General features: G+C 66.0%; 46 protein-coding genes (1 of these 46 cut by a window edge). 7 read left to right on the top strand and 39 right to left on the bottom strand.

Going from position 1 to position 56,309, the window contains the following annotated elements:
- Positions 1–94: 94 nt before the first annotated feature.
- The 4 genes from NQV17_RS30565 to hemE form a co-directional block, all read right to left on the bottom strand.
- The gene (locus NQV17_RS30565; protein ID WP_257775127.1) at positions 95–1,234 is read right to left on the bottom strand and encodes a branched-chain amino acid ABC transporter substrate-binding protein; all 1,140 of its coding nucleotides are present in this window, start codon (positions 1,232–1,234) and stop codon (positions 95–97) included.
- Positions 1,235–1,318: 84 nt separating this feature from the next.
- Entirely contained in the window at positions 1,319–5,251 is a 3,933-nt protein-coding gene (gene putA, locus NQV17_RS30560) for a trifunctional transcriptional regulator/proline dehydrogenase/L-glutamate gamma-semialdehyde dehydrogenase (RefSeq protein WP_257775126.1), read from the bottom strand.
- A 488-nt stretch (positions 5,252–5,739) separates the two neighbouring features.
- On the bottom strand, positions 5,740–8,001 hold the full coding sequence (locus NQV17_RS30555; RefSeq protein ID WP_257775125.1) for a primosomal protein N': 2,262 nt from the start codon (positions 7,999–8,001) through the stop codon (positions 5,740–5,742).
- A gap of 445 nt (positions 8,002–8,446) precedes the next feature.
- Positions 8,447–9,541, bottom strand: coding sequence for a uroporphyrinogen decarboxylase (hemE, locus tag NQV17_RS30550; RefSeq protein WP_308237338.1), 1,095 nt, complete (start codon positions 9,539–9,541; stop codon positions 8,447–8,449).
- A gap of 148 nt (positions 9,542–9,689) precedes the next feature.
- Between hemE and NQV17_RS30545 the strand changes: the two genes are divergently transcribed.
- Positions 9,690–10,505, top strand: a complete 816-nt coding sequence (locus tag NQV17_RS30545) for a transporter substrate-binding domain-containing protein (RefSeq protein WP_257775123.1) — start codon at positions 9,690–9,692, stop codon at positions 10,503–10,505.
- Between the two features lie 731 nt (positions 10,506–11,236).
- Here the strand turns inward: NQV17_RS30545 and NQV17_RS30540 are convergent.
- The 26 genes from NQV17_RS30540 to NQV17_RS30415 form a co-directional block, all read right to left on the bottom strand.
- Positions 11,237–12,964: an AMP-binding protein gene (locus NQV17_RS30540; RefSeq protein ID WP_257775122.1), complete on the bottom strand. Its 1,728-nt coding sequence runs from the start codon at positions 12,962–12,964 to the stop codon at positions 11,237–11,239.
- Positions 12,965–13,224: 260 nt separating this feature from the next.
- Entirely contained in the window at positions 13,225–13,650 is a 426-nt protein-coding gene (locus NQV17_RS30535; protein ID WP_006477288.1) for a F0F1 ATP synthase subunit epsilon, read from the bottom strand.
- Between the two features lie 119 nt (positions 13,651–13,769).
- Positions 13,770–15,164 carry a F0F1 ATP synthase subunit beta gene (gene atpD, locus NQV17_RS30530; RefSeq protein ID WP_044845237.1) on the bottom strand — a complete coding sequence of 465 codons (1,395 nt, stop codon included), beginning with the start codon at positions 15,162–15,164 and terminating at the stop codon, positions 13,770–13,772.
- Positions 15,165–15,230: 66 nt separating this feature from the next.
- Positions 15,231–16,106, bottom strand: a complete 876-nt coding sequence (gene atpG, locus NQV17_RS30525; RefSeq protein ID WP_034209645.1) for a F0F1 ATP synthase subunit gamma — start codon at positions 16,104–16,106, stop codon at positions 15,231–15,233.
- A gap of 69 nt (positions 16,107–16,175) precedes the next feature.
- Positions 16,176–17,717: a F0F1 ATP synthase subunit alpha gene (gene atpA / locus NQV17_RS30520; RefSeq protein ID WP_014895499.1), complete on the bottom strand. Its 1,542-nt coding sequence runs from the start codon at positions 17,715–17,717 to the stop codon at positions 16,176–16,178.
- 44 nt (positions 17,718–17,761) lie between these two features.
- Positions 17,762–18,301, bottom strand: a complete 540-nt coding sequence (locus NQV17_RS30515) for a F0F1 ATP synthase subunit delta (RefSeq protein WP_014895498.1) — start codon at positions 18,299–18,301, stop codon at positions 17,762–17,764.
- Between the two features lie 2 nt (positions 18,302–18,303).
- Positions 18,304–18,774, bottom strand: coding sequence for a F0F1 ATP synthase subunit B (locus NQV17_RS30510; RefSeq protein WP_006477283.1), 471 nt, complete (start codon positions 18,772–18,774; stop codon positions 18,304–18,306).
- A gap of 129 nt (positions 18,775–18,903) precedes the next feature.
- The gene (atpE, locus tag NQV17_RS30505; protein ID WP_021160442.1) at positions 18,904–19,176 is read right to left on the bottom strand and encodes a F0F1 ATP synthase subunit C; all 273 of its coding nucleotides are present in this window, start codon (positions 19,174–19,176) and stop codon (positions 18,904–18,906) included.
- Between the two features lie 75 nt (positions 19,177–19,251).
- Entirely contained in the window at positions 19,252–20,103 is an 852-nt protein-coding gene (gene atpB / locus NQV17_RS30500) for a F0F1 ATP synthase subunit A (protein WP_257775121.1), read from the bottom strand.
- 119 nt (positions 20,104–20,222) lie between these two features.
- A complete protein-coding gene (locus tag NQV17_RS30495) occupies positions 20,223–20,747 on the bottom strand; it encodes an ATP synthase subunit I (protein ID WP_124571491.1) in 525 nt (174 codons plus the stop codon).
- Positions 20,748–21,071: 324 nt separating this feature from the next.
- Complete coding sequence (locus tag NQV17_RS30490) at positions 21,072–21,200, bottom strand: hypothetical protein (protein WP_257775120.1); 129 nt, start codon at positions 21,198–21,200, stop codon at positions 21,072–21,074.
- 119 nt (positions 21,201–21,319) lie between these two features.
- Entirely contained in the window at positions 21,320–22,402 is a 1,083-nt protein-coding gene (locus tag NQV17_RS30485) for an SLC13 family permease (protein ID WP_257775131.1), read from the bottom strand.
- A gap of 61 nt (positions 22,403–22,463) precedes the next feature.
- Positions 22,464–23,357: a ParB/RepB/Spo0J family partition protein gene (locus NQV17_RS30480; protein WP_006482728.1), complete on the bottom strand. Its 894-nt coding sequence runs from the start codon at positions 23,355–23,357 to the stop codon at positions 22,464–22,466.
- 31 nt (positions 23,358–23,388) lie between these two features.
- Positions 23,389–24,168, bottom strand: a complete 780-nt coding sequence (locus tag NQV17_RS30475) for a ParA family protein (RefSeq protein ID WP_044845234.1) — start codon at positions 24,166–24,168, stop codon at positions 23,389–23,391.
- A 51-nt stretch (positions 24,169–24,219) separates the two neighbouring features.
- Positions 24,220–24,906 (bottom strand): 16S rRNA (guanine(527)-N(7))-methyltransferase RsmG, encoded by a 687-nt coding sequence (gene rsmG / locus NQV17_RS30470; RefSeq protein ID WP_257775119.1) that lies wholly within the window; start codon positions 24,904–24,906, stop codon positions 24,220–24,222.
- Positions 24,903–26,873, bottom strand: coding sequence for a tRNA uridine-5-carboxymethylaminomethyl(34) synthesis enzyme MnmG (mnmG, locus tag NQV17_RS30465; protein WP_044845232.1), 1,971 nt, complete (start codon positions 26,871–26,873; stop codon positions 24,903–24,905). The genes rsmG and mnmG overlap by 4 nt, the downstream gene beginning before the upstream one ends.
- A gap of 513 nt (positions 26,874–27,386) precedes the next feature.
- Positions 27,387–28,142 (bottom strand): ABC transporter ATP-binding protein, encoded by a 756-nt coding sequence (locus NQV17_RS30460; RefSeq protein WP_257775118.1) that lies wholly within the window; start codon positions 28,140–28,142, stop codon positions 27,387–27,389.
- Positions 28,142–29,926 (bottom strand): ATP-binding cassette domain-containing protein, encoded by a 1,785-nt coding sequence (locus NQV17_RS30455; protein WP_257775117.1) that lies wholly within the window; start codon positions 29,924–29,926, stop codon positions 28,142–28,144. Before NQV17_RS30455 ends, NQV17_RS30460 begins: the two co-directional genes overlap by 1 nt.
- Before the next feature lie 4 nt (positions 29,927–29,930).
- Complete coding sequence (locus NQV17_RS30450) at positions 29,931–30,986, bottom strand: branched-chain amino acid ABC transporter permease (protein WP_124520445.1); 1,056 nt, start codon at positions 30,984–30,986, stop codon at positions 29,931–29,933.
- 189 nt (positions 30,987–31,175) lie between these two features.
- Positions 31,176–32,333: an ABC transporter substrate-binding protein gene (locus NQV17_RS30445; protein ID WP_044845229.1), complete on the bottom strand. Its 1,158-nt coding sequence runs from the start codon at positions 32,331–32,333 to the stop codon at positions 31,176–31,178.
- A gap of 1,144 nt (positions 32,334–33,477) precedes the next feature.
- A complete protein-coding gene (locus NQV17_RS30440; RefSeq protein WP_044845249.1) occupies positions 33,478–34,452 on the bottom strand; it encodes a branched-chain amino acid ABC transporter permease in 975 nt (324 codons plus the stop codon).
- A complete protein-coding gene (locus NQV17_RS30435) occupies positions 34,452–35,336 on the bottom strand; it encodes a branched-chain amino acid ABC transporter permease (protein WP_044845228.1) in 885 nt (294 codons plus the stop codon). The genes NQV17_RS30440 and NQV17_RS30435 overlap by 1 nt, the downstream gene beginning before the upstream one ends.
- 102 nt (positions 35,337–35,438) lie before the next feature.
- The gene (locus NQV17_RS30430) at positions 35,439–36,638 is read right to left on the bottom strand and encodes an ABC transporter substrate-binding protein (protein WP_044845227.1); all 1,200 of its coding nucleotides are present in this window, start codon (positions 36,636–36,638) and stop codon (positions 35,439–35,441) included.
- A gap of 77 nt (positions 36,639–36,715) precedes the next feature.
- Complete coding sequence (locus tag NQV17_RS30425) at positions 36,716–37,471, bottom strand: ABC transporter ATP-binding protein (RefSeq protein WP_044845226.1); 756 nt, start codon at positions 37,469–37,471, stop codon at positions 36,716–36,718.
- A complete protein-coding gene (locus NQV17_RS30420) occupies positions 37,468–38,247 on the bottom strand; it encodes an ABC transporter ATP-binding protein (protein WP_040142748.1) in 780 nt (259 codons plus the stop codon). The genes NQV17_RS30425 and NQV17_RS30420 overlap by 4 nt, the downstream gene beginning before the upstream one ends.
- Before the next feature lie 499 nt (positions 38,248–38,746).
- Complete coding sequence (locus NQV17_RS30415) at positions 38,747–40,432, bottom strand: GMC family oxidoreductase (RefSeq protein WP_257775116.1); 1,686 nt, start codon at positions 40,430–40,432, stop codon at positions 38,747–38,749.
- Positions 40,433–40,783: 351 nt separating this feature from the next.
- Between NQV17_RS30415 and NQV17_RS30410 the strand changes: the two genes are divergently transcribed.
- Both NQV17_RS30410 and NQV17_RS30405 read left to right on the top strand, forming a co-directional pair.
- The gene (locus NQV17_RS30410; protein ID WP_044845224.1) at positions 40,784–41,683 is read left to right on the top strand and encodes a LysR family transcriptional regulator; all 900 of its coding nucleotides are present in this window, start codon (positions 40,784–40,786) and stop codon (positions 41,681–41,683) included.
- Between the two features lie 292 nt (positions 41,684–41,975).
- On the top strand, positions 41,976–42,509 hold the full coding sequence (locus tag NQV17_RS30405; RefSeq protein WP_257775114.1) for a class IV adenylate cyclase: 534 nt from the start codon (positions 41,976–41,978) through the stop codon (positions 42,507–42,509).
- A 54-nt stretch (positions 42,510–42,563) separates the two neighbouring features.
- Here the strand turns inward: NQV17_RS30405 and NQV17_RS30400 are convergent, their stop codons facing one another.
- A complete protein-coding gene (locus NQV17_RS30400) occupies positions 42,564–43,049 on the bottom strand; it encodes an Lrp/AsnC family transcriptional regulator (protein ID WP_006408082.1) in 486 nt (161 codons plus the stop codon).
- 139 nt (positions 43,050–43,188) lie between these two features.
- On the opposite strand from NQV17_RS30400, the gene phhA reads away from it, so the two are divergent.
- Positions 43,189–44,082, top strand: a complete 894-nt coding sequence (phhA, locus tag NQV17_RS30395) for a phenylalanine 4-monooxygenase (protein WP_257775113.1) — start codon at positions 43,189–43,191, stop codon at positions 44,080–44,082.
- A 198-nt stretch (positions 44,083–44,280) separates the two neighbouring features.
- Positions 44,281–44,589, top strand: a complete 309-nt coding sequence (locus NQV17_RS30390) for a 4a-hydroxytetrahydrobiopterin dehydratase (RefSeq protein WP_044845221.1) — start codon at positions 44,281–44,283, stop codon at positions 44,587–44,589.
- Positions 44,590–44,681: 92 nt separating this feature from the next.
- On the opposite strand, the gene NQV17_RS30385 is transcribed toward NQV17_RS30390, so the two are convergent.
- Complete coding sequence (locus NQV17_RS30385) at positions 44,682–44,912, bottom strand: DUF3717 domain-containing protein (RefSeq protein WP_044845220.1); 231 nt, start codon at positions 44,910–44,912, stop codon at positions 44,682–44,684.
- A 122-nt stretch (positions 44,913–45,034) separates the two neighbouring features.
- On the opposite strand from NQV17_RS30385, the gene NQV17_RS30380 reads away from it, so the two are divergent.
- Both NQV17_RS30380 and NQV17_RS30375 read left to right on the top strand, forming a co-directional pair.
- Complete coding sequence (locus NQV17_RS30380; protein ID WP_006401494.1) at positions 45,035–45,727, top strand: response regulator transcription factor; 693 nt, start codon at positions 45,035–45,037, stop codon at positions 45,725–45,727.
- 116 nt (positions 45,728–45,843) lie between these two features.
- Positions 45,844–47,328, top strand: coding sequence for a sensor histidine kinase (locus tag NQV17_RS30375; RefSeq protein ID WP_257775111.1), 1,485 nt, complete (start codon positions 45,844–45,846; stop codon positions 47,326–47,328).
- Positions 47,329–47,422: 94 nt separating this feature from the next.
- Here NQV17_RS30375 and NQV17_RS30370 read toward each other — a convergent pair whose 3' ends face one another.
- The 7 genes from NQV17_RS30370 to mnmC form a co-directional block, all read right to left on the bottom strand.
- Complete coding sequence (locus NQV17_RS30370; protein WP_257775110.1) at positions 47,423–47,953, bottom strand: SET domain-containing protein; 531 nt, start codon at positions 47,951–47,953, stop codon at positions 47,423–47,425.
- Positions 47,954–48,140: 187 nt separating this feature from the next.
- Complete coding sequence (locus NQV17_RS30365) at positions 48,141–49,253, bottom strand: NADH:flavin oxidoreductase/NADH oxidase (protein ID WP_257775109.1); 1,113 nt, start codon at positions 49,251–49,253, stop codon at positions 48,141–48,143.
- A gap of 203 nt (positions 49,254–49,456) precedes the next feature.
- Positions 49,457–50,167 (bottom strand): glutamine amidotransferase, encoded by a 711-nt coding sequence (locus NQV17_RS30360; protein ID WP_257775130.1) that lies wholly within the window; start codon positions 50,165–50,167, stop codon positions 49,457–49,459.
- A gap of 28 nt (positions 50,168–50,195) precedes the next feature.
- Positions 50,196–50,834, bottom strand: a complete 639-nt coding sequence (locus NQV17_RS30355; RefSeq protein WP_257775108.1) for a MarR family winged helix-turn-helix transcriptional regulator — start codon at positions 50,832–50,834, stop codon at positions 50,196–50,198.
- Between the two features lie 505 nt (positions 50,835–51,339).
- Entirely contained in the window at positions 51,340–52,455 is a 1,116-nt protein-coding gene (locus NQV17_RS30350) for a YbdK family carboxylate-amine ligase (protein WP_021160413.1), read from the bottom strand.
- Between the two features lie 14 nt (positions 52,456–52,469).
- Positions 52,470–53,684 (bottom strand): cation:proton antiporter, encoded by a 1,215-nt coding sequence (locus NQV17_RS30345; protein ID WP_257775107.1) that lies wholly within the window; start codon positions 53,682–53,684, stop codon positions 52,470–52,472.
- Between the two features lie 674 nt (positions 53,685–54,358).
- A protein-coding gene (gene mnmC, locus NQV17_RS30340) for a bifunctional tRNA (5-methylaminomethyl-2-thiouridine)(34)-methyltransferase MnmD/FAD-dependent 5-carboxymethylaminomethyl-2-thiouridine(34) oxidoreductase MnmC (protein ID WP_257775106.1) crosses the window boundary here: on the bottom strand, positions 54,359–56,309 show its 3' portion. Its footprint extends 11 nt past the window's final position; the window shows 1,951 of its 1,962 coding nt (coding positions 12–1,962); its start codon lies off the right edge, out of view; its stop codon occupies positions 54,359–54,361.

The raw sequence follows: 56,309 nt of genomic DNA, 5'->3' as shown, positions 1-56,309 counted from the left end.
AAGAAAAAGCCACCGGACCCGACGGCCCGATGGCTTGTTCGCACGCGATGCGGGACGGGGCATTGCGACGCCCCCGACCGCGCTCACGCCATGCTTACTTGCCGCCGATGCTCTTCAGCGGCTTCCATTCGCCCTTCTCGACCTTGTACATCGTGATGCCGCCGTTCTTCAGGTCGCCCTTCGCGTCGTACGCGACGTGCGACGACGTGACGCCGGCCATGTCGGTCTTCGCGAGCACCGGCAGGTACTTCGCCGGATCGGTCGAATCGGCCTTCTTCATCGCGTTGAGCATCGCCATCGCGCCGTCGTACGCGTACGGCGAGTACGTCTGCACGTCTTCGCCGAAGCGCTTCTTGTACTTGTCGGCGTAGGTCTTGCCGCCCGGCATTTCTTCGAGCGGCAGGCCTGCCAGCGATGCGATCGTGCCGTCGGCCGCGTTGCCTGCGATCTTCAGGAACGTCGGCGTCTTCACCATTTCGCCGCTCATCAGCGGTGCGGTGATGCCGAGCGTCTTCATCTGCTTGACCATCGGCGCTGCCTGCGAATCCGCGCCGCCGTAGTAGACGAGGTCCGGCTTCGCGGCCTTCAGCTTGGTCAGGATCGCCTTGAAGTCGACCGCCTTGTCGTTCGTGAATTCACGGTCGACGATCGTCGCGCCGCCGGCCTTCGCGGCCTTCTCGAACTGGTCGGCGAGACCCTGGCCGTAGGCCGTGCGGTCGTCGACGATCGCGATCTTCTTCATGCCGAGATCCTTCGCCGCGAAGGTGCCCGCCACCGAGCCCTGCTGCGTGTCGGACGTCATCATGCGGAAGGTCGTCTTGTAACCCTGCTGCGTGTATTCCGGCGCCGTCGCCATCGCGATTTGCGGAATGCCGGCGTTCGCGTAGATACGCGAGGCCGGAATCGTCGTGCCCGAGTTGAAGTGGCCGAGCATGCCCTTGATGCCGTCGTCGACGAGCTTCTGCGCGACCGTCGTGCCGGTGCGCGGGTCAGCCTGGTCGTCCTGCGTCTCGAGCACGAACTTCACCGGCTTGCCGCCGATCTTCGGGCTGGTCGCGTTGAAGTCTTCCAGCGCGAGCGCGATCCCGTTCTGCATATCCTTGCCGTAGTGAGCCTGGGCGCCCGTCATCGGCCCTGCGTAACCGATCTTCACGTCATCCGCATGGGCCGTCCCCGCCAGCGACATGACAGCGACGAACGTCGCGCCTGCCAGCTTTTTCATCGTGTGTTGCATAGCTTCTCCTTGGTACCAGGGTAAATGGAGCGGCTTCGGGATCGCCTTGCCGCTTCCTTTGATTGATCCGAACGGCAAGGATGGTCAGCCGATCGTCATCAAATTCGCATTGCCGCCCGCCGCGGCCGTGTTCACGCTCACCGAGCGCTCGGTCAGCAGGCGCTCGAGCGCGTAGTCTTCCGCGTCGCCGTTCTCGAACGCGCCCGCCGACACGCCCTGCACCGACACGATCGGGCCCGGCCGCTGCGCGACGTCCTTCACGAGCGTCTGCAGCTCGTCGCTGTCGCCTTCGAACAGCACCGCGTCGAATGGCGCGTCGGCCTGCTTGCGCACGGCCGCATGCGCCTTCAGCGCAGCCGGCAGCGCCGCCACCAGCGCCTCGCCCGCGGCACCGGCGAACAGTGCGCGGTTGCCCGTCGCCAGCACCGCCGCGAACTGCGCGCGCGCGCCGCTCGGCGTTGCCGCGACACACAGCACCGTGCCGCGCGGGCCGAGTGTATACGTGTTTCGCTCGCCGGTCGGGCCGGTCAGCACCGCGGTCGCACCGGCCGGCACCTGCGCCAGGTAGCCGTCGCAGCGGGCCGCCAGCGCCGGTTCGCGCTGCTCGATCAGCCAGTCGCGCAGCGCGGTCAGCGCCGTCGCCGGGTTGCTGCGCTGTTCGCCATCGACCGCGCCGTCCGCGATCAGCGTCTGCGCGAGCGAACGCGGCAGGCCCGACGGACGCGTCGCGAGCAGGCGCTGCAGGTACAGCGCGCCGCCGGCCTTCGGACCCGTGCCCGACAGCCCTTCGCCGCCGAACGGCTGCACGCCGACCACCGCGCCGATCACGTTGCGGTTCACGTAGATGTTGCCGACGTGCGCGTTCGAGATCACGTGCGCGATCGTCTCGTCGATCCGCGTGTGGATGCCGAGCGTCAGGCCGTAACCCGTCGCGCGGATCTGCTCGAGCAGCTTGTCGAGCTGGCTGCGGCGATAGCGCACGACGTGCAGCACGGGGCCGAACACTTCGCGCTTCAGCTCGTCGATGCTGCCGATCTCGATCAGCGTCGGCGGCACGAACGTGCCGTGCGCGCAGGCTTCCGGCGACGGCAGCTGCGTGACGGTGTGGCCCTTGTCCTTCATCGTCGCGACGTGCGTGTCGATCGTCTGCTTCGCTTCGGCGTCGATCACCGGGCCGACGTCGGTCGACAAGCGGTCCGGGTTGCCGAGCGCCAGCTCGTGCATCGCGCCCTTGAGCATCGTCAGCGTGCGGTCCGCGACATCGTCCTGCAGACACAGAACGCGCAGCGCCGAACACCGTTGACCGGCCGAGTCGAACGACGACTGCATCACGTCCGCGACGACCTGCTCCGCGAGCGCCGACGAATCGACGATCATCGCGTTCTGGCCGCCCGTTTCCGCGATCAGCGGAATCGGCTTGCCGTCCGGGTCGAGGCGCGCGGACAGCGTCTTGTTGATCAGGCGCGCGACTTCGGTCGAGCCGGTGAACATCACCGCGCGCGTGCGCGGGTCGGCGACCAGCGCCGCGCCGACGGTCTCGCCGGTGCCCGGCAGCAGCTGTACCGCGCCGGCCGGCACGCCGGCCTCGCGCAGCAGGCGCACGGCTTGTGCGGCGATCAGCGGCGTCTGTTCGGCCGGCTTCGCGAGCACCGTGTTGCCGGCCGCGAGCGCGGCGGCGACCTGCCCCATGAAGATCGCGAGCGGGAAGTTCCACGGGCTGATGCAGACCACGGGGCCGAGCGGACGGTGCGTGTCGTTCGAGAATTCGTCGCGGATCTGCGCCGCGTAGTAGCGCAGGAAGTCGACCGCTTCGCGGATTTCGGCGATCGCGTTCGGCAGCGACTTGCCGGCTTCGCGCACGATCAGGCCCATCAGCGTGTGCATCTGCGCTTCGAGCAGATCGGCCGCGCGCACCAGGCAGTCGGCACGCGCATCGACCGGCGTCGCCTGCCAGATCGGTGCGGCGGCCACCGCGTGCGCGAGCGCCGCGCTTACGTGCTCTGCCGTCGCTTCGCTGACCGTGCCGACGATGTCGCGCTGGTCGGCCGGGTTGCGCACGTCGCGCGCCGGGGCGTCGGCGAGCGCGTCGTCGGCGAGCATCGGCGCCGCGCGCCACGGATGATGCGCGCTCGCGAGCAGCGCGGACGACAGCGACGCAAGACGGTGTTCGTTCGACAGGTCGAGGCCCATCGAGTTGGGACGCTCGTCGCCATACAGGTGGCGCGGCAGCGGAATCTTCGCGTGCGGCGCGCCGAGCGGCACGACCTTCGACGCCTCGTCGACCGGATCGGCGACCAGTTCCTTCACCGACACGGTTTTATCCGCGATGCGGTTCACGAACGACGTGTTCGCGCCGTTTTCCAGCAGGCGGCGCACCAGGTACGCGAGCAGCGTTTCATGCGTGCCGACCGGCGCATACACGCGGCACGGACGGTTCAGCTTGTCGCGGCCCGTGACTTCCTCGTACAGCGGCTCGCCCATCCCGTGCAGGCACTGGAATTCGTACTGGCCCGGGTAGTAGTTCTGGCCCGCCAGGTGATAGATCGCGGCCAGCGTGTATGCGTTGTGCGTCGCGAACTGCGGGTAGACGGCGTCGGGTGCCGCGAGCAGTTTCTTCGCGCACGCGAGATACGACACGTCCGTGTAGATCTTGCGCGTGTAGACCGGATAGCCTTCGAGGCCGTCGACCTGCGCGCGCTTGATTTCGGTGTCCCAGTACGCGCCCTTGACGAGGCGGATCATCAGGCGGTGACGGCTGCGGCGCGCGAGGTCGATCAGGTAGTCGATCACGAACGGGCAGCGCTTCTGGTAGCCCTGCACGACGAAGCCGATGCCGTTCCAGCCCGCGAGTTCCGGATCGAAGCACAGCGCTTCCAGCAGGTCGAGCGACAGCTCGAGACGGTCGGCTTCTTCCGCGTCGATGTTCAGGCCGATGTCGTAGCGGCGCGCGAGCAGCGCGAGCGCACGCACGCGCGGCAGCAGCTCGCTCATCGTGCGGTCCTGCTGCGAGCGCGAGTAGCGCGCGTGCAGCGCCGACAGCTTGATCGAGATGCCCGGGCCTTCGTAGATGCCGCGGCCGCCGGCCGCCTTGCCGATCGCGTGGATCGCCTGTTCGTACGACGCGTAGTAGCGCTGCGCGTCCTCTTCCGTCGTCGCCGCTTCGCCGAGCATGTCGTACGAGTAGCGGAAGCCGCGCGCTTCGTACTTGCGGCTGTTGGCGAGCGCCTCGGAAATCGTCTCGCCGGTGACGAACTGCTCGCCCATCAGGCGCATCGCCATGTCGACGCCCTTGCGGATCAGCGGCTCGCCGCCACGGCCGATCAGGCGCGTGAGCGCCGACGAGAGGCCCGCTTCGCTGTTGGTCGTCACGAGCTTGCCGGTGATCATCAGCCCCCAGGTCGCCGCGTTCACGAACAGCGACGGCGCGTGGCCGACGTGCGAGCGCCAGTCGCCCTTGCTGATCTTGTCGCGAATCAGCGCATCGCGGGTCGCGCGATCGGGGATCCGCAACAGCGCTTCGGCCAGACACATCAGCGCGACGCCTTCCTGGCTCGACAGCGAGAACTCGTGGATCAGCCCTTCGACGCCGCCGCCCGAGCTCTTCTCGCGCAGCGCCTCGACGAGCTGCGTCGCGAGCGTCTGCACGTCGGCCTGCAGGTGCGCCGGCAGGCGCGCCTGGCCAAGCAGGAACGGCACGCATTCCGGTTCGGGGCGGCGATACGCGGCCGTGATCGCCGCGCGCAGCACCGATTGCGGCTGCACGTTCTGGGCGAACTCGAGGAACGGATGCGGCGAGTTGTCGTCGTCACCGTCCGGAGTCTGGCCGTCGGCGAGCTCCGTCACGCCGCTGCTGCCCGACAGTTCGGGCGGCAGCTGGCCATGCTCGATCCGCTCGAGGTACGCGAAGATCGCCTGCTTGATCAGCCAGTGGGGAGTGCGCTCGAGACGCGCTGCCGCGTCTTTCAGGCGCGAGCGGAGAAGGTCGTCGACTTTGACGCCAAGAGTCGTGCTTGCCATGGTGGGTTCGTGCGCCGGTGCGAGCCCGGCAATGTGGTGTGAGAGGATGCGCGAAATCCTACGGCACGCAATAAAAAGGTGCAACCGAATTAAGAGATTGGTTGCACCTCGAAGTTACTCAATATAATCAACCACTTATAAGGTTGCAACCTAGGGGTTGCCCGTGGTCGGTGGATCGGTGTTTTCCCTGATCGAGGGCGAGTTGGCGCGCGTGGGCAACCTTCGGCGTGCGCGGCGGAGGGGGAAGACGGGTTGCACTGGCTGGAACGGCGGGTACCGCAGGCAGGTGTGGAACGCGTCCGGCAGGGATTGCATGCCGCTCGGCGGGTCGGCGGGTCGGCAGGTCGGCAGGTCGGCAGGTCGGCAGGTCGGCAGGTCGGCAGGTCGGCAGGTCGGCAGGTCGGCGGGTCGGCGGGTCGGCGGGTCGGCAGGTCGACGGCTCGGTACCGGGGAAGTGGCGCGCGGCACGACGACCGCCGCCGCACCGCTCAGATATCCAGCGGATCGACCTCGACGCTCCACCGCAGCACGCCCTTCAGCGCGCGCAGCTCCGGCTGCCACGCGCGCAGCGCATGCTGCAGCGCGGCCCGCGACGCGCTTTCGAGCAGCAGCTGCGCGCGGTGGACGTTCGCGACCTTCACGATCGTCATCGGCACCGCGTCGTAGACGGTCACGCGATCGGCACCCGGCAGCCCCGGCAACGCGGCCGCGGCCTGCAGCAGGAACGCGAGCGCCGCGTCGAGTGTGCGCCCTTCGGCGCGCAGCAGCGCCTGGTAGACGAACGGCGGCAGGTGCGCGTCACGGCGCTCGCCGAGCGTCGAATTCGCGAAGCCGACGTAATCCTGTCGGCCGAGCGCGTGATACAGCGCGTGACGCGGATAACGCGTCTGCACGAGCACCTCGCCCGGCAGCCCCGCGCGCCCCGCGCGGCCGCTCACCTGCATCAGCTGCGCGAACAGCCGCTCGCTCGCGCGGAAGTCGTGCGAGAACAGCGCGGTGTCGGCATTGAGCACGCCGACGAGCGACACGCGCTGGAAGTCGTGCCCCTTCGCGATCATCTGCGTGCCGACCAGGATGTCGACTTCACCGGCGTGCACATCCGAGAACAGCGCCTGCGCACTGCCCTTGCGCCGCGTGCTGTCCGCGTCGATCCGCAGGATCCGTGCGCCCGGCACGGCCTCGGCGAGCGCCTCCTCGATGCGCTGCGTGCCGCGCCCGAGCGGCGCGATGTCGACGTTCCCGCACTCCGGGCACGAACGCGGAATGCGCGCTTCCCAGCCGCAGTGATGGCAGCGCAACGCGTGCTCGGGTTTGTGCAGCACGACATAGGCGCTGCAGCGCGGGCAACCGGCGACCCAGCCGCACGCGTCGCACGCAAGCTGCGGTGCGTAGCCGCGCCGGTTCAGGAACACGAGGCTCTGCTCGCCGCGCTCGAGCCGCGCCTTCAGCGCCGCGACGAGCGGCCCCGACAGTCCGCCCATCGACGCGCGCCCGCGCCGCCGCTCCTCTTCGAGATCGATCAGCCGCACGGTCGGCAGCGTCGCGTCGGCCACCGCGCGGCGCGACAGCGTGAGCCGCGTGTAGCGCCCCTGCTCGGCCTGCCACCAGGTCTCGAGCGACGGCGTCGCCGAACCGAGCACGACCGGAATGCCGAGATGCTTCGCGCGCCACACCGCGAGATCGCGCGCCGAATAGCGCAGCCCTTCCTGCTGCTTGTACGCGGGCTCGTGCTCCTCGTCGACGACGATCAGCGCGAGCGTCGGCAGCGACGCGAGCACCGCGAGCCGCGTGCCGAGCACGATCCGCGCGCGGCCCGTATGTGCGGCGAGCCAGTTGCGCGCCCGTTCGCCTTCGGCGAGCCCGCTGTGCAGCGTGACGATCGCGTCGTCGGCGAGCGTGCCTGCGAAGCGCGCGCGAAACGCGGCCTCGAACTGCGGCGTCAGGTTGATTTCGGGCACGAGCACGAGCGCCTGCGCGTCGGGCCGCGCATCGAGCAGCGCGGCGAGCGCATGCAGATACACCTCGGTCTTGCCGCTGCCGGTCACGCCATGCAGCAGGAACGGCGCGAAGCCCTGCGCGGCGCGGATCGCGTCGAGCGCCTCGGCCTGCTGGTCGGTGAGCGCCGGCGGCACAGTTCGTCCACCGGTTGTCGACAGGTTATCCACAGCTTTGAGCACAGGCGCGTCGGCCCAGCCGATTTCCTCGATCGCGACCCAGCCGCGCGCCGCCCAGTCGTCGAGCGTGGCCCCCGCCTTCGGATGCAATGCGCGCGCATCGGGCAGCGTCAGCGAATCGGTGTCGGCGAGTGCCTGCGCGAGCCGCCGCAGCGCGGCCCCGCGCGCGGGCAGTGCGTCGGGCAGCGCCGCGCGGCCGGCTTCGGTCAGCCGGTGACGCACCTCGGGCGCCAGCAGCCGCCCCCAGCGCTCCGCGTCGCGCAGCGCCTGCGGCAACGCCGGCAGCGCGACTTCACCGCGACCGCGCTGGTAGTAGTCGGCCGCGAAGGAGACGAGCGCAAGCCAGTCCGGCGCCAGCGGCGGCAGCTCGGTACAGATCGCGTCGATTGCCCGCAAGCGCGACGGCGGCACGTCGGTGTGAGTCGTCACTTCGCAGACGAGGCCGACGACCTGCCGCTTGCCGAACGGCACCTGCACGAGGGTGCCGGGCTCGGGCGCCGGCTGGACGTCGCAGCGGTAGTCGAACAGGGTGGCGAGCGGATGGTCGAGGGCGACCCGCAGGTAGGTGCCGTCCATCACCGCGCTCCGGCGACGCACAGCGCACGGACGACTTGCATCCGAGTCCGCATCATGGTGACGAACTTAAAGTAAAACTTCAGATTCGGCGCTAAGTTTTGGATTCGCATTAGGAATCGCCGTATACCCTGACCAGCCTGTGGATAACTTTGTTGAGAACTCCCCGTCCAATCGCCGCAAAGCGCGCGGGGCCGTGCTTTCCGCTGTTTCCGGCCGCCGTGTGCCGCGCCCCGCGGAGCCTTATTCCATAAGGCTGCTATTCAAATTACGCAACCATAGCGAGACAATTCGACCGATGCAGGGCTCTACCGCGCTGCAACGTGGAAAATGTGCATAAGTCAAGTCTTGACAAGCGATGGATCGGCAACCGGGGCGGGGTTGCGCCCTGTTTAGCGCCGACAGCGAAACGCTGTCACCCCGCAGTGCAGCATGACAGCGCTTGCGCTCAGGCCGCCGCTCCGCTACGGATCTTGCGGCTGTGCGTGTGCACTTCGTCGACGAGTTCGGCGACGTGGTCGGGCGACGTGAACTGCGAGATGCCGTGGCCGAGGTTGAACACGTGGCCGGGATGATTGCCGTAGCTGTCGAGTACCGCGCGCGCCTGCTCGCGCACGGCGGCCGGCGGCGCAAACAGGATCGTCGGGTCGAGGTTGCCCTGCAGCGCAACGCGCCCCGCGACACGTTCGCGTGCGGCGCCGAGGTTGACCGTCCAGTCGAGCCCGACCGCGTCGACGCCGGTCGCCGCGATTTCCTCGAGCCACAGCCCGCCGCCCTTCGTGAACGTGATCACCGGCACGCGCTCGCCGTCGTGCTCGCGCTTCAGTTGCGCGACCACGCGACGGATGTAGTCGAGCGAGAAGCGCTGGTATGCACCGTCCGCCAGCGCGCCGCCCCACGTATCGAAGATCATCACGGCCTGCGCGCCGGCTTCGATCTGCGCGTTCAGGTACGCGGCCACGGCCTGCGCGTTCACGTCGAGGATGCGGTGCATCAGGTCGGGGCGCGAATACGCCATCGACTTCACCGTGCGGAAGTCGTCCGACCCGCCGCCTTCGACCATGTAGCACGCGAGCGTCCACGGGCTGCCCGAGAAGCCGATCAGCGGCACGCGCTGGCGGCCCTGGCCGTCGGTCAGCGCGCGGCGAATCTCGCGCACGGCGCCCGTCACGTAGCCGAGCGTTTCCTCGATGTCGGGCACCGCGAGCTTCGCGACATCGGCCTCGGTGCGCACCGGATGCGCGAACTTCGGCCCTTCGCCGACCTGGAAGTCGAGGCCGAGGCCCATCGCGTCGGGAATCGTCAGGATGTCCGAGAACAGGATCGCGGCGTCGAGCGGGAAGCGCTCGAGCGGCTGCAGCGTCACTTCGGTCGCGTAATCGGGATTCTTCGCAAGGCCGAGGAAGCTGCCGGCGCGCGCGCGCGTCGCGTTGTACTCGGGCAGGTAGCGGCCGGCCTGGCGCATCAGCCAGATCGGCGTGTAGTCGGTCGGCTCGCGCAGAAGCGCACGCAGGAAGGTGTCGTTGAGCAGGGTATGGGCCACGGTAGGAGCGACGATGCGAAGGCAAAGCGGCATTTTACCGGAGCGGGGCCGCACGGCTGCGTATGTCGATGCGATGGCGGCCATATGACGCGCGCGATGGCTCCTTATGATCGGACGCTGATATCGAACCAAACGAAGGAGGAGACCGATGAAGACATTCGCCACGCTGGCCACGCTCACCGCTGCCACGCTTTGCTGCGCCGCCGCGCACGCGCAGGGTACGACCACGACCGCGACCGCACCGTCGTCCGCCGCTGCGGCCGGCTCGCGGCTCGACGACGTGCTCGCACGCGGCACGCTGCGCGTGTGCACGACGGGCGACTACAAGCCGTATTCGTACTACCGCAGCGACAGCCGCTTCGAAGGCATCGACATCGACATGGCCGACTCGCTCGCGAAATCGCTCGGCGTGAAGGCCGACTTCGTGAAGACGAGCTGGTCGAACCTCACCAACGACTTCGTTGCGAAGTGCGATATCGCGGTGGGCGGCGTATCGACGACGCTCGAGCGCCAGAAGCGCGTGTTCTTCACGCAGCCGTACGTGGTCGACGGCAAGACGCCGATCGTGCGCTGCGCGGACGCCGACAAGTACCAGACCGTCGCGCAGATCGACCGGCCCGAGACACGCGTGATCGTGAACCCGGGCGGCACCAACGAGCGCTTCGCGAAGCAGTTCTTCACGCACGCGAACCTGACCGTCTACCCTGACAACGTGACGATCTTCAAGCAGATCCTCGCGGGCAAGGCGGACGTCATGGTGACGGACGCATCCGAGACGCTGCTGCAGCAAAAGCTGAATCCTGGCCTGTGCTCGGTGCATCCGGACAAGCCGTTCCAGTTCGGCGAAAAGGCGTACATGGTGCCGCGCGGCGACGTCGTGTTCCAGCAGTACGTCGACCAGTGGCTGCACCTCGCGCTGTCGACCGGCGAATACCAGGCGATCGCCGACAAGTGGCTGAAGTAAGCGCGATCGCGGGCGGCAACGGCGGCCGATAGCAGACAACGCCGCCGCTATTGCAGCCGGCGAACGGGGCGCGGGCAGCGGTATGGCCGTCCGCTGCACCGCCGTTACACATCGGCGCAGCGGGCTGCAGGCGTAAAACCGCGGAAATTGGCCGAATGGCCGACTACCGCACGCGCCGATCACGTTTCAAAATCTTTCTGACGAATGAATCGTCATATGCGGTATCTGCCGCGCGATGCACATTCGGGCGTGTAAATCGGCCATTCATCGGTGCCGATACGCATGAAAAACGCATTATGTGCAACCGCTGAAAACTCTGCGGAAAAGATGAGTAAATATGACCTTTTTCAGGACCCCGAAAACAGCAAAAAATCCCGGAAAGCCTTATCTGGCGGGCGTTACAACCTGAAACACTTTGTTACCGCGAGGGGTGAGCAATTCGCCCACAATGGCCTCAACGGTTTCAACACGGATGCGGTCTCGTGTGCCAAGTGTGAGCGGACGCGAAGCGCTGCGAGCCAGTCGGTCACGTACCGAAGCCCTTCCGAGGGGCATCCCTGTTGGAGTCGTTTCCGGCCCCCGCCGGATCCGGTTTCATCTTTGGTCTCCTCGCGCTAACCCCGTAGCGTGTGGTTTTTAGCGGGCTAATAAGCCCGCTTTTTTTCGTCCATCGAAAACGCAACGGCCCGCAGGCCGCCGCGTTTTTTTCCTGCCGCCGGCCAACCGGCCTCTCACGCGGTCTTCTGCACGTCCAGCTTCAGTTCCTCGATCATCCGGTCGCGCATCACGAACTTCTGCACCTTGCCCGTCACCGTCATCGGCAGCTCGTCGACGAAGCGGATGTAGCGCGGAATCTTGTAGTGCGCGATCTGGCCGCTGCAGAACGCGCGCACGTCGTCCTCGGTCATCTGCTCGTCCGCGCGCAGCACGATCCACGCGCACAGCTCCTCGCCGTATTTCGGATCCGGCACGCCGAACACCTGCGCGCTCTGAATCTTCGGATGCCTGAACAGAAATTCCTCGATCTCGCGCGGATACACGTTCTCGCCACCGCGGATCACCATGTCCTTCAGCCGACCGACGATGTTGCAGTAGCCGTCCGCGTCGAGCGTCGCGAGGTCGCCAGTATGCATCCAGCCGTCGACCAGCACCTCGCGCGTCTTCGCGTCGTCGTCCCAATAGCCGAGCATCACCGAATAGCCCTTCGTGCACAGCTCGCCCGTCGCGCCGACCGGCACGATCTCGCCGTTCGGATCGACGATCTTCACCTCCAGGTGCGGCTGGATGCGCCCGACCGTCGTCGTGCGCTTCTCGAGCGGATCGTCGGTCGAGCTCTGGAACGACACGGGGCTCGTCTCCGTCATCCCGTACGCGATCGTGATCTCGCGCAAATGCATCTGCGACACGACACGCTTCATCGTCTCGATCGGGCACGGCGAGCCGGCCATGATGCCGGTGCGCAGCGTCGACAGGTCGAATTTCGCGAAGTCCGGATGATCGAGTTCCGCGATGAACATCGTCGGCACGCCGTGCAGCGCGGTACAGCGTTCGTCGGCCACGGCCGCGAGCGTCGCGACCGGATCGAACGCCTCGCCGGGGAACACCATCGCCGCGCCCTTCGACACGCACGCGAGCACGGCCAGCACCATCCCGAAGCAGTGATACAGCGGCACCGGGATGCAGAGCGAATCCTGTTCGGTGAAGCGCATCGCCGCCGCGATCGAGCGTGCGTTGTTGACGACGTTGCGGTGCGTGAGCGTCGCGCCCTTCGGGCTGCCGGTCGTGCCGCTCGTGAACTGGATGTTGATCGGCTCGGTGGCCGCGAGCGTCGCGCCGATCGCGTCGAGCCGCGCGACATCGAGCGTGTCGCGGCCGCGCGCCATCACGTCCGCGAAGCGGAACATGCCGGCCGGCGCCGCCTCGCCCATCGACACGACCGTGCGCAGGCTCGGCACGCGCGCCGCATGCAGGTCGCCCGGCGTCGCGCTCGCGAGCTCCGGCGCGATGGTCTGCAGCATCTCGACGTACGCGGACGTCTTGAAGCGCTCGGCCGCGATCACGGCCTTGCAGCCCACCTTGTTCAACGCGTATTCGAGTTCCGCGAGCCGGTAGGCCGGGTTGATGTTGACGAGCACCGCGCCGATCCGCGCGGTCGCGAACTGCGTGAGCAGCCATTCGCTGCGGTTCGGCGACCAGATGCCGACGCAGTCGCCCTTCACGATCCCGAGCGCGGCGAGGCCCGCCGCGAGCACGTCGACCTCGTGTGCGAATTCGCGCCAGGTCCAGCGCACCTGCTGTTCGCGGAACACGACGGCCGGACGATCAGGAAAGCGGCCGGCCGTGTCGAGCAGGAACCGGCTGATCGTCGCTTCGGATAGCGGCACGTCGGTCGCGCCGCGCACGTACGACAGTCCGTTTTCGGGCGCGATCAGCGCCCCCTTGCCAAGGTCTGCTGCCATCGATGTCTCCGTCGGTTTTTGTCTGATCGGCCCGGCGCGCGGCTCGCGCGCGTGCCTGCTCCGCCACGATCGCGGCGGACTGCCTCTACCCGGATGATGCCGCGCTCTGCTGACGACACTCTGACATCAAATCGCGGCGGCCGGATGAAATAGCACGACCGGACGATACGATCCGGCCCGCAAAAATAACAGACGAAAACGACGGGCGAAAAAAAAGCAGCCCGAAGGCTGCTTTCTTTCGCGGGATACGCGCGCGCGGCTCAGTGCCGGCTGCGGATCTTCGCCAGACGCTGGATCGCTTCGAGCTGCGCCATCGCGGTCGCGAGCTCGGATTGCGCCTTTGCGAGGTCGAGGTCCGACTTCGCGTTCTGCAGCGTTTCCTCGGCACGCTTGCGCGCTTCCTCGGCTTTCGCCGCGTCGAGGTCCTTGCCGCGGATCGCGGTATCGGCGAGCACCGTCACGGCGCCCGGCTGCACTTCGAGAATGCCGCCTGCGACGAACACGAATTCGTCGTTGCCGCCCTCGACTTCGATGCGCACCGCACCCGGACGAATCCGGGTGATGAGCGGCGTGTGGCCCGGCAGAATGCCCAGCTCACCCGTTTCGCCCGGCAGCGCGACGAATTTCGCCTCGCCCGAGAAGATCTGCTCTTCCGCGCTGACGACGTCTACTTTGATGGTTGCCATATCGACTCCAATCTCATCCACGGGTTGAGCGTATTGCGGCCGGCGCGAGCAGCCGGAATAAGTCATCGCTGACTTATTGCTCCGGCCGGCACACGCCGGCTTGCGACTCACTCAAGCCGTTACTGGATCTTCTTGGCCTTTTCGAAGGCTTCGTCGATCGTGCCGACCATGTAGAACGCCTGTTCCGGCAGGTGGTCGCACTCGCCGTCGACGATCATCTTGAAGCCACGGATCGTTTCCTTCAGCGGCACGTACTTGCCCGGCGAGCCCGTGAACACTTCAGCGACGTGGAACGGCTGCGACAGGAAACGCTGGATCTTACGCGCACGTGCGACCGACAGCTTGTCTTCCGGCGACAGTTCGTCCATGCCCAGAATCGCGATGATGTCGCGCAGTTCCTTGTAGCGCTGCAGCGTCTGCTGAACGCGACGGGTGATCGAGTAGTGCTCTTCACCGATCACGTTCGGGTCGATCTGGCGCGACGTCGAGTCGAGCGGGTCGACCGCCGGGTAGATACCCAGCGAAGCGATGTCACGCGACAGAACGACGGTTGCGTCCAGGTGGCCGAAGGTGGTTGCCGGCGACGGGTCGGTCAAGTCATCCGCAGGGACGTACACGGCCTGGACCGACGTAATCGAGCCCTTCTTGGTCGACGTGATGCGCTCTTGCAGCTTGCCCATTTCTTCAGCCAGCGTCGGCTGATAGCCCACTGCCGACGGCATACGGCCGAGCAGTGCCGACACTTCGGTACCGGCCAGCGTGAAACGGTAGATGTTGTCGACGAAGAACAGCACGTCGAGGCCTTCGTCACGGAAGTGCTCGGCCATCGTCAGGCCGGTCAGCGCGACGCGCAGACGGTTGCCCGGCGGCTCGTTCATCTGGCCGTACACCAGCGCGACCTTGTCGAGAACGTTCGAGTCCTTCATTTCGTGGTAGAAGTCGTTCCCTTCACGGGTACGCTCGCCCACGCCCGCGAACACGGAGTAACCGCCGTGTTCCTTCGCGATGTTGTTGATGAGCTCCATCATGTTGACGGTCTTGCCCACGCCAGCACCGCCGAACAGGCCAACCTTGCCGCCCTTCGCGAACGGGCAGATCAGGTCGATGACCTTGATACCCGTTTCGAGCAGTTCGGTCGACGGCGACAGTTCGTCGAACGCCGGAGCCTTCTGGTGGATCGAACGCGTCGTTTCGCTTTCGATCGGGCCGGCTTCGTCGATCGGACGGCCGAGCACGTCCATGATACGACCGAGGGTCGGCTTGCCGACCGGAACCGAAATCGGCTTGCTCGTGTTCTTCACGGTCAGGCCGCGGCGCAGGCCGTCGGATGCACCCAGACAGATGGTACGGACCACGCCGTCGCCCAGCTGCTGCTGGACTTCGAGCGTCAGTTCCGAGCCATCGAGAATGAGCGCGTCGTAGATCTTCGGCATGCTGTCGCGCGGGAATTCCACGTCGATAACGGCGCCGATGCACTGTACGATCTTGCCTTCTACCAAAGCAGCAGTACTCATCGCTTTTCCTTTAAATACCTGATTCTTTACTCGCGCAAGGGCGCAGTTGTCGTCCGTGGCGCGCGCTTAAACAGCGGCTGCGCCGCCGACGATCTCCGACAGTTCTTTCGTAATCGCGGCCTGGCGGCTCTTGTTGTACACGAGCTGCAGTTCGCTGATCACCGTCTTCGCGTTGTCGGACGCGGCCTTCATCGCGACCATCCGCGCCGATTGCTCGGACGCCATGTTCTCCGCGACGGCCTGGTACACCAGCGCCTCGACGTAACGCACGAGCAGTTCGTCGACGACTGCCTGCGCGTCCGGCTCGTAGATGTAGTCCCACGACGTGGCCGGCGTACCGTCATCGGCTTCGAAGTGTTCCGACGACAGCGGCAGCAGCTGCTCGATCACGGCTTCCTGCTTCATCGTGTTGACGAAGCGCGTGTAAGCGATATAGACCGCCGACAGCTTGCCTTCCGAGTACAGATCGAGCTGCGTCTTCACGGCGCCGATCAGCTTGTCCAGATGCGGGGTGTCGCCGAGGTGCACGACCTGCGACATCACCTTCGCGCCGAAGCGGTTCAGGAACCCGAGGCCCTTGCCGCCGATCGCGGTGGCTTCGACCTTCTGGCCCTTCTCTTCCAGCTCCTTGAACTTCTGCACCGTCGCACGCAGCACGTTGGTGTTCAGACCGCCGCAAAGACCCTTGTCCGTCGTGACGAGGATGATGCCGGCCGTCTGCGCGCCGTCGTTTGCCACCATGAACGGGTGGCGGTACTCCGGGTTCGCACGGCTCATGTGCGCGGCGATGGCACGGACCTTGTCTGCATACGGACGAGCGGCGCGCATGCGTTCCTGCGCGCGACGCATCTTCGATGCAGCCACCATCTCCATCGCCTTCGTGATCTTGCGCGTGTTCTGCACGCTCTTGATCTTGCCGCGAATTTCCTTCATTCCAGCCATAGCTTGCTCCTTGACCGAAGCGGCGCGGGCGCATCAGCACCCGCGCGGCCTCAGTGTGTCACTCGCGGATCAATAGGCACCGGACTTCTTGAAGGATTCGATCGCCGAGCGCAGTGCGCCTTCGTCGTCCTTCGAGAGATCCTTGGTGTCTTCGATGCGCTTGATGAGGTCAGCGTGGCTGGTCTTCAGGTTGTCGCGCAGGCCCTTCTCGAACGACAGCACTTGCTTGACGTCGAGATCGTCGAGGTAGCCGTTGTTCGCGGCATACAGCGACACGGCCAGTTCCCAGACCTGCAGCGGCTGGTACTGCGGCTGCTTCAGCAGTTCCGTCACGCGGCGGCCGCGCTCGAGCTGCTTGCGGGTCGCTTCGTCGAGGTCCGACGCGAACTGCGCGAATGCAGCCAGTTCACGGTACTGCGCGAGGTCGGTACGGATACCGCCCGACAGCTTCTTCACGACCTTCGTCTGAGCGGCGCCACCGACTCGCGACACCGACACGCCGGCGTTGATTGCCGGGCGGATGCCTGCGTTGAACAGGTCGGTTTCCAGGAAGATCTGGCCGTCGGTAATCGAGATCACGTTCGTCGGAACGAACGCGGTCACGTCGCCAGCCTGCGTTTCGATGACCGGCAGTGCCGTCAGCGAGCCGCTCTTGCCCTTCACTTCGCCGTTCGTGAACTTCTCGACGTACTCTTCCGACACGCGAGCAGCACGCTCGAGCAGACGCGAGTGCAGATAGAACACGTCGCCCGGGTACGCTTCACGGCCCGGCGGGCGGCGCAGCAGCAGCGAGATCTGACGGTATGCCCAAGCCTGCTTGGTCAAGTCGTCATAGATGATCAGCGCGTCTTGGCCGCGGTCGCGGAAGTATTCGCCCATCGTGCAGCCGGCGTACGGTGCGAGGTACTGCATCGCAGCCGAATCCGAAGCCGAAGCGGCGACGACGATCGTGTATTCCATCGCGCCCGTTTCTTCGAGCTTGCGAACCACGTTCATGATCGACGAAGCCTTCTGGCCGATCGCGACGTAGATACAGATCAGGTCCTTGCCCTTCTGGTTGATGATCGCGTCGAGCGCCACCGCGGTCTTGCCGCACTGACGGTCGCCGATGATCAGCTCACGCTGGCCACGGCCGATCGGCACCATTGCGTCGATCGACTTGATGCCCGTCTGCACCGGCTGCGACACCGACTTACGCCAGATCACGCCCGGGGCGATCTTTTCGATCGCGTCGGTCAGCTTCGCGTTGACCGGGCCCTTGCCGTCGATCGGGTTGCCGAGCGCGTCGACCACGCGGCCGACGAGTTCCGGACCAACCGGGACTTCCAGAATGCGGCCCGTCGTCTTGACGATGTCGCCTTCCGAGATGTGTTCGTATTCGCCGAGAATCACCGCGCCGACCGAGTCGCGCTCGAGGTTCAGCGCGAGGCCGAACGTGTTGCCCGGAAACTCGAGCATTTCGCCCTGCATCACGTCCGACAGGCCGTGGATACGCACGATACCGTCGGTCACGGAGATCACGGTGCCCTGGTTGCGAACGTCTGCGCTCGCTTCAAGGCCCTGGATCCGGCTCTTGATCAGCTCGCTGATCTCAGAGGGATTGAGTTGCATTATTCGCTCCTGATAGTCAATTCTGTTGCGTGCCGGCGTGGCGCTCAGGCGGTCAAGGCAGCCTGCATCGATGCGAGGCGCGCGCGAACCGAGGTGTCGAGCACTTCGTCGCCGACCGTCACGCGCACGCCGCCGATCAGCGACGAATCGACTTCGACCGTCGGCTTCAGCTTGCGCTTGAACTTGCGTTCGAGGCCAGAGACGAGGCTTTCGAGATCCGCGCCGTTCAGCGGGAACGCGCTCACGATCTCGGCGTCGGCTGCACCTTCACGTTCGTTCTTGAGCGCCTCGAACTGCTCGGCGATTTCCGGCAGCAGCGCGATGCGATGATTGTCGACCAGCATCTGCACGAAGTTCTTCGCTTCGGCGCCGGCCGCGACCGGCGACTTCACCGCAGCAAGCAGCAACTCGGCTACTTGCGTGCGCGTCACCTTCGGGCTCGACGCGACCGACAGCACTTCCGGCAGACGCGCAACCTGGGCCAGCTCTTGCACGAGCGTGGACCAGGCGGCGATGTCACCTCCCTCGGCCACGCGGAACAGCGCTTCTGCGTAAGGGCGGGCGATGGTTGCAAGTTCGGCCATGATCAGAGCTCGGCTTTCAGTTGATTCAGCAGTTGGGCGTGGGCCGTTTGATCGACTTCGCGCTTCAGGATCTGCTCGGCGCCCTTCACGGCCAGCGCGGCGACTTCGCCACGCAGCGCTTCGCGCGCCTTCACGATTTGCTGTTCTGCTTCCGCTTTCGCCTGGGCGACGATGCGGGCGGCTTCAGCCTGGGCGTTGGCCTTGATTTCCTCGGCGACCGCCTGCGCACGCTTTTCAGCGTCGGCGATGCGCTGCTGGCCGTCGTTGCGGGCCTGCGCGAGTTCCTGGTCCACGCGCTTGTGCGCTGCGTCGAGTTCCGCCTTGCCCTTCTCCGCGGCTGCGAGGCCGTCGGCGATCTTCTTCGAACGTTCGTCGAGGGCGTTGATCAACGGCGGCCACACGAATTTCATCGTGAACCACGCGAGGACCAGGAACACGACCATTTGCGCAAACAGAGTTGCGTTGAGATTCACGGTGTTTCCTTATCTGCTATTCCGGAAAAATGAAACGGTAAGGCGCTCATCGAGTTGCATTCGATCAGCGCCCCAAGTCTCCGTTCCGCCCTGCGCCGGCTCACGCCGGTCGCATATTTCCGAGGAACCTTAGCCTGCGACGAGCTTCGACAGGAGCGGGTTCGCGAACGCGAACAGCATTGCGACACCAACGCCGATCAGGAATGCAGCGTCGATCAGGCCGGCCAGCAGGAACATCTTCGTTTGCAGCGGGTTGATGAGTTCCGGCTGACGTGCGCAGGCTTCGATGTACTTGCCACCCATCAGCGCGATACCGATACAGGCGCCGATTGCACCCAGGCCGATGATGATGCCGATACCGATGGCGGTCAGACCCTGGATGTTGGCGATGTAAGCTTGCATGATCACTCCTTTGTGAAAAGACTTGGAACTGAGATTTAAAAAACTAAAACGGAAACTCTTTTTTGCACGCCGCGCTTAGTGCTTGTCGTGCGCTTGGCCGAGATACACCAGCGTCAGCATCATGAAGATGAATGCCTGCAACAGAACAATCAGGATGTGGAAGATTGCCCAGACGCTACCCGCGATCACGTGACCAACGAAGCCGAGGAACGTTGCGTCGCCACCGAAGCTCCACATGCTGCCGAGCAGGGCGATCAACAGGAACAACAGCTCACCCGCGTACATGTTGCCGAACAGCCGCATGCCGAGGGAGACGGTCTTCGCGAGATATTCGACGATGTTGAGCGCGAGGTTAGGGATCCACAGCAGCGGGTGGGCACCGAACGGGGCCGACAGCAGCTCATGCACGAAACCGCCCGCGCCCTTGATCTTGATGCTGTAGTAGATCATCAGGACGAACACGCCGAGCGCGATGCCGAGCGTGCCGTTCAGGTCGGCCGTCGGGACGATGCGATGGTGGGAAATCACGTCCGACAGACCGAGCAGGCCGATCACGCGGCCCGGCAGGTCGACGGGGAGGAAGTCGAGGGAGTTCATCAGCGCGACCCACACGAACACCGTGAGGGCGAGCGGAGCGATGAAGGTGCGGTTGCCGTGGACGATGGCCTTCGATTGATCCTCGACCATTTCGACGAGCATCTCGATCGCGCACTGGAAACGGCCCGGCACGCCCGACGTCGCCTTGCGGGCGGCCAGACGCAGCAGGAGAATCGTCACGATGCCGCACACGATCGACCAGAACAGCGTGTCGAGGTTCCAGACGTGGATGTCGAAAATCGACGTCTGATGCGAGGTGGAGAAATTCTGCAAGTGGTGCGCAATGTACTCGGACGGATCCGGACTGCGCGTGCCTTCGCTAGCTGCCATATCGTTAAAGCCACCCAAATTGTCGAAAATCGTTTTGCCCCGTTCCGCAATACGCTATTGCCGCGATTGCGGGAACGGGCCGGTGCGGTTCGTTGTCGAAACCGCACGCTGCTTGTTGCTTACCGCCAGGCCAGCGCGATCCAGTACGTCTTCAGCACGACGAGGTAGGTGACGAGGAGTGCTGGCCAGTGCACGCCGGCATAGCCGTATGCCACTGCGGCGAACATCCCGATCGTCACGCCGAGCTTCAGGGCTTCGCCCATCACCCAGCTCATCACGGTGGCCGAGCCACCTGCCTTCAGTCGTGCCACGAACAACGCGCTTGGCACCCAGCCGATCGCCCCGCCCAGAAACGCGGATTGCGCAGCGGCGCCCGGCGACTTTGAAAACAGCCACCACGCCAGCGTTGCAACCAGGGACAAGACCACCTGCGCGATCACCACCTTGTAGGGGGTTACGCGCGACGGCTTGCTCACGTCCGGACCGAACAACCTCTCGGCTTCCGTCCGCGTGAGCGGAACGATGTTGTTATCTTGCTGCTCGGCATCCCAGTCGTCGTCGGACTCGCGCCGCTCGCCGGCCGCTGAAGCGGTGCGTTGCGCTCGGTGATCATCGTGCCTGTCGTTCGGCGCCTGACCCGCCATCGCAATCTTCCGCAAAATCCTTGAACCCGGCCCCTGCTTTCCGAAAGCTTTCAGGGGTACCTAGCTAACAAATCCGGGCGATTGTAAGCGATAGTTGCAAGTGATTCAAGGCTTTAGACGCGACAAAAACCTGCGTAAAACGACGCCTCATCATGTGAAAAACGCGCGAATCCACGACGTACGATGACAGTTGTAAGGTCGCTTTTTTGCACGGGTATTTCTTGGCCGAAAAAGTCCGGCGACGAGGTGATGACGTGGCATCGACGCCCGGCGCGGGCGACACCGGCGCGACGCGTTTGCAGCAGGAATTCCGCTGCGACGCGATCACGGATAATGATCCGGCGCAGCGATGCAGAGAAGAGGAAATACTGTGACCACCGCGTCGAGCGCGATGCGCGAAATACGCTCGAACGCGAGTGCGTCGATGCCTGCAATCAGTTGTTGTGCCGCCACAGTCGATCGACTGTGGACCGCCACACTTATCAACAGCCCCGGCATTCTCACCCACTGCGAATGCTGTGCCCCACCCCATCAAGCTTGCAGCACGCCTGCACCGCAGGCGGCTGCATCGCTTAACCGCGCACGAGCAACCACGCACCCAATGCCGCGCTCACGAGCGCGAACGGGATCGACACGAGGTGAAACGGCAGCCACATGCGCGGCTCCTTCGCGAGACGCACCGCGATCAGGTTCGCGAGCGAACCGATCGCGAAACCGAAACCGCCGACCGATACGCCGAACGCGAGCGCCCGCCAGTCGCGCGTGAATTCCGACAGCAGGATCGCCGCCGGCACGTTGCTGATGCCCTGTGACAGCACCGCGCCTGCCGCGAACACGCGCAGCGGCGAATCGAGGTGAGTCCGCGCGATCGCGTCGTGGACGACGGGCAGCGCGGCCGCGCTGCGCAGCACGACGAACATCAGCACGAAGATCAGCAGCAGCAGCCAGTCGATCTTCAGGACTGCATCACGTCTCGCGACCAGCAGCGCGATCACGACGGCAATCAGGCCCGGCACGGGATGGTGCGCGTCGGCGAGCAGCACGAACGCACCGAACAGCACCGCCGCGAGCAACGCATGCAGGCGCTGGACGGGTACGGCCTGGACGTCTCCCGACAGGTCGAGCGGCTTCGCGCGAAACGCACACGCCGTCAGCACGAGCAGCAGCGCCATCAGCGCCAGCGCGAGCGGCCCGAGCGTGACGACGAAGCGGCCGAACGACACGCCGCTCAATTGCCACAGGAACAGGTTCTGGGGATTGCCGAGCGGTGTCGCGACGGACCCCGCATTGACGGCCAGCGCGACCACGATCACGAGCCGCCGGAAAGGCAGCGGCGTCAGCATGCGCAGCGACACCATCAGCGGCACGACGACGAATAGCGCGACATCGTTGGTGAGCCACATCGCGAGCGCCGCCGCGAACACGACGAGCAGCATCGCCAGCCCGCGCTCGGAATGCACGTGATGCACGATGCGATGCGCGAGCCACATCAGGCACCCGGACAGCTCGAGCGCCTTGGTCAGCATCAGCAGGCCCGCGAGCGTCGCGACGGTCTGCCAGTCGACGAGACCGATCAACGTGGCAATTGGTTGCGGACGCAACCATTGAAGAATAATCAGTGCAAGCGCCAGCACCGCCAGCACCGGCTCCTGCATCAGCCATCCAAGCCATCGGCGCGGCGCGGCCGCGCCCGTGTTCTCCGTCAATCGCACCTCGTTACTCTTCCGTCGCGACGTTGCCGCGAAGGCGCGCGAGAATGCCCTCGAGCGCGTCGAGGTTGCCGAAGTCGATCAGCACCTGCCCTCGCCCGCGGCGGCCGAGCTTGATCTTCACCGTCGACGCGAGCAGGTCGGACAACTCTTCCTCGAGACGGCGCGTGTCGCGGCCGCCGTCATCCTTCGCGCGCGCCTTCACCGCCGGCGCTTCCTTCGTCGTGTGCGCGACCAGCTTCTCGGTCTCGCGCACCGACATGCGCTTGTTGACGACCTGGTGCGCGAGCGTGATCTGCGTCGCGGCGTCGACCGCGAGCAGCGCACGCGCGTGCCCCATGTCGAGATCGCCGGCCAGCAGCATCGTCTGCACCGGCGAGGCGAGGTTCAGCAGGCGCAGCAGGTTCGATACCGCGCTGCGCGAACGGCCGACCGATTCGGCCGCCTGTTCGTGCGTGAAACCGAACTCGTCGAGCAGACGCTGGATACCGTGCGCCTCTTCCAGCGGGTTCAGGTCCTCGCGCTGGATGTTCTCGATCAGCGCCATCGCCGCGGCGGCCTGATCGGACACGTCCTTCACGAGCACCGGCACTTCGTCGAGGCCGGCCAGGCGTGCCGCGCGGAAACGCCGCTCGCCTGCGATGATCTCGTATTTGTCAGACGAAATGGGCCGTACCAGGATCGGCTGCATCACGCCCTGCGCGCGAATGCTGGCCGCCAGCTCCTGCAGGCTGCCTTCGTCCATCCGCGTCCGCGGCTGGTACTTGCCGGCCTGCAGCTTGCCGAGCGCGAGCGTGTTCGGTGCCCCTTCGATCTTCACCGCTTCGGTGATGTCCGCACTGCCGCCGAGCAGCGCTTCGAGGCCACGTCCCAAGCCCTTCTTCTTTGGTACCGCGTTCATGTCTTTCTTCCTCGCTTCGCTCATGTCCGGATCACGACACCTCGAACGCGCGCACGCGATCGATCATCTCGGCACCGAACTGGAGATACGCCTGCGCACCGCGCGAATTGCGGTCGAACACGACGCCCGGCAACCCGTAACTCGGCGCTTCCGCGAGGCGCACGTTGCGCGGAATCACCGCGTCGAACACCTTGTCGCCGAAGTGCGCTTTCAGTTGATCGGAGACTTGCTGCTGCAGCGTGATGCGCGGATCGAACATCACGCGCAACAAGCCGATGATCTTCAGGTCGCGATTCATGTTCGCGTGGACCTGCTTGATCGTGTTGACGAGATCCGACAACCCCTCCAGCGCGAAGTACTCGCACTGCATCGGGATCACGACGCCGTGCGCCGCGCACAGCCCATTCAGCGTCAGCAGCGACAGCGTCGGCGGGCAATCGATCAGCACGAAGTCGTAGTCGTCGGCCACATGCTCGAGCGCGGCCTTCAACCGACGCTCGCGGTTGTCGATGCTGATCAGTTCGATCTCGGCACCCGACAGCTCGCGGTTGGCCGGCAGCACGTCGTACGTGACGCCCTCCGGGCGCACGCGCGCGTCCGTCACCGAGACGCCGTCAACCAGCACTTCGTACACGGTCGACTCGCAGGCGGCCTTGTCGATCCCGCTGCCCATCGTCGCGTTGCCCTGCGGGTCGAGATCGATCAGCAGGACTCGTTGCTCCTGCGCTGCAAGGCTTGCGGCGAGATTGACCGATGTCGTCGTCTTGCCGACGCCCCCCTTCTGGTTCGCAACGCAGAAGATCTTTGCCATCGTTGGTGTGTTCCCTTTACCTTCAAACAAACAGCGCGCTACCGCGCGCCTTCAATTCGCCTCGTCGACGGTGACCTCGATCAGATGCCGTTCGGCATCGAGCATCGGCACCGCCAGCCGCATCGTCTGCTTTACGCGACTGCCTTCCGGCAGCCGTGCAATTTCGTCGTCCGGGTGGACACCCTTCATTGCCCAGATCGATCCGCCGGGCGCGACGAGATGTCGAGCAAGTTTAACGAAGTCGGATAGATCCGCGAAGGCGCGGGATACGATCATGTCGAATTTTTCCGGTACTTCGACACCCGGCTGCAGCGATTCGACCCGCCCGGTGACGACCGACAGGTTCGCGAGCTTCAGCTCCGCACGCATCTGCGTCTGGAATGCAGACTTCTTCTGCACGATATCGTTCAGCGTCACTTGCCAGTCCGGCCGGACGATCGCCAGCACGATACCGGGCAACCCGCCGCCCGAACCCACGTCGAGCACGCGCGCCGATGCACGGTCGGGCAGATGCGGAACGATGGAGAGTGAATCAAGAATGTGCTGGATCAGCATCTGCTTCGGGTCGCGGATCGCGGTCAGGTTGTAGACCGCGTTCCACTTGCCGAGCAGCGCGACGTAATCGAGCAGCTGGTTGCGTTGTGTATCCGTCAATGCGATGTCGAGCGCAGCCGTGCCGTCGACGAGCATTTGTTCAAGTACGTCCCGATTAACCGCCGGCGCGCGACGCGCCGTCATTGTTGCGTCGGGACGGTGCCGTCCCCCTGCTCGGTCGCCTCTGCGGCAGTGCCATTACGACGGCCGAGGCCACGGCGCTTCAGGTGCACCATCAGCAGCGAGATCGCAGCCGGCGTGACGCCCGAGATCCGCGATGCCTGGCCGATCGTTTCCGGCCGGAACTCGTTGAGCTTCTGGCTCACTTCGAACGACAGGCCGCGCACCTCGCGATAGTCGATACCGTCCGGCAGGCGCGTGTTCTCGTTCGCATCGTTGCGCTCGATCTCGCTCGCCTGGCGTTCGATATAGCCCTGATATTTGATACCGATCTCGACCTGCTCCTTGATCTGCTCGAGCAGCACCGGATCGTCGGCCAACGGCTCCGCCGGACCGCATTCGCCGCCCTTCAGGCCGCACACGCCGTCGTAGCTGATACCCGGGCGACGCAGCAGTTCGGCGAGGCTGTACTCGTGATCGATCGCCTTGCCGAGCAGCGCGGTCGCCTCTTCCGGCGGCAGCGTCTTCGGCGTGACCCATGTCGACTTCAGTCGTTCGGTTTCACGTGAAACAGCGTCGCGCTTCCGGCTGAACGCATCCCAGCGCACGTCGTCGACCAGGCCCAGCTCGCGACCGATCTCGGTCAGGCGCATGTCCGCGTTGTCTTCACGCAGGCTCAGACGATACTCGGCACGGCTCGTGAACATCCGGTACGGCTCGGCCACGCCACGCGTGACGAGGTCGTCGACCAGCACGCCAAGGTACGCCTGGTCGCGACGCGGACACCATGCGTCCTTCTCCTGCACGTAACGGCCTGCGTTCAGACCGGCCAGCAGGCCTTGAGCGGCCGCTTCTTCATAGCCCGTCGTGCCGTTGATCTGGCCCGCAAAGAACAGCCCGTTGATCGCCTTCGTCTCGAGCGATGCCTTCAGCGCGCGCGGGTCGAAGTAGTCGTATTCGATCGCATAGCCGGGGCGCAGGATGTGCGCGTTCTCGAGGCCGCGCATCGAGTGCACGAGTTCGAGCTGCACATCGAACGGCAGGCTCGTCGAAATCCCGTTCGGATAGAACTCGTTGGTCGTCAGCCCTTCCGGCTCGAGGAAGATCTGGTGCGATTCCTTCGACGCGAACCGGTGGATCTTGTCCTCGATCGACGGGCAGTAACGCGGGCCGACACCTTCGATCACTCCTGTATACATGGGCGACCGGTCGAGGCCGCCGCGAATGATGTCGTGCGTGCGCTCGTTCGTATGCGTGACCCAGCACGGCAACTGCTGCGGATGTTGCTCCGCACGGCCCAGGAACGAGAACACCGGGATCGGATCGAGGTCGCCCGGCTGCTCGTCCAGCTTCGAAAAGTCGATCGAGCGGCCGTCGATACGCGGCGGCGTACCGGTCTTCAGGCGGCCCTGCGGCAGCTTCAGCTCCTTCAGACGCGCCGACAGCGACACGGCTGCCGGATCGCCCGCGCGACCGCCCGTGTAATTGTTCAGGCCGACGTGGATCTTGCCGTCGAGGAAGGTACCCGCCGTGAGCACTACCGCGCGTGCGCGGAAGCGGATGCCGATCTGCGTGACGGCGCCCACCACGCGGTCGCCTTCGACCATCAGATCGTCGACGGCCTGCTGGAACAGCCACAGGTTCGGCTGGTTCTCGAGCCGATGGCGGATCGCAGCCTTGTACAGGATACGGTCGGCCTGCGCACGCGTCGCGCGCACGGCCGGGCCTTTCGATGAATTCAGGATCCGGAACTGAATACCGCTCTCGTCCGTCGCAGCGGCCATCGCGCCGCCGAGCGCATCGACTTCCTTGACCAGATGGCCCTTGCCAATGCCGCCGATCGACGGATTGCAGCTCATCTGCCCGAGCGTTTCGATGTTATGGGTCAGCAGCAGCGTCTTCGCACCCATACGGGCCGATGCCAACGCGGCCTCCGTGCCGGCGTGCCCGCCGCCGACGACGATGACGTCAAATTCTGTGGGAAAAAGCATGGTGGATTCCGCGCGCAGGACTGCGCACGAACCTATCTGAGAAATGTATGGGCCGAATTATAGCGGGTTCGGTTTTCACCCGAAGGCCGTCCGAATGGTAGGGACCGTTCATTTAGCCGGTTTTTTTCGGCCGATCGGCCGAGCTGTGCCGCCTGGTCGGCCTTGGCGGCGCTGGCGCGACCTCACCGCACATCGTCAAGCTGTGCAAAACCGAGGACCCGGTAGCGGCTCGTGAACCGACATCACCGTGACATCACAGTATTTCCGGTCAATCGCCCGGCACTTATCCCCTGTGCCGCCGCCCCTCTGGCGGCCGACCACTATCGCGCATGCAACGCTCATTCCCCTGTGCAACCCGACGCGATGAGCCCGCACTCTCGTCACAGTGCTTCCGCTGGTTGCTCCGGCACTTATCCCCACACTCGATTCACCGTCACGTCGCCCTCCCCCGAAACAAAAACGGCGTGTTTCACGTGAAACACGCCGCCCGTTTCCCGCCAACCGCCTCACCCGTCAAGCCGTTTTCTTCGCCAGCCCCAGGTACGTTTCGATTACCTGCGGATTCTGTGCCAGCTCGGCGGCCGGCCCTTCCAGCGCAAACTCGCCGGTCTCCAGCACATAACCGTAGTCCGAGATCTGTAGCGCGGCCCGCGCGTTCTGCTCGATCAGCAGCGTCGCGACGCCCGTCCCACGCAACGCGCTGATGATATGAAAAATCTCTTTCACGATCAGCGGCGCCAGTCCGAGGCTCGGTTCGTCCAGCATCAGCAGGTCGGGCTTACCCATCAGCGCACGACCCACCGCAAGCATCTGCCGTTCGCCGCCCGACAGCGTACCGGCCGCCTGCTTGCGCCGCTCCATGAGCCGCGGAAACAGCGCGAACACATGATCGAGCTGGTCGAGGAAGTTCGACTCACCCGCGACCTTGCGGCGATACGCGCCCAGCACGAGGTTGTCCTCGACGGTCATCGTGCTGAACAGCTCGCGCTTTTCCGGCACAAGGCACATTCCGCGCGCGACGCGCTGCTCCACGGGCAATGCGCCTACATCGTTCCCGCGGTAAATGACCTCGCCCGACGCGTGCCCGGTCACCGGCAACGCGCCCATGATCGCGTTCAGCAGCGTCGACTTGCCGGCTCCGTTCGGGCCGATCACGCTGACGATCTGCCCTGCGCCGACCTTGATCGCCGCACCGTGCAGCGCCTCGACCTTTCCGTACCGCACCGCCAGCCCGCGTACCTCGAGAATCGGCATCGTCGTGTCCGTCATCACTCCACCCCGCCCAGATACGCTTCGAGCACCGCCGGATCCTGCTGCACGTCCTGCGGCAGCCCTTCCGCGATCCGCGTGCCGAATTCCATCACCACCAGCCGGTCGGTGAGGTTCATCACGAAATCCATGTCATGTTCCACGAGCAACACGCTCATCCCTTCGGCCTTCAGGCGCCGCAGCAGGTCCGCGAGCTGCTGCTTCTCCTGGTAGCGCAGCCCGGCCGCCGGCTCGTCGAGCAGCAGCAGCGTCGGATCGCAGCACAGCGCGCGCGCGATTTCGAGAATCCGCTGCTGGCCAAGCGCGAGGCTGCCCGCTTCGTCGTACATGTGCTTCTCCAGCCCGACGCGGCGGATCTGCCGTGCCGCTTCAGCCAGCAGCTGCGCTTCCTCATGTGCATTGAGCCGCGCGATGCTGCGCCAGACGCCCGTATGGCCGCGCAAATGCGCGCCGATCGCGACGTTCTCGAGCACCGTCATCGTCGGCAGCAGCTTCACGTGCTGGAACGTCCGGCCGATCCCGCGGCGGACGATCTGGCGCGACGTGAGCCCGTCGATCCGCTCGCCGCGGAACGTGATCGTGCCGCCGGTCGGCTGCAGCACGCCGGTCACGAGGTTGAACGTGGTCGACTTGCCCGCGCCGTTCGGGCCGATCAGGCCGACGATCTGCCCCGCTTTCACGTCGAAACTGACGTCGTTGACGGCCACCAGCCCGCCGAACTGCTTGCGCGCGTTGTCGACCACGAGCAGCGGCTCGCCCGCCACCGGCTTCGCGCGCTGCGGCAACGGGTCGGCATGGTCGGGCACATGCGCGCGCGGCCCGCGTGGAAACAGCTTCGCGACGAACGGCCATACGCCCTGGCGCGCGTACTGCAGCAACAGCACCATCAGCACGCCGAACACGATGATCTCGAAGTTGCCTTCCGAGCCGAGCAGCTTCGGCAACAGCGTCTGCAGGTAGTCCTGCAGCACGGTGAGGATCGCCGCACCGAGCACCGCGCCCCATACGTGCGACACGCCCCCGACCACGGCCATGAACAGGAATTCGATCCCGTGGTTCAGGCCGAACGGGGTCGGGTTCACCGCGCGCTGCAGGTGCGCGTACAGGAAGCCCGATACCGCGGCGAGCACGGCCGCGTAGGTGAAGATCACGACGCGCATCCACGCGGTGTTCACGCCCATCGCTTCGGCCATCACGCCGCCGCCGCGCAGCGCGCGGATCGCGCGGCCGGGCCGGCTGTTGAGCAGGTTCTGCACCGACACGATCGCGGCCAGCACGACGGCCCAGATCAGGAAGTACAGGCTGCGGCCGCTGCCGAGCTCGATGCCGAACAGGTTCAGTGCCGGAATCCCGTTGATCCCGTCGTACTTGCCGAGCAGCTCGAGGTTGCCGAACAGATAGAACAGCGCGAGCCCCCACGCGATCGTGCCGAGCGGCAGGAAATGCCCGGACAGGCGCATCGTGACCGCGCCGAGCACCAGCGCGACGAGCGCCGTCAGCACGACGCCGACGATCAGCGCGAGCCACGGCGACACGCCGTATCGCGTGGTCAGGAATGCGGTCGCATACGCGCCGATGCCGACGAACGCGGCCTGCCCGAAGCTCGTCATCCCGCCGACGCCCGTCAGCAGCACGAGCCCGATCGCGACGATCGCGTAGAGGCCGATGTAGTTCAGCAGCGTGATCCAGTATTCGGGCACCTGCAGCGCGCCGGGCAGCACCGGCAGCGCGAACAGCACCACGAGAAACACCCAGAAGGTCTTGTTGCGTACCATCGTCTTCATCGCGTCACTCCTCTTCCTCTTCCGCATGCGGCGCCGCGAAACTGCGCCACAGCAGCACCGGGATGATCAGCGTGAACACGATCACTTCCTTGTACGCGCTCGCCCAGAACGACGAATACGATTCGAGCACGCCGACCAGCAGCGAGCCGGCGGCCGCGAGCGGATAACTGACCAGCCCGCCGATGATCGCGCCGACGAAACCCTTCAGGCCGATCAGGAAGCCGGAGTCGTAATAGATCGTCGTCAACGGACCGACGAGGATGCCGGACAGCACACCGAGCCCGGCCGCCAGCGTGAATGCGAGCCGCCCTGCTTCGGTCGTGCCGATGCCGACCAGCCGCGCGCCGAGCCGGTTCACCGACGTCGCGCGCAGCGCCTTGCCGGCAATCGTGCGGCCGAAGTACACATAGAGCGCGCCGATCAGCACCAGCGCGGTCACGACCACGAGGATGCTCTGCACCGACACCGTCATGCTGCCGACCGACAGCGACGCATCCGCGAAGCCGTTGGTGCGCGAGCCTTCCGCGCCGAACATCACGAGCCCGAGGCCGACCATCGCGAAATGGACGGCGACCGACACGATCAGCAACAGCAGCGTCGTGCCTTCGGCGATCGGCTGATAGACGAGCCGGTAGACGAACGGCCCCATCGGCACGACGATCGCGAGCGTCAACGCGATCTGCGCAAGCATCGGCAGCGGCTGCGCGGCAAAGCTGCGCGTGATCGCGAACACCGCGAGCGGCAGCAGCACGTAACGGCTGCCGAGCGTCGCGAGCGTGCGGCCGAGCTGATGGCGGCGTTCGCGATGGCGGACCAGGCCGCCGACTTCCAGCAGGAAGCACGCAATGCCCATCACGAACAGCAGCCAGCAGGTGGCGGGAAATTTCTGCGCCTGCAACGCCGCAAGCGTGAGCGCACCGTAGGCGACGAATTCGCCTTGGGGAATGAAGATCACCCGCGTGACGGAAAACACCAGCACGAGCGCCAGCGACAGCAATGCATAAATGGCGCCGGTCGTGATGCCGTCTTGCGCGAGGATCGCCGCAATCGAGAGATCCATACGTTTCGTGTATCGAGAATGCTGCGAAGAAACGGCGACGGGAACGGCCCGCGCGCGGACGGCAAGACCGGGGGTCAGGCGTCGCGTTGCGGGCTTCCCGGCATTCCATGCGGCGCGAGCACGAACCGCCGCGCCGCCGACGGCGCGCACGGCGCCGTTCGCGCCGCGCCCGCCGGTTTCACGTGATGCTTACTCGGCCTGCAGCTTCCACTTGCCGTCGACGATCTGCACCATCACGCGCGCCCGCGTGTCGAAGCCGTTGTGATCGGTCGCCGTCGTGTTGATCACGCCGTGCGACACGGGCAGGTCCTTCACGCTCTCGAGCGACGCGCGCAGCGCCTCGCGGAACGCCTCGGTGCCCGGCTGGCCCTTCTTCAGCGCATCGGGAATCGCACGCTGCAGCAGCAGGCCCGCATCCCATGCATGGCCGCCGAAGGTCGCCAGCGAACCGGCCCCGTACGCCTTTTCGTATGCGGCCTTGTAGCCGAGCGCCGGCTTCTTCACCGGATTCGAATCGGGCAGCTGGTCGGTCACGAGCACCGGGCCGGCCGGCAGGATCTCGCCTTCGCAGTCCTTGCCGCACACGCGCAGGAAATCGTTGTTCGCGACGCCGTGCGTCTGGTACACCTTGCCCTTGTAGCCGCGCTCCTTCAGCGTCTTGGCCGGCAGCGCGGCCGGCGTGCCCGATCCGGCGATCAGCACCGCGTCGGGATTCGAGCCCAACAGCTTCAGCACCTGCCCCATCACCGACGCGTCGGTGCGGTTGAAGCGCTCGTTCGACACGAGCTTCAGGCCGTTCTTCTCGGCCGCCGCGCTGAACGTCTTGTACCAGCTGTCGCCGTACGCATCGGCGAAGCCGATGAAGCCGACCGTCTTCACACCATGCTTCGCCATGTAGCCGGCGATCGCGTCGGCCATCAGCTGGTCGTTCTGCGGCACCTTGAACATCCATGCGCGCTTCGCGTCCATCGGCGAGATGATCTGCGCGCTCGCCGCGAGCGAGATCGTCGGCGTCTTGCCCTGCGACACCGGATCGAGCATCGCGAGCGAGTTCGGCGTGACGGACGAGCCGATGATCGCGTCGACGTGATCCTCGTCGATCAGCTTGCGCACGTTCTGCACCGCGCGGCTCGTGTCGGACGCATCGTCGAGCACGATGTACTGGACGCTCTTGCCCGCGATTTCCTTCGGCAGCAGCGCGATCGTGTTCTTTTCCGGAATCCCGAGCGAGGCGGCCGGCCCGGTGGCCGACAGCGTCACGCCGATCTTCACCTGCGCCGACGCCGTGGCCGCCGCACCCACGAGGCCCGCGGCAAGCAGAACCTCCATCCATCGATTCATCTTCATTTACGTTGTCTCCAAACGCTGCTCGAAAAATCCGTGGGTCGCTCGGGCGGCTCCCGGTCCTCAAACAAGTTAATAAATTAACTATCTCGCCGTACCGCGTCTACGCTCGTTTTCCCGTGAAACGCCGGCGTCGCAATCGAGCCCCGGCGACAGCGCGCACGCACGCGCCGCGGCGCGTTCCGGAACGGTCGTTCGACCGCCACGATGCGCGGCAGCGATGTCGTCAGGATGAAGGGAACGGAGAAACGCAGCGTTGCGCGAGACGCGATCGATGCGAACGCAACGATCGCGGGAAGGTCGGCCGGCCGAGCCTGGTTCGGCTCCGCAAGCGCGCGGCACACGATCGGAAAACCGGCCGCTCATGCGAATCCGAACGACGCGTCGGATGCGAACGCAACGACCGGAGAAGCCGCCGTGCCGGGCAATCGCGCCAGAACGCGCATACCGGCCGCAGGACGGCTCGTGAAGGCCCGGGCATACCGATGCCCCCCCACCGCCGAACGAGCGGCGCCAGCCGCCCCTCGCACCCCGATCCATCGTCCCGCGCTTCTCATCCAACCGCACTCCCTCTTCTGCATTTTGCTTGTAGGAGAACTGCCGACCGTTTTCCCGACCGCACGGTCGGCGAAAGCTGAGTGTAACGGACGCTTTTTGCGCACGCCAACCGGGTAAGCCCGGACGGCATGCGCGTGGCTGCGCGCCAGCGGCGATCGACCGGCAGGATTGGACGAAAAACGGGGGACGGGGGTGAAACGCGAGCGATGCGAGATGAGGTGAGGCAGAACACGGGCGCGCGAAACGCGGCGCCACTCGCCTGCACCATCAATGGAAATTCGCGCACACAAATGAAAAAGCGCTGTTGGATTCCGTCCAACAGCGCTTTGGGGTCCGGGCACTTTGTGCCTCGATTGTCTCCTCGTTCTCCACCTGCAAATTCGTTTCGCGGTGCATCAGAACTGAAACGAAGATTAATGGACCTTTCACCCTGCGACAACTTAGCATTTACCCCTATGGTGCATCGCCGCACGAAAATGGGGCACCAGCCTTGCCGCGCGGCACCGTCCCGAGGCCGCCGCGACGCCCTTCCCGGCCGCGCCGGATGGTGCTTCGCATCAACGCGTCGCCACGCCGCGGCGCGCTGCAATCAGGACGGCCTGAGCGTCTTGACCCGTGCGACCATCTCGCCGACGATCCCGCGCCGGAACGCAAGCACGCATGCGATGAAGATCAGCCCGGTGACGATCGTCGCCGATTCGCCGAGCGAGTGGAACCAGCCGATGCCCGTCATCGACGCTAGCCATTCGCCGATGTCGCCGAGCCGGTCCTCCAGCGCGACGATCAGCGCCGCGCCGAGCAGCGGCCCGAACAGCGTGCCCATCCCGCCGACGAGCGTCATCAGCACGACGAGGCCCGACATCGTCCAGTACGCGTCGGACAGCGTCTCGAAGCCGAGCACCAGCACCTTCAGCGAACCGGCCAGCCCGGCGAGCCCGGCCGACAGGATGAACGCGAGCAGCTTGAAGCGGTCGGTGTCGTAGCCGAGCGAGATCGCGCGCGCCTCGTTTTCCTTGATCGCGACGAGCACCTGGCCGAACGGCGAGTGCACGATGCGCACGATGAACGCGCACGCCGCGACGATCACCGCGAGCACGACGTAGTACAGCGCGACGTCGTTCGACAGGTCGACGACCCCGAACAGATGCCCGCGCGGCACGCCCTGCAGGCCATCCTCGCCGTGCGTGAACGGCGCCTGCAGATAGATGAAATAGACCATCTGCGCGAACGCGAGCGTGATCATCGCGAAGTAGATGCCCTGCCGGCGGATCGCGAACAGGCCGACGACGAGCCCGAGCAGCGTCGCGGCGAAGGTGCCGACGAGCACGCCGAGCTCCGGCGTGAAGCCGAGTGTCTGGATCGTATAGCCGGTCGCGTAGCCGGCGGTCGCGAGGAACATCGCATGGCCGAACGACAGCAGCCCCGTATAGCCGATCAGCAGGTTGAACGCGGCCGCGAACAGCGCGAACGTGAGCACCTTCATCACGAACACCGGATACGCGCCGATGAAGGGGGCGGCGAGCAGTGCGGCGAGCAGCACGCCGTAGAGCACTTTTCTCTGCATCATTTTTCCTTGCCGAATAGGCCAGCCGGGCGGATCAGCAGCACGATCGCCATGATCACGAACACCACCGTGGCCGACGCCTCCGGATAGAACACGCGCGTGAAGCCCTCGATCACGCCAAGCATCAGCCCGGTGATGATCGAGCCGAGGATCGAGCCCATCCCGCCGATCACGACCACCGCGAACACGGTGATGATCATCGGCTGGCCCATCAGCGGCGACACCTGGATCACCGGCGCCGCGAGCACGCCCGCGAATGCCGCGAGCGCGACGCCGAAGCCGTAGGTGAGCGTGATCATCATCGGCACGTTCACGCCGAACGCCTCGACGAGCTTCGGGTTCTCGGTGCCCGCGCGCAGATAGGCGCCCAGGCGCGTCTTCTCGATCACGAACCAGGTCGCGAGACACACCGCGAGCGACGCGACGACCACCCACGCGCGGTAGTTCGGCAGGAACATGAAGCCGAGATTGGTTGCGCCGGACAGCTGCGAAGGCACGTCGTACGGCTGGCCGGACGACCCGTAGACCGAGCGGAACACGCCTTCGACGACGAGCGTAAGGCCGAACGTGAGCAGCAGCCCGTACAGGTGATCGAGCTTGTACAGCCAGCGCAGCATCGAGCGCTCGACCAGGATCCCGAACGCGCCGACGATCAGCGGCGCGAGCGCGAGCATCGCCCAGTACGGCAACCCGAAATACGACAGCCCCATCCACGCGAGCATCGCGCCCAGCATGAACAGCGCGCCGTGCGCGAAGTTGATCACGTTGAGCAGCCCGAAGATCACCGCCAGCCCGAGGCTCAGGATCGCGTAGAACGAGCCGTTGACGAGCCCGAGCAGCAACTGGCTCAGCATCGCCGGCAACGGAATGCCAAAGATTTCCATCGACTTAGCCGTCCGAATGAGTTTCGTTGCGTGCGCAACCGTCATGCCGTCGCGCACGCGGGCGGTGCAGCGGCCACATCGCTGCGGCCGCTGCGGCCGCGCTTACTTCCATGCCGCGCAGCGCGTCTCCTGCTTGGTCGTGAACGCCTGCTCGCCCGGAATCGTCGCGAGCACCTTGTAGTAGTCCCACGGCTCCTTCGATTCCGACGGCTTCTTCACTTCCATCAGGTACATGTCGTGAATCATGCTGCCGTCCTGGCGGATGTAGCCCTTCGCGTAGAAGTCGTTGATCTTCGCCTTCTTCAGCTCGGCCATCACCTTGTCGGAGTCGGTCGTGCCGGCCGCCTGGACTGCCTTCAGGTAGGTCGTCACCGACGAGTAGTCGGCCGCCTGCAGGCTCGACGGCATCTTCTTCATCTTGCCGAAGTAGCGCTGCGCCCACTGGCGCGCCGTCGCGTCGCGGTTCCAGTACCAGCTGTCGGTCAGCACGAGGCCCTGCGTCGTCTCGAGGCCGAGGCTGTGCACGTCGTTGATGAACATCAGCAGCGCGGCGATCTTCATCGTCTTCGTAATGCCGAACTCCTTCGCGGCCTTGATCGAGTTGATCGTGTCGCCGCCCGCGTTCGCGAGGCCGAGGATCTGCGCCTTGGACGACTGCGCCTGCAGCAGGAACGACGAGAAGTCCGACGCCGACAGCGGGTGCCGCACCGTGCCGAGCACCTGGCCGCCGCTCGCCTTCACGACGTCCGACGTGTTCTTCTCGAGCGCCTTGCCGAACGCGTAGTCGGCGGTCAGGAAGAACCAGCTCTTGCCGCCCTGCTTCACCACCGCCGAGCCGGTGCCCTTCGCGAGCGCCATCGTGTCGTATGCGTAGTGGACCGTGTACGGCGTGCACTGCTCGTTGGTCAGCGTGTCGGCGCCCGCGCCGATGTTGATGTAGACCTTCTTCTTCTCGGCCGCGACCTGGTTCATCGACAGCGCGGTCGCGGAGTTCGTGCCGCCGACCAGCAGGTCGAGCCCGCCGCGGTCCATCCATTCGCGCGCCTTCGACGCGGCGATGTCCGCCTTGTTCTGGTGATCGGCATAGACGACCTCGATCGGCTTGCCGAGCACCTTGCCGCCGAAGTCGGCGACCGCCATCCGGATCGCCTCGAGGCCGCCCTGCCCGTCGATGTCCGCGTACAGCCCCGACATGTCGGTGATGAAGCCGATCTTCACGCTATCCGCGGCGTGTGCGGCGCCGGCGGTGAACGCTGCGGTCGCGACCGCCAGGCACGCGTGTGCGAGGGTCTTCATTTTCATTGACGTCTCCTGTTGTTCTGATGCGTTGTGGTTGTTCGTAGGCCGCCACGGCTAGCGGCAAGAGAAACGGGGCGGCGTCACACCCCGAGCAGGTCGTGAAGGATCGGCATCTTGCCTTCCAGTTCGGATGAGCGGAAATGCTCGACGATGCGGCCATGTTCCATCACGTAGAAGCGATCGGCGAGCGGCGCGGCGAAGCGGAAATTCTGTTCGACCATCACGACCGTGTAGCCGCGCGCCTTCAGCGCGACGATCATGCGCGCGAGCGCCTGCACGATTACCGGCGCGAGGCCTTCGGAAATTTCATCGAGCAGCAGCAGGTTCGCGCCGGTGCGCAGGATCCGCGCCACCGCGAGCATCTGCTGCTCGCCGCCGGACAGCCGCGTGCCCTGGCTCTGCCGGCGCGACGCGAGGTTCGGGAACATCGCGTAGATCTCGTCGAGCGACATCGCGTGCTCGCGCGGGCCGATCGGCGGCGGCAGCATCAGGTTCTCCTCGCACGACAGGCTCGAGAAGATTCCGCGCTCCTCCGGGCAATAGCCGACGCCGAAATGCGCGATGCGGTGCGTCGCGAGGCCGATCGTCTCGTTGCCCGAAACCTTGATCGAGCCGCTGCGGCGGCCGGTGAGGCCCATGATCGCGCGCAGCGTCGTGGTGCGGCCCGCGCCGTTGCGGCCGAGCAGCGTGACGACCTCGCCGCGATGAACGCTCAGGTCGACACCGTGCAATATGTGGGATTCCCCGTACCAGGCCTCGAGGCCCGTGATCTCCAGCGCGGGCGTGCCGCTCTCGACGCCGCTCAATTCGCGTTCCTCCCGTTCGCTGTGCTTCATGCGTGCGCCCCCGCGAGCGCCGCATCGGCGCTGCCCATGTAGGCCTCGATCACCAGCGGATTCTTCGACACTTCCGCATACGAGCCCTCGGCCAGCACCTCGCCGCGTTGCAGGACGGTGATCGTGTCGGAGATGCCCGCGATCACGTTCATGTTGTGCTCGACCATCAGGATCGTGCGGCCGCTCGCCACCTTCTTGATCAGCGCGGTCACGCGATCGACGTCCTCGTGGCCCATCCCTTGCGTGGGCTCGTCGAGCAGCATCAGTTCGGGTTCCATCGCGAGCGTCGTCGCGATCTCGAGCGCGCGCTTGCGGCCGTATGCGAGTTCGACCGTCGGCACGTGCGCGAAATCGGTGAGGCCGACCTGCGTGAGGAGATCCATCGCGCGATCGTCGAGGCGCCGCAACGTGCGCTCGCTGCGCCAGAAATGGAATTCGGTCCCGAGCGCGCGCTGCAGGCCGATGCGCACGTTCTGCAACGCAGTCAAGTGCGGGAATACCGCCGAGATCTGGAAGGAACGGATGATGCCGCGCCGCGCGACCTGCGCGGGCCGCTCGTCGGTGATGTCGATGCCGTTGAAGACGATCTGGCCGGCCGTCGGTGTCAGGAACTTGGTCAGCAGGTTGAAGCAGGTGGTCTTGCCCGCGCCGTTCGGTCCGATCAACGCATGGATCGCGCCGCGCCGCACACGCAGGTTGACACCGTTCACGGCGGTGAAGCCCCTGAATTCCTTCGTCAGTCCGCGTGTTTCGAGAATCGTGTCGCCGAGAATCATGTTCCCTTCCGTACGAAGTCAGGCGAAGCACCGGGAGGATTCGCGCAAGCGACCGCGAACGAGTCCGCGGATCAGCGGGCTGCCCCCGGGGCGCCGTATTACGCCTCGAGGGTGGTCTCCCGCGCCGACGCGTATGCACACTGCGCAACATTGTCGCGCCGTTGGTGCAGTGCAATCATCGGGATTTGCACTTATAGGGCTGGCTGCCATATCGGGCGCGGCTGAGCGCGAATTTTCGACGCGCTTTTTTGACACGTGCATCATCGAGGTGCGCATGCTCGCATCGGACGTGCCTGATTGAACGCATGCATGTGACGCTGCGCGTCATGTCGTCGCGCAAAAAAAGCCGCGTGACATAAGCGATAAGCGAGTGGGCGAAGCAATTGCCGTGCGCATCGCCGGCCCGTGTCATTGTGATGCTCGCGCGTCACCTTTGCTTCGCATAGCGAAACAGCGGGCGCTCGGATGACAGCCCGCTGTCGCGCGTGTCAGCGTGGCGTCACGCAGCCGTCATCGCCGCATCCGTTCCTGCGTGCGTCGCGTCGTGCGCCGCGCGTCGATCGGCGCGAATCATGTCGCTTGCGCGCTCGGCGATCATCAGCGTCGGCGAATTCGTGTTGCCCGACGTGATGAACGGCATCACCGATGCGTCGACGATCCGCAGCCCGGCGATGCCGCGCACGCGCAGCCGGCTGTCGACGACGGCACGCGCGTCGTCCGCGCGCCCCATCCGGCACGTACCGACCGGATGGAAGATCGTCGTGCCGACCGCGCCCGCCGCTTCGATCAGTTCGGCTTCGGTCCGGTATCGCGCGCCCGGCAGGATCTCCTCCGGACGGTAGCGCGCGAGCGCCGGCGCGGATGCGATGCGGCGCGTGAGACGCAGCGCGTTCGCGGCGACCTGGCGATCGTGGTCGGTCGACAGATAGTTCGGTGCGATCGACGGCGCCACGCCGGCATCGGGGCTCGCGATATGCACGCTGCCGCGCGAGCTCGGCCGCAGATGGCAGACGGACGCCGTAAAGGCGTTGAAGCTGTGCAGCGGCTCGCCGAAGCGCTCGAGCGACAGCGGCTGCACGTGATATTCGAGATCGGGGCGCGTGAGCGCGGGATCGTCGGGATCGGATTTTGCGAACGCGCCGAGCTGCGACGGCGCCATCGACATCGGCCCGCGTTGCAGCAGCGCGTATTCCGCGCCGATCATCAGCTTGCCCCACCAGTGCGCGGACAGCGTGTTCAACGTGCGCACGCCTTCGACGCGAAACGCCATCCGCAGCTGCAGGTGATCCTGCAGGTTCTCGCCGACGCCCGGCAGATCCTGCACGACGTCGATGCCGAGCGCCTGCAGCCGTGCGCCCGCACCGATGCCCGACAGTTCGAGCAGCTGCGGCGAATTCATCGCGCCGGCGGTCAGCAGCACTTCGGCGCGTGCGTGCGCGACGTAGTCGGTGCCGCCGCCGCGATACTCGACGCCGACCGCGCGCCGCCCGTCGAAGATCACGCGCTGCGCATGCGCGCCGGTGATCACGGTCAGGTTCGGGCGCGTCATCGCGGGCCGCAGGAACGCCTTTGACGTATTCCAGCGCACGCCGCGCTTCTGGTTCACCTCGAAATAGCCGACCCCGGTGTTGTCGCCGCGGTTGAAATCGTCGGTCGCCGGGATGCCCGTCTGCTGCGCGGCCTGCGCGAACGATTCGAGGATCTCCCAGCGCAGCCGCTGCTTCTCGACGCGCCAGTAGCCACCTGCGCCGTGTGCGTCGCTCGCACCCGCGTGGTGGTCCTCGCTGCGCTTGAAGATCGGCAGCACGCTGTCCCACGACCAGCCCGCGTCGCCGGTTTCCTGCGCCCAGCTGTCGTAATCCTCGCGCTGGCCGCGCATGTAGATCATCCCGTTGATCGACGAGCAGCCACCGAGCACGCGACCGCGCGGATACGACAGTGCGCGGCCGTTGAGCGCCGCCTCCGGCTGTGTCTTGTACAGCCAGTCCGTGCGTGGATTGCCGATGCAGTACAGATAGCCGACCGGGATGTGGATCCAGTGATAGTCGTCCTTGCCGCCCGCTTCGAGCAGCAGCACGCGGATCTCGGGATCCTCGGTCAGGCGGTTCGCGAGCACGCAGCCTGCGGTGCCCGCGCCGACGATCACGTAATCGAATTCGCCCTCGAGCGTGCGTTGAGTCGTCACGACGTGTCTCCTGTCGACCCGAGTTAGCGCTTCAGCGCTTACTCGGGTCCCATGGCGTGGTTGGATGGAGTTGGCGCTTCAGCGCTTACTCCATCCCCACGGCGGTCGACCCGAGTTAGCGCTTCAGCGCTTACTCGGGTCCCATGGCGTGGCTGGATGGAGTTGGCGCTTCAGCGCTTACTCGTGCCCCATGCAAAGCGCATTGTTGTGTCCCGCGCGGCGCAATCCCGCGCGTCGTTTTCAGCATAGTGCGTCGCAGGCGACGCGATCGATGAAGCGTACTCCGCCTGCCGTCCACCGATCCAATGAGTTATGCTGAACTGCGTTATAAGCTGCGCTCATATCACGACGATGGATCTCACCCTGCTCCGTGCGTTCGCGACGGTCGCCCGCGAAGGCAACCTGACGCGCGCCGCCGTGCAGTTGCACCTGACGCAGCCGGCCGTCAGCCTGCAGATCAAGCATCTGCAGGAAACGCTCGGCGTCACGCTGTTCACGCGCACGTCGCGCGGGCTCGCGCTCACACGCGACGGCCAGACGCTGCTGCCGCACGCGGAGCGCGCGCTGGCCGCAGCCGCCGACGTGCAGCGCGCCGCTGCCGCGCTGCGGCACGAGGTGCGCGGCCGGTTGCGGATCGGCACGATCCTCGACCCCGGTTTCCTGCGGCTCGGCGGCTTCCTGCGCGCGCTGGTCGAAACCCATCCACAGATCGAAACCGCGCTGCGGCACGGGATGTCCGGCTGGGTGCTGGAGCAGGTGCGCGCGCGGGCGCTCGACGTCGGCTACTACATCGGCCGGCCCGGCGAGGACGAGCCGCGCGACGACACGCTGTTCCACACGGTCACGCTCACGCGTTTCCAGTATCGCGTGCTCGCGCCGGCCGGCTGGAAGGAGCGCGTGCAGCGCGCGCACGACTGGCGCGCACTCGCCGCGTTGCCGTGGATCTGGACGCCGCCGGCGTCCGCCCATCACCGGCTGCTGTCGCGGCTGTTCGCGGCGGCCGGCGCGCAGCCGGTGAAGGTCGCCGAGGTCGACCAGGAGCAGTCGATGCTCGATCTCGTGAAATCGGGGATCGGGTTGACGCTCGCGCGGGACTCGACCGCGCTGGCTGAAGCGCACGCGCACGCGCTGACGATCGTCGAACGCGTGACGGTGCCGACCGAGCTGACCTTCGTGGCGCTCGTCGAACGGCGCGACGAACCGGCAATCGCGGCCGCGCTGCGACTGATCGAGACGCAGTGGGCGATATGAGTGCGCCTGATGTCGGTGTGACGGGTCCCGCAGTGGACTTTTGCGCCTGACGCTTCTCGCTATTCCTGCTCCTCGGCGTCCCTGGATTCCTGGGTGCCTGTGTCTCCTGCGGATCTTGCGAAACGCAAATCGCCAACACACCCGCGCATAACCAGCGAAATCACATACGAGCCCCAATCGCACGCTCCGCGTCGCGTTGCCGCGCGCCGGTCGCTCGTCACGCCACCATCGCAGGCTTTTTGCTAGATTGTCCGTTCGCACACCGCGAGACCCCTGATTGAAGGAGACCCGCATGGCCCGCAACATCGAGATCAAAGCCCGCGCCCGCGAATTCGACCAGCTGCGCGAACGCGCCGCGACGCTCGCAACCGAAGCACCGCTCTTCTACCGCCAGCAGGATTTCTTCTACGACGTGCCGCGCGGCCGGCTGAAGCTGCGCCGCTTCGAAGACGGCACGCCGGCCGAACTGATCTTCTACCAGCGCGACGATCGCGACGGACCGAAAGCGTCGTACTACACGCGCAGCCCGGTGACGAACCCGGACGCGATGCACTCGCTGCTTGCGACCGCACTGACCACGCGCGGCATCGTGACGAAGGAACGGCACGTGTACCTCGTCGGCCGCACGCGGATCCACCTCGACCGCGTCGACGGCCTCGGCGACTTCATCGAACTGGAAGTGGTGCTCGGCCCCGACGACGACGAAGCCGGCGGCGAAGCCGAGGCGCACGACGTATTCGCGAAGCTCGGCGTGGCGCACGAGGATCTCGTCGCGGTCGCGTACGTCGACCTGCTGAACGCCGACGCGCAATCCGAAGCGGCCTGATCGAGCCCTATCCGCGGCGCCGCCTTGCGCCCCGCTGCCAGCCCCGCCGCCGCGTCACGCGGCGCCGGGCGCCAGGTGCGCGAGCGGCAGCGCGCCATTGCGCTTGAACGTCGTCAGCACGATGTTCGAGCGCACGCTGTCGACGCCCGGCACGCGCATCAGCTTCTTCATCACGAACTGCGACAGCGCGTTGAGATCCGGCGCGACGATCCGCAGCAGATAGTCGGCATCGCCGACCACCGCATGGCATTCGAGCACCTCGGGCAGCACGTCGATCTGCTGCTGGAACTGCTCGATGATCGAATCGCCGTGGTGCTTGAGCTTGAGGCTCGTGAACGCGGTGACGCCGAGCCCGAGCTTTTCGGGGCGCAACATCACGCGATAGCCTTCGATCACGCCGGCCGCCTCGAGCCGCTGCAGCCGCCGGCCGATCTGCGACGGCGACAGCGGCACCTCCTCGCCGAGCTGCTGGTGCGTCGCGCGGCCGAAGCGCTGCAGCACGTCGAGAAGCGCGAGATCGAAGTGATCGAGTTCCAGCATGAGCATTCTCCGCATTGATTCCGATTTTGATGCGCGATTATCGCATCATCAAGCGAATCAACGCCATCTTTGCGCCCATTCCGCATGTCCCCCGCTCTACACTTGCATGGTTCCCATCACAGCGTGCAGAGCCCTCACCATGTCCACCGTCGTCACCGCGAAACTGCAGGAGCAGTTCGATGCGGGCCTCGAAACCCGCGCCGATTTCACCATCGACCAGCCGCTCGAACGCTACGGCCAGGTCGACCACGCGGTGTGGCGGCAGCTCTATGCGCGCCAGTCGGCGCTGCTGCGCGGTCGCGCGTGCGACGCGTTCGTCGCCGGGCTCGGGAAGATCGAGCTGCCGGCCGATCGCGTGCCGTCGTTCGCCGACGTGAACCGCCAGCTGAAGCCGGCCACCGGCTGGGAAATCGTCGCGGTGCCGGGCCTCGTGCCCGATCGCGTGTTCTTCGAGCACCTCGCGAACCGGCGGTTTCCGGTCACCTGGTGGATGCGCCGCCCGGACCAGCTCGACTACCTGCAGGAACCCGACTGCTTCCACGACCTGTTCGGCCACGTGCCGCTGCTGATCGAACCGGTGTTCGCCGACTACATGCAGGCCTACGGCCGCACCGCGCTCGCGGTCGCGGACGACGAAGCGGCGCTCGCGCGGCTCGCGCGCCTCTACTGGTATACGGTGGAATTCGGCCTGATCCGCGATCCGCGCGGCACGAACGGGCTGTCGATCTACGGCGCCGGGATCGTGTCGAGCAAGGGCGAGAGCCTCTACAGTCTCGAAAGCGCGGCGCCGAACCGGCTCGGTTTCGACCTCGAGCGCGTGATGCGCACGCGGTACCGGATCGACACGTTCCAGAAGACCTACTTCGTGATCGACGACTTCGCGCAGCTGTTCGCGCTGGCCGACGTCGACGGCCGCGCGCTGGCCGACCGGCTGGCCGCGCTGCCCGAATTCGCGGCCGGCGCGGTATGCGATGGCGATCTCGTGCTGCATCGCGGCACGGGCGAAGGCTGGCCGGACGACGCGGACGCATAAGGCCGCGGGCCACGCCGGCGTGATTCGCGCGCCGGCGCCCGCCTTCGGATGGCCGTCGCCGGATGGCCGTCCCCGGATGGCCGTCGCCGGATGCCCGTCGCCGGATGCCCGTCGCCCAACTATGAAACAATGACCGGTACCGGCTTTGCCGCGTGGCCTTTGCCCGCGTGCGGGCGCCGTTACCGAACGAGGTGCAACATGATCCACAAGCTCACATCAGAAGAACGCAAGACCCGGCTCGAAGGCCTGCCGCACTGGACGGCCGTGCCGGGCCGCGACGCGATCCAGCGCAGCCTGCGCTTCGCCGATTTCAACGAGGCCTTCGGCTTCATGACGCGCGTCGCGATCAAGGCGCAGGAAATGAACCACCATCCGGAATGGTTCAACGTATACAACCGCGTCGACGTGACGCTGTCGACCCACGACGCGGACGGCCTGACCGAGCGCGACATCGCGCTCGCGACGTTCATCGACCAGGTGTGCGCGCACACCCAACCGGCCGCCTGAGGTCGTCCTCTACCGCCGCGCGTCTTTCGACGCGCGGCGCGTCAACTTTTCATTTCGATGAACGTTTTCTAGGATGTACTCAGCGAAAGCCTTCAACTTTCCAAGCCATCCTTAAGGCGCACGTAAGTCTCGTACGCTTTCCGCGCCCTGGGGTCCAAACCTTCCAGTTGCAGCGCGCTTGCGCGCTGTACAATCAGCAGCGCATACGGCTTGGAGAGCGCGCTGGCCTCTTCGCAGAGCTTGAGTTCGTCGCCGCTCGACGGCGAGCGGGCGCGCCAGAAATTGATCGCGGCTTCGAGGTCGTGGATCGAAATATCGGACATGATTGGATTTAATCGTTCGCTGGCCGCCATGCTTGATGTCAGGCGATGCGGCGCCCCTGTGGAAACGGCGTCGTGCTGTCCGCGTGCCTGAACCGCCAACCCATTGTACTTGAGCGAACTTCATGCGACTCCTTCTGATCGAAGACGACCGCCCCATCGCACGCGGTATCCAGAGCAGCCTCGAGCAGGCTGGCTTCACCGTCGACATGGTGCATGACGGCATCTTTGCCGAACAGGCGCTGGCACAGAACCGCCACGAACTCGTGATCCTCGACCTCGGCCTGCCGGGCATCGACGGGATGACGCTGCTCACGCGTTTCCGCCAGACCAACCGCCATACGCCGGTCATCGTGCTGACCGCGCGCGACGAGCTGAACGACCGGATTCAGGGCCTGAACTCCGGCGCCGACGACTACATGCTCAAGCCGTTCGAGCCGGCCGAGCTCGAAGCGCGCATCCGCGCGGTGATGCGCCGCAGCGGCCCGCACAGCGACATGCCGCGTCCGGAAGTGTCGCTCGGCGGCGTCCGCCTGTCGGGCGTCGATCGCCGCATCTTCAACGACGACAAGCCGCTCGAACTGTCGCCGCGCGAATTCGCGGTGCTGGAAATGCTGCTGCTGCGCCACGGCCGCGTCGTCAGCAAGGCCCAGCTGCAGGATCACCTCACGCACTTCGGCGGCGATCTCGGCGACACCGCGATCGAAGTCTACGTGCACCGCGTGCGCAAGAAACTCGAGCAGTGCCGCGTCGAAATCGTCACGGTGCGCGGCTTCGGCTATCTGCTGCAGGAAATCCGCCAGACCGCGAGCGTCTGAGCGGCGCCGCACGCCGGCCGGCCGCGTGCCGCCGGCGAGCCGCCCTGCCCGCGTCGCCGTCCGGCGCACGTCCGCGCCGCTCCCCGTGAGCGGCGCTTATCCATTTGCCCGTCGAAATGTCTTCTGATCCGGCTGTGACCACCAGCCTGCGCCGCTCGCTGCTCCGGCGCCTCGCCGCGCCGCTGTCGATGCTCGCGCTGATGAGCGGCCTGATCGCCTACTGGCTCGCGTGGCAATACACGCAACACGTGATCGACCGCTCGCTCGCCGACCTCGCGACCGCCATCTCCAAACAGATCCAGATCGCCGGCCCCGACGCGCCGTTCACGGTGCCGCCGCTCGCGCAGGCGATGTTCTCCGATCCGGCCGAGGCGCTGATCTATCGGATCAGCGACGGCGAGCAGGAACTCGCCGGTGATCCGAAGCTGCCGCTGCGGGGCATCAACGTGCGCCGCATGCATCACGCGTACGTGTTCGAGGCCGAGTACGACAACCGCGCGGTGCGGGTCGCGCAGGTGCGCGTCGAGGAAGTCGACGGCGGCCGGCCGATGGTGGTCGAGGTCGCGCAGCCGGTGCGGCACCGCTACCGGATCGCGGCCGAATTCCTCGTCGCGATCATGATGCCGCTGCTGCTGCTGCTGCTCGCGGGTTGGGGCATCGTGTGGCGCGTCGTGAACCAGCAGCTCGGCCCGCTCACGCATCTCGCCGATTCGCTGAACCGGCAGACCCACACGTCGCTGGAGCCGGTCGACGAAACCGACGTGCCGCTCGAGATCCGGCCGCTGACGAGCGCGATGAACGCGCTGCTCGGCCGCCTGAAGACCGCGCTCGACGCGCAGCGCAAGTTCATCGCCGACGCCGCGCACCAGCTGCGCACGCCGCTCACGGCCGTGAAGCTGCATGCCGAGCAGGCCGCCGTCGCGCGCGACCCGCAGCAGACCTATGCCGCGGTGCGCGAACTGCGCGCGGCCGCCGACCGCGCGGTGCGGCTGTCGAACCAGCTGCTGTCGCTCGCGCGCGCGGAGCCGGGCGAACAGGCCGCGCGTTTCGTCGACGTCGACCTGGCCGCGATGGCATTCGAGACGGGTGCCGAATGGGTGCCGCGCGCGCTCGCGTCGCATGTCGACCTCGGCTTCCAGCGCAGCGACGATCCCGGCGAGGACGAAACGCTGAACGTGCGCGGCAACCCCGTGCTGCTGCGCGAGGTGATCGCGAACCTGCTCGACAATGCGTTGAAATACGTGCCGCTCGCCCGGCCGGACGGGGCACGGATCACGGTGAACGTCGCGCGCAGCGCGCTCGAGACCGGCGAGCCGGCCGCCGAGATCGTCGTCGAGGACAACGGCCCGGGCGTGCCGGCCAATCAGCAGGCCGACCTGTTCAAGCGCTTCTTCCGCGGCGACGCGCAAAGCGGCAACGGCGTCGAGACGGGCGCCGGGCTCGGGCTCGCGATCGTGCACGACATCATCGCGATGCACGGCGGCACGGTGTCGTACGAGGATGCATCGGAAGGCGGTTCGCGCTTCGTGGTGCGGGTGCCGCTCGCCAAGCGCACCGGGAAGCCGGCGAGCGAGACGCCGGCCGCCGCGCCGACGCACTGAGGCACGCGCGGCGAACCCTCATCAGGCTGGATGGACGGCCGCGCGGCGGCCATCCGGCGGTGAAGCAGCCGCGCGCGATGCGCGGCCTCACCGGTCACTTCTTCTTTTTCTTGTCCTTCGCGCCGGACTCGGACTTGCCGTCCTTCCTGTCCTTCTTCTTTTTCTTCTTGCCGTCGTCGTCCGGCGTGGCGAGCAGCGTGCCGCGGCATGCGATCGCGCCGCAATGGCACGCGTATTCCCGCTTGAGTTTCTTCGTCAGCTTCTCGTCGATCACGAGGCCGTAGTCGTAGAACAGCTCTTCTTCCGGCCCGATGTCGCGCAGTGCGTGGATGAACACGCGGCCCTTGATCTCCTCGGCCTCGCAGTTCGGCGCGCACGAATGGTTGATCCAGCGCGCGCTGTTGCCGTCGATCTTGCCGTCGATCACCCCGCCCTCTTCCAGTGCGAAGTAGAACGTATGGTTCGGCTCGTTCGGGTCGTGCGGATGGCGGCGCAGCGCTTCCTTCCACGAAATTCGCTCGCCCTTGTATTCCACTACGCGTTCGCCGGCCTTGATCGGCTCCACCGCGAACACGCCCTTGCCGTGAACTCCCGAGCGGCGTACCGCGATCCTGCGTGAACTCATCGAACGAATCCTTTGAAGACGACTTGAATGGAAGACGGCCGCGCTGTCGTTTGCTCGGCCCTGCGTCGCGCAAAACGAAAACGCGGCACCGGTCGGTGCCGCGTCGGGACATGCGGCGAATCACCCGCATCCTACACGTTCAAGATTGCTTCGCTCAACATCGCGCGCAATATTGCGCGCATGACGCTCAGCGCTGGCCGAATGCGATGTCGCCGAACAACGCCTTGTGCTCGCGCGGCTGCGAACGCCAGTACTGCGGCGGCGCCGACACCTGCGCACCGAGCTCGGCAGCCGCATGCCACGGCCAGCGCGGGTCGTACAGCATCGCGCGCGCCATCGCGACGAAATCGGCATCGCCCGACTCGATCAGCCGGTTCGCATGCGCGGGATCGTTGATCAGGCCGACCGCGATCGTCGGCATCCCGACCGCGCGCTTCACCGCCTGCGCGAACGGCACCTGGTAACCGGGCGACAGCGGAATCTTCTGCAGCGGCGATACGCCGCCGGACGACACGTCGATCCAGTCGCAGCCGCGCTGCTTCAGCTCGTGCGCAAACGCGATCGTGTCCTCGAGTTCCCAGCCGCCCTCGACCCAGTCGGTCGCCGACACGCGCACGCCGACCGGCCGGTCCGCCGGAAACACCGCGCGCACGATCTCGAAGATCTCGAGCGGAAAGCGCATCCGGTTTTCGCGCGAGCCGCCGTATTCGTCGGTACGCTGGTTCGCAAGCGGCGACAGGAACTGATGCAGCAGGTAGCCGTGCGCCGCGTGCACCTCGATCGCATCGATGCCGAGGCGCGCGGCACGCTTCGCGGCGGCGGCGAACGCGTCGCGGATCCGGTTCAGGCCGGCCGCGTCGAGTGCGAGCGGCGGCGTCTCGCCGTCCTTGTGCGGGAGGGCCGACGGCGCATGCGGCAGCCAGCCGCCATCGGCGACGGACACGAGCTGGCCGCCCTTCCACGGCACCTCGCTCGACGCCTTGCGCCCCGCGTGCGACAGCTGCATCGCGACGCGGACCGGCGAATGCTTGCGGATCGCCGCCAGCACGGGCTTGAGCGCTGCTTCGGTCGCGTCGTCCCACAAACCGAGGTCGCCGGCCGTGATGCGCCCGTCGGGTTCGACCGCGGTCGCTTCGATGCAGAGCAGGCCCGCACCGGACAGCGCGAGATGGCCGAGGTGAATCATGTGCCAGTCGGTTGCCTCGCCGCGCTCGGCCGAGTACTGGCACATCGGGGAGATCACGATCCGGTTCGGAAGGGTCACGCCGCGCAGCGTGAACGGAGAAAACAGCGCAGTCATGGATGCCGCTCGCCAGGAAAGGGAAACAGCGGACGAGCGTAGCATGCGGGCTCGAAGCCTGCTGGCGGCCGGTTCGGCAGTAAGCGGATGGTCAGGTAGCGCCGCCGCGCCGCCGGCAGCGATGCCGCGCGCACGCGGCATGCGGCGGTGCGCCGGCCGGCACGGCCTGCGGGCCGGTCACGCGCGGTGCCGCTCGCTCGGGATCAAAGCCCGACGCTGTCGAGCCACTCCGCGAACATGCGTCGCGCGGCCGCCTCCAGCGCGGGACCGTGCTGCACGGTGTCGGCGCGCAGCTGGCGTGCGTCGATGCCGGGCGTCGACGCGATTTCGCCGGCGTTGCCGATCAGCCAGGGTTCGAAGCGGTCGGCACGGATTTCGGGATGGCATTGCAGCGCCAGCACGTGCTGCCCCCATGCGAACGCCTGGTGGCGGCAGGCCGGTGTCGAGGCGAGATGGATCGCGCCGCCCGGCAGATCGAACGTATCGCCGTGCCAGTGCAGCATCGAGGTCGCCGCGCCGTCGAGATGGCGCAGCGGCGACGCGCGGCCCGCGTCGGTGAGCGTCAGCGGCGCCCAGCCGAGTTCCTTCTGCGCAGCCGGATAGACGCGCGCACCGAGCGCGCAGGCGATGAACTGCGCGCCAAGGCAGATACCGAGGATCGGCAGCCCGGCGTCGATGCGCTGGCGCACGAGCGCCGTGAGCGGCGCGATCGACGGATACTGCGCGTCCTCGTACACGCTGAGCGGCCCGCCGAGCATCACGAGCAGCGCCGGCTTGAGCGCGTCGAGCACCTCGACGCGCGACGCGCCGACGTCGACGTAGCGCACCCGCCGCCCGCGCTCCCCGAGCACCTGCTCGAAGCTGCCGAGGTCCTCGAAATGCACGTGGCGGATCGCCACCACTTCAGCGTTCATCATCGGCCTCCCGGTCGATCGACGGACGTCAGCCGGCGAACACCTTCCAGGTCTTCTTTTGCGTTGCCGCGTCGCCTTCTTCGTGCACCGAACAGTCGAGACGCAGATCGCTGTCGGCCATCGACAGGTCGAGCGCCGCGCAGTAATGCACGGTCTTCTTCGACTGCTTGCCCGGCTGGAAATGCGCGCACGTCAGGCACATACGCTGCGGCGGCGTCGCACCGGCCACCTGCAGTTCGCGCAGCGTCTTCAGCAGCGCGCGGTACAGCGTGCCCTGCTCGTCCGCGCCGAGCTTGCCGACCGCCTTCGTCAGGAATTCCGGCCATTGCAGCGCCTTCTTCGCAGCGGTACGGCCGCGGGCCGACAGGCGCACGGCAAGCGCGCGGCCGTCGTCCAGTGCGCGCCGCTTCTCGACGAGCCCCTTCGTCTCGAGCGTGCTGACCGCATCGCTGGTGGTCGCAGCCGTGAGCTGCGTCTCGCGCGCGATCTCGCCGAGCCGCATCGGGCCCTTGCGTTGCAGCAGCAGCACGAGGATCTCGCCCTGCGTCGGCGTGAGGCCCGCGCCTTCCGCCCAATCCCATGCCTGGCTTCGCATGGCCGTACTCAACCGCAGCAAGCTGTGGGTCACACGTCCCGAAGCCTGATTCCCGTAAACGCCTTCGCTCATAGTCTTTTCGCTTTGCCGCCGCCCGGATTGCCGAGCAGCCGTAGTGTGGAGATCGAATGTCTATCTCAAAACAGACGCTCGTTGAGGAGCGTCGACACGGCCGTCGCGAGGCACACGCGGCGGTCGCGTTCGCGGCGACCGGTGAGACACTGGTCGTTCCGGTGTCCGCAAAGCCGACATTCTAAGCGAGAGCGGAAAATCGCACAGCTAAGTTATCCCCTTCATTCTGTGGAAAATCGCTGGATAACCGGATTTTTTCGTTGTGCCGGCAATCTCTGCCGGCCTCACGGCGCAACGCGCAAACATTTTCCTGTTCGAATCGGCCATCGTGCGGCTGGTGGCGATCCACCGGGTTATCCATACCGCAGTGCGTTGACTTTGCAGCGGAATATCCAGTTATCCACAGATTTTCAGGAGGACTGGCGACGCGGAACGCCCGAATCGGCGTCGACCGGCATTCAGCGAATCGCCGCGCGGTCGAGCCTGTAATCTGCAAAACATTTTTTCATTCACGCCAGCGCAGGCACTGCTGGCGGACCGTCTCGTTCAGCGATTTTTCCTGTTTGAAAACGGTTCTCAACCACGATGCGTCATTCACGCGCGCCTGCGCGAGCGCACCGATCTCGTCGAGTGCCGCGCGCGAGCCGAGCGCGGCCGCATGCGGCGCGATCCGGTCGAGCGTGTCGAGGATGTCTTCGGCGATCGTGCGGCGCTCACCTGTCTGAGGATTGACACAGGTGCCCTCGAGCCCGAAGCGGCATGCTTCGAAACGGTTGAATGTGTAGACGAGATAGTCGTCCTCCGACAGCTTCAGCGGCCGGTCGGTCAGCAGGTAGCGCGCGAGCGTCTGGATGTAGCACGCGATCGCGGCCGCGCGGTCGACCGACAGCGGCGTGTCCATCACGCGCACCTCGATCGTGCCGTAGCCGGGCTTCGGCCGGATGTCCCAGTAAAAGTCCTTCATCGAGTTGACGACGCCCGTGTTGACCATCTTCGTGAAGTACTCCTCGAAGCTGTCCCAGGTCAGCACGAACGGCGCGCGGCCCGACAGCGGGAACGCGAACACCGAATTCAGGCGCGCCGAATGGAAGCCGGTGTCGACGTTCTGCACGAACGGCGACGACGCGGACAGCGCGATGAAGTGCGGAATGAAGCGCGACATCGAGTGCAGCAGGAACAGCGCGCTGTCCGGATCGGGACAGCCGATGTGCACGTGCTGGCCGAACACGGTGAACTGCTTCGCGAGATAGCCGTACAGCTCGGAGATGTACTGGAAGCGCGGCGCGTCGTAGATCTGCCGGTCGCTCCATTGCTGGAACGCGTGCGTGCCGCCGCCGGCGAGCCCGACGTTGAGCTGGTCGGCCGCCTTCACGAGCACGTCGCGGATCGCGTGCAGCTCGGAGACCGCCTGCTCGTGCGAATGGCAGATGCCGGTCGACAGCTCGATCATGCTCTCGGTGATTTCCGGCGTGATGTTGCCGGGGAAGGTCTCGCCCTGGATCAGGCGCATCAGGTCGGATGCAGCCTTGGTGAGGTCGTAGTTGTGCGTGTTGACGACCTGGATCTCCAGTTCGACGCCGAACGTGAACGGTTCGGAATTGACGAAGGTTTCGAGTGCCATGGCAGGTTCCGGAATCAGTTTCTGTCGCTGCGTTCGCTGACCGCCGACAGGCAGCGGTAGACGACGAACGGGCTGACGAGCTGCAGGATCACGATCGTGCACATCACGATCGCGCGCAGGTGCGGGTCGAAATTCGGATAGAGCTGGTAGGTGTCGTCGACGAGCAGGTACGACAGCGCGGACATCGGTGTCAGCGCGATGCCGAGCGCGACGCCCTGCTTCATCCCGAGCCCGCTCGGCTTCGCGAACGCGACGACGCCGGCGAGCTTCGCGGCGAGCCGTGTGACGATCAGCGCGATCGCGAGCAGGCCGCCGAGCGCGATGTCGCCCCACGTGAACGACGTGAGCGTCAGCACGAACAGGATCACCGTCAGCAGCCAGCCGGCCGTGCCGAAATGCTCGGGCCACAGCTGCGGCCGCGCTTCGAGGTTCTTCACGATGATGCCGGCGAGCAGCAGCGTGAGCAGCGTCGACAGCTTCAGCGCCTGCGCGACCGCGATCGCGAGCATCACGAGCCCGAACAGCGCGACGAACGAATGCTCGTCGCGCATCGTCGCGGTCATGTGACGGAACAGGTAATTGCACGCCCGCGCGACCAGGTACGCGACGATGAACGAACCGGCGATCAGGTAGGCGGGTTGCAGGATCGTCGCGAAAACGTTCCCGTACGCTTCCTGGTGGAGCCAGCTCGTGACGAGCTTGGTCAGCACGATCGCGTACACGCTGTTCAGCGCGGTCAGCGTGATGAGGCGCTGCGACACCTGCCCTTCCGCGCGCAGCTCGGTCTTGAGCTGGATCACCATCGACGGCGACGTCGCGATCGCGATCGCCGACAACACGAGCGCGACCATGCCCGACACACCGAGCGCGAGCATCACGAACAGCACGAGCACGAACGTCAGCGTCGCCTCGGCCAGGCTCGACGCAACGAGCCACGGATTGCGGCGGATCCATTTCAGGTCGAGGCGGCTGCCGAGCTCGAACAGCAGCAGGCCGAGCGCGACGTCGATCAGCAGCCGCGAGGTTTCGTCGGTACTCGCGTCGATCACGCCGAATCCGAACGAACCGGCGATGAGACCGATCACCGCATAGCCGGTGATGCGCGGCAGCCGCCATGCGCGATAGCACAGCTCGCCACACAGACCGGCCGCGAACAACGCGAGCCCGGCCCAGAACACAGCATCCGGCGCGAGCGGCCAATTGGGCAGGAATGAGAACGCCGACTTCATCGTGGTGACTTCTCCTTTGGAAGCAATCGCCAGCGGCGCGGGTCAAGCGTCAGAAATGAGATGCGCGCCGGCTGGGTATCGCCCCGAGTGTGATTGTTGTGGTCGACGACGGCGGGACATGGGATCCGCCACTTTCCGCCATCCGGCGGAACTGTCGTTCAGGCTGCCGATCTGGATTGTCGGCCTGGTGTGTGAACGGACTGCGCAGTCTCGATGATTCAGATTCGAAATCGAGCCGACCGTTCCATTGAAGCATGTCCGGCGCTTGGCCGAACGAACGCGAAGGAAACCGATTGTGCCACAGCTTTTTCGCTCCGGAACCGATCGAATCGACTCGCGGCGCTGTGAGGCGCCACAGGTCTTTGGTTTCAATGGTTTACTTGTATATATACGTAGTAGAAGTTAACAAGGCGCTCACAGTTCTGTGGATAACTTCGGTTTACGCAACAAGATCAAGGCGTTGGCGCGGCCATAACCCGTTGCACAGGCTGTTTGCTCACAGAGGTTTGAGTTGGGCAACTTACGGGCCGTTTCACAGCTGTGCCGAGTTGCCCAGTTTACGTCCACTGTGATTGCACACGAAGTGCGTGCGGATTTCGCGCGGTTATCCACAGCGTCGCGTGGATAACTTTGCGCGAAAAAATCGAAGGACTGTGAGGATTCGGCTGACGAGATCAGCCGATCTGGCGGCCGCGCAGCGCGCGGATCAGGAACCGGGCCGGGTCGACGGCATCGGCGAGTTCGCGCTCGAGCGGCAGCGGCTCGCCTTCCAGTTGCGACGCGATCAGTTCCGCGCCGAGCGCGGCCCACACGAGGCCGCGGGAACCGTAGCCGAATGCGCCGTACAGGCCCGCGGTGCGCGGCAGGTCGCGCGCCCTCGCACCGCTCAGCGCGCGTGCGTTCGCGACGGCCTGCGCTTCGTCGGCGAGCGGGCCGATCACCGGCACGCGATCGGCGACGACCCAGCGAAACGCGACGCGCCCGCGCAGCGTATCGACGTCCGGCAGCTCGCCGATCAGGCCGGGCAGCAGATGCCGGACGCGCTCGATATTTTCGATATGTCCGGCGCCGCGCATCGCCGGATCGAGGTCGTCGGGTTCGAACGTCGCGCCGATCAGCAGCGTGCCGTCGTCGAGCGGTACCGCATAGCCGTCGCCGATCGCGGGGCACGGCAGCGGTGCCGTGCTGCCGGGCGGCAGCAGCGTGAGCTGGCCGCGCACCGGCTGCAGCGCGACGTGCCGCAGGCCCGCGAGACGCACGGCGTCGCCGGCGTTCGCGAGCACGACGACCGGCGCCTCGGCGAGCGTCGCGCCTGCCGCGTCGACGGCGCGCCACGTGTCGCCATCGCGCTCGAGTCGCGCGACTTCGGTGCCGGCGAGCAGTGTCACGCGTTCACCGGCCGCCGCGACTTGTGCGGCGCAGACTCCGGCCGGCCAGACGGCGCCGCCGTGCGGAAACAGCAGGCCGCCATGTGCGACCGGCAGGTTCAGATGCGCGCGCGCGGCGTCCGTGTCGAGCAGCGACACGTAGTCGGACGGTGCGCCGAGCGCGTCGAACGCATCGCGCATCCGCACGAAATCGTCGGCCGATTCCGCGAGATGGATCATCCCGCGCGTGCTGCGCGCGAACCCATGGCCCGCATGCTCGAGCGCGCGCCAGCGCGCCAGCGCATGCAGGAAACCGCTGCGCGTGAGGCGGCTCGCGACGTTGTCGTCGCGCGTCATCAGTGGATGGAATACGCCGGCCGGATTGCCCGATGCGTCGCTCGCGATTCGCGCGTGCCGCTCGATCAGCGTGACGTTCCAGCCGCGCGCGGCGAGCCGTTCGACGACCGCGCAGCCGGCCAGGCCCGCGCCGATCACGATCGCGTCGCGCGCGGCAACCGGCAATGCGCGCGGCGGTTCGTGCCGGCGCATCCGCCAGCGCGGTGCGTATTCGCCCGCGAGCATCGCGAACTTGCCGGCCAGCCCGGCCATCTTGCGATACGTGAAACCCGCTTCCAGGAGCGCTTGTTTCACCACGCCCGCGCTCGAATAGGTCGCAAAGGTCGCCTTCTCGGCGGCGACACGTGCGAGCGCGCGGAATACATCGGCGGACCAGAGATCCGGGTTTTTCGCGGGCGCGAAACCGTCCAGATAGAACGCATCGGCGCGGGCGACCAGTTTCGGCAGCATCTCGCACGCGTCGCCCAGCGCGAGCGTCAGCACGACCCGGCCAGCGTCGAATTCGAGGCGATGAAAACCGGGAACGAGCATCGGCCACGCGTCGGCGAGCATTTCTGCTTCCGTCGATATCGTTGTGTTCGCAACCATATGGGACAGTGCCCGGCGCAGGTCATCGCGCGAAAACGGATGCTTCTCGAACGACACGAAATGCAGCCGTTCGCAGCGCGCGGGATCGTCGCGCCAGGCGGCCCAGGTCGCGAGGAAGTTGACGCCCGCGCCGAACCCCGTCTCGACGATCGTGAACGTGCGCCGGCCTTGCCAGCGCCCGGGCAGCGCGTTGCCCGCGATGAACACGTAGTTCGCCTGCGCGAGCGCGCCCGCGACGTTGTGATAGATGTCGCCGTACGCGGGCGAGATGAGGGTGCCGTCGTCGCGAAACGCGAGCGTGGCGGGAACGAGT

Source organism: Burkholderia sp. SCN-KJ (genome assembly GCF_024656005.1).
Lineage (GTDB): Bacteria > Pseudomonadota > Gammaproteobacteria > Burkholderiales > Burkholderiaceae > Burkholderia.
This window is presented reverse-complemented; position numbering and strand designations above follow the sequence as displayed.

Bases quoted from the DNA above. Each gene is read 5' to 3' on its own strand.
- NQV17_RS30565 (WP_257775127.1), bottom strand. From the start codon at position 1,234: ATGCAACACACGATGAAAAAGCTGGCAGGCGCGACGTTCGTCGCTGTC.
- putA (WP_257775126.1), bottom strand. From the start codon at position 5,251: ATGGCAAGCACGACTCTTGGCGTCAAAGTCGACGACCTTCTCCGCTCG.
- NQV17_RS30555 (WP_257775125.1), bottom strand. From the start codon at position 8,001: ATGGACGGCACCTACCTGCGGGTCGCCCTCGACCATCCGCTCGCCACC.
- NQV17_RS30545 (WP_257775123.1), top strand. From the start codon at position 9,690: ATGAAGACATTCGCCACGCTGGCCACGCTCACCGCTGCCACGCTTTGC.
- NQV17_RS30540 (WP_257775122.1), bottom strand. From the start codon at position 12,964: ATGGCAGCAGACCTTGGCAAGGGGGCGCTGATCGCGCCCGAAAACGGA.
- NQV17_RS30535 (WP_006477288.1), bottom strand. From the start codon at position 13,650: ATGGCAACCATCAAAGTAGACGTCGTCAGCGCGGAAGAGCAGATCTTC.
- atpD (WP_044845237.1), bottom strand. From the start codon at position 15,164: ATGAGTACTGCTGCTTTGGTAGAAGGCAAGATCGTACAGTGCATCGGC.
- atpG (WP_034209645.1), bottom strand. From the start codon at position 16,106: ATGGCTGGAATGAAGGAAATTCGCGGCAAGATCAAGAGCGTGCAGAAC.
- atpA (WP_014895499.1), bottom strand. From the start codon at position 17,717: ATGCAACTCAATCCCTCTGAGATCAGCGAGCTGATCAAGAGCCGGATC.
- NQV17_RS30515 (WP_014895498.1), bottom strand. From the start codon at position 18,301: ATGGCCGAACTTGCAACCATCGCCCGCCCTTACGCAGAAGCGCTGTTC.
- atpE (WP_021160442.1), bottom strand. From the start codon at position 19,176: ATGCAAGCTTACATCGCCAACATCCAGGGTCTGACCGCCATCGGTATC.
- atpB (WP_257775121.1), bottom strand. From the start codon at position 20,103: ATGGCAGCTAGCGAAGGCACGCGCAGTCCGGATCCGTCCGAGTACATT.
- NQV17_RS30495 (WP_124571491.1), bottom strand. From the start codon at position 20,747: ATGGCGGGTCAGGCGCCGAACGACAGGCACGATGATCACCGAGCGCAA.
- NQV17_RS30485 (WP_257775131.1), bottom strand. From the start codon at position 22,402: ATGCAGGAGCCGGTGCTGGCGGTGCTGGCGCTTGCACTGATTATTCTT.
- NQV17_RS30480 (WP_006482728.1), bottom strand. From the start codon at position 23,357: ATGAACGCGGTACCAAAGAAGAAGGGCTTGGGACGTGGCCTCGAAGCG.
- NQV17_RS30475 (WP_044845234.1), bottom strand. From the start codon at position 24,168: ATGGCAAAGATCTTCTGCGTTGCGAACCAGAAGGGGGGCGTCGGCAAG.
- rsmG (WP_257775119.1), bottom strand. From the start codon at position 24,906: ATGACGGCGCGTCGCGCGCCGGCGGTTAATCGGGACGTACTTGAACAA.
- mnmG (WP_044845232.1), bottom strand. From the start codon at position 26,873: ATGCTTTTTCCCACAGAATTTGACGTCATCGTCGTCGGCGGCGGGCAC.
- NQV17_RS30460 (WP_257775118.1), bottom strand. From the start codon at position 28,142: ATGACGGACACGACGATGCCGATTCTCGAGGTACGCGGGCTGGCGGTG.
- NQV17_RS30455 (WP_257775117.1), bottom strand. From the start codon at position 29,926: ATGAAGACGATGGTACGCAACAAGACCTTCTGGGTGTTTCTCGTGGTG.
- NQV17_RS30450 (WP_124520445.1), bottom strand. From the start codon at position 30,986: ATGGATCTCTCGATTGCGGCGATCCTCGCGCAAGACGGCATCACGACC.
- NQV17_RS30445 (WP_044845229.1), bottom strand. From the start codon at position 32,333: ATGAAGATGAATCGATGGATGGAGGTTCTGCTTGCCGCGGGCCTCGTG.
- NQV17_RS30440 (WP_044845249.1), bottom strand. From the start codon at position 34,452: ATGCAGAGAAAAGTGCTCTACGGCGTGCTGCTCGCCGCACTGCTCGCC.
- NQV17_RS30435 (WP_044845228.1), bottom strand. From the start codon at position 35,336: ATGGAAATCTTTGGCATTCCGTTGCCGGCGATGCTGAGCCAGTTGCTG.
- NQV17_RS30430 (WP_044845227.1), bottom strand. From the start codon at position 36,638: ATGAAAATGAAGACCCTCGCACACGCGTGCCTGGCGGTCGCGACCGCA.
- NQV17_RS30425 (WP_044845226.1), bottom strand. From the start codon at position 37,471: ATGAAGCACAGCGAACGGGAGGAACGCGAATTGAGCGGCGTCGAGAGC.
- NQV17_RS30420 (WP_040142748.1), bottom strand. From the start codon at position 38,247: ATGATTCTCGGCGACACGATTCTCGAAACACGCGGACTGACGAAGGAA.
- NQV17_RS30410 (WP_044845224.1), top strand. From the start codon at position 40,784: ATGGATCTCACCCTGCTCCGTGCGTTCGCGACGGTCGCCCGCGAAGGC.
- NQV17_RS30405 (WP_257775114.1), top strand. From the start codon at position 41,976: ATGGCCCGCAACATCGAGATCAAAGCCCGCGCCCGCGAATTCGACCAG.
- NQV17_RS30400 (WP_006408082.1), bottom strand. From the start codon at position 43,049: ATGCTGGAACTCGATCACTTCGATCTCGCGCTTCTCGACGTGCTGCAG.
- phhA (WP_257775113.1), top strand. From the start codon at position 43,189: ATGTCCACCGTCGTCACCGCGAAACTGCAGGAGCAGTTCGATGCGGGC.
- NQV17_RS30390 (WP_044845221.1), top strand. From the start codon at position 44,281: ATGATCCACAAGCTCACATCAGAAGAACGCAAGACCCGGCTCGAAGGC.
- NQV17_RS30385 (WP_044845220.1), bottom strand. From the start codon at position 44,912: ATGTCCGATATTTCGATCCACGACCTCGAAGCCGCGATCAATTTCTGG.
- NQV17_RS30380 (WP_006401494.1), top strand. From the start codon at position 45,035: ATGCGACTCCTTCTGATCGAAGACGACCGCCCCATCGCACGCGGTATC.
- NQV17_RS30375 (WP_257775111.1), top strand. From the start codon at position 45,844: ATGTCTTCTGATCCGGCTGTGACCACCAGCCTGCGCCGCTCGCTGCTC.
- NQV17_RS30370 (WP_257775110.1), bottom strand. From the start codon at position 47,953: ATGAGTTCACGCAGGATCGCGGTACGCCGCTCGGGAGTTCACGGCAAG.
- NQV17_RS30365 (WP_257775109.1), bottom strand. From the start codon at position 49,253: ATGACTGCGCTGTTTTCTCCGTTCACGCTGCGCGGCGTGACCCTTCCG.
- NQV17_RS30360 (WP_257775130.1), bottom strand. From the start codon at position 50,167: ATGAACGCTGAAGTGGTGGCGATCCGCCACGTGCATTTCGAGGACCTC.
- NQV17_RS30355 (WP_257775108.1), bottom strand. From the start codon at position 50,834: ATGAGCGAAGGCGTTTACGGGAATCAGGCTTCGGGACGTGTGACCCAC.
- NQV17_RS30350 (WP_021160413.1), bottom strand. From the start codon at position 52,455: ATGGCACTCGAAACCTTCGTCAATTCCGAACCGTTCACGTTCGGCGTC.
- NQV17_RS30345 (WP_257775107.1), bottom strand. From the start codon at position 53,684: ATGAAGTCGGCGTTCTCATTCCTGCCCAATTGGCCGCTCGCGCCGGAT.